Origin of the sequence: Aureimonas psammosilenae, assembly GCF_009176975.1 — a bacterium.
GTDB classification, from domain to species: Bacteria; Pseudomonadota; Alphaproteobacteria; order Rhizobiales; family Rhizobiaceae; genus Plantimonas; species Plantimonas psammosilenae.
The window spans coordinates 1-57,671 of record NZ_WEZG01000009.1; the positions used below are offsets into that span (position 1 = coordinate 1).

The following is a 57,671-nucleotide window of genomic DNA, read 5'->3' on the forward strand; positions in this document are numbered from 1 at the left end:
CCAAAACCGCCAAACCCGAAAAAACAAACCGGAACGCCATACCAGAAACTAGCCAAAACCAGTTCCCAGAGACGAGCATACAACCCGCCGGCGACGCCCCGTCCGTCGATGACCGGCTTATACGGGCAACGAATCAGCGATGTCAACGATGATCGTCAAAAAAATGTCGCAGCCGCTATCCCCGCTTCGGGATGCCGCTTGCGGCTGCCGATCCTTGATCTCCGCCGATTCGCGTGAGGAGCCATCGGCTTCGATGCGAAAAGTCAGTTCAGAACGACGAAAGGCTGGGGGCTCCACAGGACATGGCGCATCCATGTGGTTTCGTTGCCGGAGACGGCACGGTCGAACCATGGGGATGCCACGTCGGACATGGATTGCTCGCGCTGGGCGGTGAGCCAATGGTCGAGGGCGCGACCGTCGGGTTGTCCCTCGTCCAGCCAAAGCTCGTGTGCCCGGCTGCGGATCATTTCGTCATTCCGGAGAAGCATTCTGACGCTCGGCCCCTGCTATGGCGACATGGCATTCGAAGAAGAAGCGCACAGCATCGTCAATTCAAGCGCAAAGAATTGTAGGTCGCTGACATTCGGGAAATTCGTATCGTTTCGTGGAAGGGGCGCGGCGGAAGGGCAACGCTGGTTCGGTTCCGCCCTGTGACCGGATGCCCGAGGCGGGATCGAATCCGCCGACCGCACATTCGTTTTCCACCTTGTTCGAGTGGAAGATCATGCTGCAGTCCGTCACCATCGCGCAGTCCGAAGTCGAGGCCGAGCGCCTTCATCCCCTTCGCCCGATCGGTGCGGTCGCAGCGCTTCTCGAACGCCGGATCGCGGCGGCGAAGGGCCAAGTGATCATCTATGTCGCTCGCAATGCCCGGCGACGCGAAGACATCGCCGAATTGCTGCGTTCCCTAGCGGGAGCGCATCGTGTCGCCGAGTTCCATGCCCTCGATGGCCTGCCGGGCGACGGCATCGCGCCGGGGGCGGGCAGCATGGGCCGGCGCATGTCGACCCTGCGCTGGCTTTGCGACGAGAAGAAGCGTCCCGCCGTGGTGCTGACCACGGCAGCCGCGCTGATCCGGCGCGTGCCGCCCCGCACGGTCTGGCGAAATGCCCATCTCGAATTCCGGGTCGGCGAAATGTTCGACCAGAAGGCGGCCGAGGCGGTGCTGAAGCGTATCGGCTATCGGCAGGACGAGCGGGTGGACGAAGCCGGCGAATGGGCCGTCCGGGGGCGGGTGGTGGAGATCTTCCCGGCCGCCGCGCCCCGTCCCTGCCGGATCGAACTGGTGAAAGGACGCATCTCCGCCATCCGCTCCTTCGACCCGTCCACTCAGCGCTCGGTGGCATCGAGCGAGCACCTGATCGTCGATCCGGCCAGCGAGTTCCTGACGGGGAATGCCGATGGCGAAGCCACCGCCGTCCCGCTTTCCGAGGCTTCGCTTCACCAGCATTACGGCGCCCTCGACACCTTGTTCGATTATCTGCCGGCTGCCGAACTGATCGTGGAGGAAAAGAACCACGACGCGACGGACGAAATCTTCGGCGTTCTAGAGGAAGCCAGGCGGAACCGGAATGCCGCCGCCAAGCACGATTATCTCGACCGATCCGAATGGTCTTCGCTGGCGGGCGGCTATCTTTCGGCGGTCGTTGAAGAGGGCGATGAGCCCGCCGGCGTTCCGGTCTTCGCGCGGGAGGACGATCCCTTTGCCGCCTTTGCCGACTTCGTCGCGCCGCTTCTGAAGAAGAAATATCGGGTCGTCATCGCCGGGGGCCAAACGAGCGAGTTGAGCCGGGTCGCCCGCCGCGCGGGCCGTGCTCTTGGAGTGGAACTGCGGGAGGCTTCGAAATGGGGAGAGGTGCGCGACGCGCCGGCCCGCAGCCTTCTCGCATTCAAGGCGCCGATCGCGGAGGGCTTTCTGGCGCCCGAGGACCGGATCGTCGTTGTTTCGGTGCGCGATCTCGCCGGGCAGCGGGCGGGGCTCGGTGCTTCGCGCGAAACGGCGCTTGCGTCGGCGACGGACGAGGTGTTCCGCCTGGGCGACGCCGTGGTTCACCTCGATCATGGCGTCGCGATCCTGGAAGGGCTGGAGGCGCTTCCCGAAGCGTCGTCCGGCGCCGGTTATCACACGGAAGCGCTACGTCTTCGCTATGCCGGAGACGACACGCTTCTGGTGCCGCTCAGCGATATCGGCGCGCTGTGGCGCTATGGCGGGGCGGCGTCCGAGTTGAAGCTCGATCGCCTGAAGGGCACGGCCTGGGAAAAGCGGCGCGCTGGTGTCGTGAAGGCGGTATCGGCCACCGCCGAAAGCATGGTGGACCTTCTTCGCGCCAAGGAAGCGGCCCGTGCGCCGGCCTTGACGCCGGACCGCGTCAAGTTCGAGCGCTTCTGCGCGCGCTTTCCCTTCGAACTGACGCCGGACCAGGCTTCGGCCACAAGCGCCGTTCTCGCCGATCTCGAATCCGGGCGGCCGATGGATCGCCTCGTTTGCGGCGATGTCGGTTTCGGCAAGACGGAAGTGGCGTTGCGCGCGGCGGCGGCAGCCGTTTTCGCCGGGCGGCAGGTCGCCGTTGTGGCCCCGACGACGGTTCTCGCCCAACAGCATTTCCTGAGCTTCGCCAAGCGTTTCGAGCGCCAGGGCATCGAGGTCGTGCGCTTGTCCCGGCTGGCAAGCGCGGCGGAAGCGGAAGAAGCGCGGCAAGCGTTGGCCGATGGTTCGGCGCGCATCGTCGTCGGCTCCCACGCGCTTCTTTCCGATAAGCTGCGCTTCAAGGAACTCGGCCTCGTCGTGATCGACGAGGAGCAGCGCTTCGGTTCGGCGCAGAAGAAGACGTTGCGGGAACTCGCCAAGGATATCCACGTCCTCGCCATGACGGCGACGCCGATCCCGCGCACGCTTCAGGCGGCCTTCGTCGGGCTCCACAAAATCAGCGTCGTCGCTACCCCTCCCGGGCGGCGTTTGCCGGTGCGGACCGTGGTGGGGGCGTTCGACGAGGAGATGGTGCGCGACGCTTTGGCGGCGGAAAAGGCGCGGGGTGGCCAGAGCTTCGTGGTTTGCCCGCGCATCGAGGATCTGGAGCCGATGGCCGAACGCCTCTGCGCGCTCGTCCCGGATCTGTCCGTGACCGTGCTGCACGGGAAGATGAAGGGCGAGGAGATGGACGAGGCCATGCTCGCCTTCGCGGAAGGGCAGGGCGACGTGCTTCTGGCCACCAGCATCGTGGAAAGCGGGCTCGACGTGCCGAACGCCAATACGATGGTGGTCTGGCGGGCCGATCTTTTCGGCCTGTCGCAGCTTCACCAGCTTCGTGGCCGGGTGGGGCGGGGAATGCGCCGGGCGACGGCCTTTCTCGTGACCGACCCCGATGGCGAGCCGACGCCGGGCGCATTGGAGCGGCTGGAAACCCTGAAGGCCAATGGCGGGCTCGGGGCGGGCTTCGCCATCGCCGCGCGCGATCTCGACATTCGCGGCACCGGCGAGCTTCTCGGCGAGGAACAGGCAGGACATCTTCAGGTGGCGGGCCTTGCCCTCTACCGCCGGATGCTGGAGCGCGCGCTTCTCGTGGCGCAGGGGCAAACGCCGCCGGAGGAATGGCGGCCGGACCTCCATCTCGGCGCGCCCGGCTTCGTGCCGGAAGACTACGTGCCGGAAGCGGATCTTCGCATCGAGATCGCCATTCGCGTGGAACGCATCGAGGACATGAACGGGCTGGAAGCGCTGCGGGGCGAGGTGCGGGACCGCTTCGGCCCGCTGCCGGCTTCCGTGAAGACGATCTTCGCCACGGCGTTCCTGCGCCTTCGCTGCCGGGAGCTCGGCATCCGCCGCCTCGATGCCGGCTCGAAGGGCATCGCGGCCACCTTCTCGCCCGAAAAGGCCAAGGCGCTCTCAGAGAAACTGGAGAAAGACAAGGAGATGCGCTGGGCCAAGCATCGCCTCGTGCTGGACTTCCCGTCGGAGACCGGGGCGGAGCGCCGCGTTGCGATCGAGACGCTTCTGGACCGGGTGGAAATCGGGTCCTAATCCGCCGGCTTCAGGTCGGCCAGAAGGCTGAGGAGATGCCGGCGCAGGATCGCGGCGGCGTCTTCGGGTGCATCGGAATTGTCGATCCGAAAAAGCGCGGTTGTTTCCGGCGGGGGCACGAGCGGGGCTTGCCGCGACAGGCGCGCGCCGATCTGGCTTTCCGTTTCGCGGCCGCGCGCGGCGATGCGGCGCACCAGAAGATCAGGCCGCGCGCTGATCTCCACCACGGCGATGCGGCCGAAGCGGCTTGCGGCTTCGCTGAGCGAACGGCGCGACAGGTTGGCGAGGACGAGGTCTCCCCGGCCGACCCGCAGGGCGACGCTGGCGGGCAGGCCGTAGGCGAGACCGTGCGCGCGCCAGGACAGGCAGAAGGCGCCCGCCGCTTCGGCTTCAACGAAGCTCGCCTCGTCCAGGCTGTCGTGGTCCTCCGAGCCGCCGTCGGCCGCGCGGGTCACGACGCGCCGGGCGAGCGCGATGCGGCTTTCCCGCCCGAGCCCCTCCATGGCGAGGCGGATCAGCGTGTCCTTGCCCGCGCCGCTCGGGCCGACCACGGCGACGAGAAGGCCGGCGCCCGCTTCCTCAGGCGACACGCTCGCCCCCGCGCCAAACGCCGCGCACCACCGGCGGCGTGCCCGCGCCCGTCGGCGCCCGGACGCGCAGGAGATCGGCGCGAAGGCCGGGCTGGATCGCGCCACGGTCGGCAAGGCCTGCGACGCGGGCCGGATTGGACGAGACGAGCCGCATCGACGCCGGCAGGCCGATCCTCTCCGACAGATCGAAGGCGGCCTGGATCAAACTGAGCGGCACGTAGTCGGAAGACAGGATGTCGAGAACGCCGTTGTCGAGAAGTTCGGCGGCCGAAACGTTGCCCGAATGCGAGCCGCCGCGAACGACGTTCGGCGCGCCCATCAGAACCGCCATGCCGGCGCCGTGCGCGGCCCTGGCGGCTTCCAGGCTGGTCGGAAATTCCGAGACCACGACGCCGTCGGTTCGCGACTCTTCCACATGGGCGAGGGTCGCGTCGTCATGGGCGGCGAGCGCGACGCCCGCCGCACGGCAATGTTCGGCGATGGCGCGGCGGTGGGGCTCCGAAAAGCGCGCGGATTGTTCGATCCGCCGCGCCACCAGCGCGTCGAAGGCGGCATCCGACAGGCCGCGCTTCGTCTTGTGGTAAAGGATGTACTGGTCCATCGACTGGAACTGCCGCTGGCCGGGTGCGTGATCCATCAAGGACACGAGCCGCACCGCAGGGTCGGTTTGAAACCACGCGAAGGCGTCCAACACGTCCGGCGACGACACCTCGCAGCGCAGGTGCAGCCGGTGCTCGGCCCGCAAGCGACCCTCCCGCCCGGCCTGCTCGATCGTGTCGGCAAGCGCACGCATTTCGCCCGCCTCGTAGCCACCGCCATCGTCCGACCCCATGCGAAGGCAGTCGAAGACGGTGGTGATGCCCGATGTGGCGATCTGCGCGTCATGGGCCTGGATGGCGCCGAGCATGTTCCAGCGCACGCCGGGGCGCGGTGCGTAATGGCCTTCCAGATGGTCGGTGTGAAGTTCCACGAGGCCGGCGGTCAAGAACTCGCCGTCGCAGTCGATGCCGGCGCTCACCGAGCCGGTGGAAATGTCGGCGATCGCTCCGTCGCGCACGAGAAGACTGCCATGGACGATCTCGTCCGGCAGCACGATCGCGGCGTTGCGGAAAACCTCTTCGCTCGTTCGAGGTGTCATGCGGATGCGGCTTTCTCGGTGCGGCGGAAGGAATGGCGGGAATGAACGCGGAACGGCGCGCCGGGTTCGGGCTCGACGAAAAGCGCCAGACCATCGATGGGGAGGGGACGGTCGAGAACGGGCGCGAAACGCTGCCTCAACTCATCCTCCACCGCCTCGGCCTCGTTCGGGGCCAGACGACCCGTCAGGGTCATGTGGAAGCGAAAATCCTCGAAGACGTAAGGATAGCCCCATTCGGTGAGATGCCGGCGCTGGCGCTCGCTCAAAGCTTCCGGATCGCGGCGGGCGATCTCGGCCTCGGTCAGGGGCGCGCGAAAAGGCTCGAAACCGCGCACGGCGGCCGCGCAAAGCCGGTCGAGGTCCGGTTCCTCGTCGGCCGGCACGAGCGCGAGGAACGAGCCGAGCCGGCGCAGGACGAGCTTCCCGATTTCGGTGCCCGCTTCCGTCGCGCAGAACTCGGTGAGCCGGCGGTCGATCTCCCCCGGCGTCGCGCCATCCGCCAGCCGGAAGGGCGCCTTCATCGTGGCGTGGAAACCGTAGCGGGCGGGCGAGGCGGTGATGGAGGCCCGGCCCTTCTCGAGGGGGGGCGTGCTTTCGCCGGTGAAAGCGTCGCGGCCGAGCCAGGAGGCCGCGAGGCGTGTCGCCAAGGCTTCGGCCTTCGGCGTGAAATAGATCGCTGCCCGCATCGCGCCTGTTCCGCCCCGCACTATCGACCGGAAGGCGCAAGCTCGGGGATCGTCGCAGCCTGTCCGGTTCTGTCGGGATGCTTCATAGAAGCCGGACGGGCTTTCGAACAAGCATGGGTCGGCGGCGAATCCCTCGCCTTTTACTGCTTGGCGGCGCGCTTGGCCGTCTTGCGCTTGGCCGGTGCGGCCACGGGGGCCGGTTGCGCTTCGGCTTCCATGGCAAGGCGCAACGCCTTCAGCCGCAACGACTTTTCGTCGCTCGCACGCTTTTCGGCGCGGATCAGCTCCATCGCCGATCCCTTCTCGTGACGCTCGATCTCGCGGCCGAAGACCCTCGCGACATCGCCCTTCACCACTGCTTCGACTTCCATCGGATCTGCCTTCGATCGGCCGGGAAAGGTGACTCGATCGCGCGAAAGCGCGGGAAACCCGGCAAGCATGGGCACTGCCCACAGCCAAGTATCTAGGGCGTGTGCCGTGGAAGGCTCGCATATTGCCGCGTATCCGGTTCCAGCACCCCACCGATACACCGCGCCGCATTGACGAGAAGCCTTGCGAGCCGATGTCGCAAACCAGGCGGGACGGCGAAAAGGACGGCGCGTTGCATTCTGAAGTGAAGGTGCTGGAAGTGCGCCGGCTGGCCAAGTCGATCGGGGAGCGGCAACTCTTCGCCGACCTGTCGCTTGGGCTCAGGTCCGGCGAACTCGTGGCGATCCTTGGGGAATCGGGCGTCGGCAAGTCGACCCTCCTGAACATTCTGGCGGGTCTCGACGATGCCGACGAAGGCGATGTGCTGATCGAGGGAACCGGGCTCGGGGCGCTCGGTGAGGTGGCCCGCACCCGGCTGCGCCGCGAGCGGATCGGCTTCGTGTTCCAGGCTTTCCACATTCTGCCTTATCTCACCCTGCGCCAGAATGTCGCTCTGCCGCTCGCTCTCCTGTCGGCCGACGCCCCTTCCATCAACGCCCGCGCCGACGCGATGCTCGGCGCGGTCGGGCTCGGCGACCGGGGCTTGAGATATGCGCGCGATCTGTCGGGCGGCGAACTGCAGCGCGTCGCCATCGCCAGAGCCCTCGTCCATAAGCCCGCGCTGATCCTCGCCGACGAGCCGACCGGCAATCTCGACACCGAAACGGCGGCCGGCGTCCTGAAGCTCTTCGCCGAGGCCGTCAGGGAAGGGGGAGCGGGCGCGGTGATCGTCACCCATTCGGCGGAAACGGCCAAGGTCGCCGACCGCGTTCTTACCCTCACGCGCGCCGGCCTGCGGGGTTCGGATGCGGCTTGAAGCGGATGTTCTCCACGCACGGCTGGCGCTGTCCTGGCTGATCGCGGGGGAGGGCCGGGCGCATTGGCCCCGCTTTCTCGCCACTGTCGTCGCCATCGCCGTCGGCGTCGCGCTCGGCTTTGCGGTTCACCTCGTCAACGGCTCGGCGCTCGCCTCGTTCGATACGGCGGTGCGCAGCGTCAACGGCGCGGCCGACCTGTCGGTGCGCGCCCCGAGCGCGCTCGGGCTGGATGAGGCGCTGTACCCAAACGTTCTCCGAAGCCCCGGCGTTGCCAATGCCAGCCCCGTCGTCAGCCTGGACGCGAGCGCGGGCAATGCCCGGTTCACGCTTCTCGGCCTCGACGTCATCCGTGCCGCCGCCGTGTCGCCGAGCCTCATTGGCCGGCGCGCCATCGGCCCCGATGCCGGCGAGACTTCAGTGTTTCAGGGCGACGCCCTTTATCTGTCGCGCTCGGCGCTGGCGGCGACGGGCGCGGCGGTCGGCGACACGTTGACCCTGTCCGCCAACGGGCGAACGGCGCCCTTCACGGTGGTCGGCGTCCTGTCCGGCGTTCCTGAAGGCCAGTCGATCGGCACGGTGGATATCGCCGACGCGCAATGGCGCTTCGACCGGCTCGGCCGGCTCGACCGGCTGGACCTGAAAGTTTCCGACCGCGCGGTGGCGGAAGCGGCGTTGAGGCAAGTGGTGGGAACGCAAGCGCTCATCGGCGACGCGCAGACCGAACTCGCGCAAGGCAGCGCCCTGTCGCGCGCTTATCGCGTCAATCTCGACATGCTGGCGCTGGTGGCGCTGCTGACGGGCGCGTTTCTCGTGTTCTCGGCCCAGTCCCTGTCCGTCGCGCGCCGGCTTCGCGCCTTCGCGCTGGTGCGCACGCTCGGCCTGCCGCGCGGCGGCATCGTCGCCCTCGTGGCGGCGGAAGGGTTCGCCATCGGCATTCTCGGCTCGGGCCTCGGCCTCCTGTTCGGTTATGGTCTGGCGAGCCTCGTTCTCGATCTTTTCGGCGGCGATCTCGGTGCGGGCTATTTTTCGGGCCGAGTCGCTTCCGTGCATCTCCAGCCGCTCGCCGCCGCAAGCTTCTTCGGGCTCGGCGTCGCGGCGGCGATGCTCGGCTCCATCCTGCCGGCGCGGGCGGCGTCGAAGGCCGCACCTGCCGCGGCCTTGAAGAACAGCGGCGACGTCGTCGATCCGCGCCAACCGGTGCCCTGGAAGCCGGCGCTCCTTCTTCTCCTCGCCGGCATCCTCGCTGCCTTGATGCCGCCGCTCGCCGGACTGCCGGTGCTGGGCTTTGCCGGCATGGCGCTGCTTCTGGCCGGCGGCGTCGCGGGCGTGCCCTGGCTCGCCCGCCGCCTCCTGAAGCCGCTGGCGGCGCGCCCGGCGACCCAAGTGCCGGCGCTTCTCGCCACGCGCCACGTTCACGGCGCGCCGGCGCAGGCCGCGACGGCATTGTGCGGCATCGTCGCTTCCACCGCCCTGATGATCGCCATGGCAACCATGGTGACGAGCTTTCGAAGCGCCGTGGACGAATGGCTGGTGGAGGTCCTGTCCGCCGATCTCTACCTTCGCGCCGAGGGCGGGGGTGCCTTCGATCCGGCGACGCAAGACAGCTTGCGCGCGGTGCCGGGCGTGTCCGCGATCTCCTTCAGCCGGCAGATTTCCTTGACGCTCGCGCCCGATCGCCCGCCGGTGGTTCTCATCGCCCGCGACTTTGCGGGCAAGGCCCCGGAAGATTCGCTGGTGCTGATCCGCCGCGCCGACGGCCCCTTACCGGCTGATGCCCTGCCGGTCTGGGTGTCCGAGCCCGCCGAGCGGCTTTACGGTTGGACGGTCGGCGACCGGATCACGCTGCCGATCGGAGGAAGCCAGCCCTTCACGGTCGCCGGTGTCTGGCGCGATTATGCCCGGCAGGCGGGCGCGACTGTCATCCGCACTGCCGATTACGCGCGCCTTACCGGCGACGCCGCCCGCGACGAGGCGGCCGTGATGCTCGTGCCCGGCACGGATGTGGAAGGGGCGGGGCGCGCGCTCGCCGCCGCTCTTCCGCCGGAACTTCGCAATTCGGTTTCCCTGGAACAGCCGGCGACGCTGCGGCGCTACGCGCTCGACCTTTTCGACCGCTCCTTCGCCGTCACCTATCTTCTGGAAGCGGTGGCGATCCTCGTCGGGCTGGCGGGCGTCGCGGCCACCATGTCCTCGCAGACCATCGCGCGCTCGCGCGAATTCGGCATGCTGCGGCATCTCGGCGTCGAGAAGCGCCAGATCCTCGCCATGCTCGGGCTGGAAGGCGCGCTTCTCGGCGTGGTCGGGGCCGTCGCGGGCGTCCTTCTCGGACTGGTTCTCGCCCAAGTGCTGATTCATGTCATCAACCCGCAAAGCTTCAACTGGACGATGTCGACGCGCATTCCCTTTGGCACCATCCTTGGCGTCACCGCCGCGCTTGTCGCGGCGGCGGCCTTGACGGCGGTTCTGGCGGGCCGGCGGGCGGTGGCCAAGGACGCGGTTCTGGCAGTCAGGGAGGATTGGTGATGCGTCGATTCCTCGCGCTCCTCCTTTTATGCCTCGGCGCGCTGCCGGCGCTCGCGGCCGGGATCACCTATCCGACGGTGAAACCGGGCGTTCCCTTGAGCTTCCCGGCTGACCACGGCGCACATCCCGATTTCCGCACCGAATGGTGGTACGCGACCGGCTGGCTGAAGACTGAGGACGGGCGCGATCTCGGCTTCCAGGTGACCTTCTTTCGCACCCGGCCCGATATTGACCCGGCCAATCCGAGCCGCTTTGCCCCGAGCCAGATTCTGTTTGCCCATGCCGGCCTGTCGGACCCGCAAGTCGGCCGGCTCCTCCACGGCGAAAAGGCGGCGCGCGCCGGCTTCGGCATCGCGGAGGCTGCAACGGAGGATGCGGCCGTCACCATCGAGGACTGGTTCTTCCGGCGCGAAGCGGACAACCGTTTCACGACGCGCGTTTCGGCCCCGGACTTCACCCTCGACCTCGGTTTCGCGCCGACGCAGGAGCCGTTCCTGCAAGGGGTCGGGGGCTATAGCCAGAAAGGGCCGGACGCGGCGGATGCCAGCCATTATTACTCGATGCCGCATCTGCGCGTGTCCGGCACCGTGACGCGAAATGGCAAGGCGACGAGCGTTTCCGGCGAGGCGTGGCTCGATCGCGAATGGTCCTCGAACTACCTCGTGCCGGACGCGCAAGGGTGGGACTGGACGGGCCTCAATCTCGACGACGGCGGCGCGCTGATGGCCTTTCGCATCAGGGGAAAGAACGACGAGACGATCTGGGCCGGCGGCTCGCTTCGGCGGCCGGACGGAACGATCACGCAGCTCTCGCCGCAGGATGTGCGCTTCACCGCGACGCGGCGCTGGCGCTCGCCCGATACGCAGGCCGAATATCCCGTCGCGCAGGTCTTGAGCGTTTCGCTTCCCGAAGGAGTGCGGGAGTTTCCGCTGGAGCCGCTTTTCGACGCGCAGGAACTCGACGGGCGGGGCAGCGGCCTTCCCGTTTACTGGGAAGGCGCGGTCAAAACCACGGGCGGACGCGGTTATCTGGAACTGACGGGCTACGCCTCGCCGCTGAGCCTTTGAGGGCTCAGCTCCTGCCCCGCCAGGGAACGAGCTTCCTTTCCGCGAACCGCATCAGAAGCGTGAAGGAAAAGGCGAGCGCGGCGATGATGCCGATGCCGACGAAGACGACGTCGGTCGCCAGGAAATGCGAGGCCGACATCACCATGTAGCCGATGCCGCGATTGGCGGCGATGAGCTCGGCCGCCACCAGCGTCGACCAGCCGACGCCGAGCGCGATGCGGATGCCGGTGAGGATTTCCGGCAGGGCGGAGGGCAGGACCACATCGAAGAAGAGTTGGCGGCGGCTGGCCCCGAGCGTCAAGGCGCCGTTCACCCGCTCCACCGGCAGCGAGCGCACGCCGGCCTGCGCCGACAAGCAGACCGGCGCGAACATGGCGAGCACCAGAAGCGTGATCTTGGAGGTTTCGCCGATGCCGAGCCAGATGATCATCAGCGGCAGATAGGCGAGCGGCGGCAGCGGCCAGTAGAACTCGATCGGCACGTCGAAGATGCCCTTCGCCCAGCGGTTCAGGCCCATCAGCAGGCCGATCGGAATGCCGAGCGAGGCGGCGATCAGCGCTGCCGACAGGATGCGGGTGAGGCTCGCCGAAACGTGTTCCCACAGCGAAGCGCCGGCATAGCCGTCCTGGGCAATGAGGACGACCTGCGTCGCCACTTCCTCCGGGCTCGGCAGAAAGAGCGGCGACACCCAGCCGAAATGCGAGACCGCCCACCACAAGGCCAGAAGCGCGACGGCCGTCGCGAGGCTGATGAGCTTGGTGGAGCGGTTTTCCGAGCCGAAGCCGTGCATCCTGACGAGGCGCGGGGGCGGGGCGGCTGCGGGTTCGGTCGCGTCGCTCAGTCCGAGCGCGGCGAGGTCCTGTCGGGCGATGTCGGTCATGCCGCAAGACTCCTGAGGTCCGAGCGGTGGATGATGGCGCGGATCTCTTCACCGAGCGCGCTGAAATCGGCCCGCGACTTGATCGCGTGGGTGTCGCCGTCGCGCGCGAAATCGCGAACGTAGTCGAGGTCGAAGCGGGCGACGATCCGGCCCGGCCTCGGCGACATCACCACGACCTCGGTGCCGAGCAGAAGCGCCTCGTCGATGGAATGGGTGATGAAGAAGATGCGCTTGCCCGTCCTGTCCCAGACGCGCACCAGAAGCTCCTGCATGTTCTCGCGCGTCAGGCTGTCCAGCGCGCCGAAGGGCTCGTCCATCAGGAGAACATCGGGATCGGTGGCGAGCGCCCGCGCGATGCCGACGCGCTGGCGCATGCCGCCGGAAAGCTCATACGGGTAAGCGCGGCCGAAATCCTCAAGACCGACGAGGGCGAGAAGCTCTTCGGCCCGCGTCCGGCGCTCGGCGCGCGCGACGCCGGCGAATTTCAGCCCGAGCGCCACGTTGTCGGCGACGCTCTTCCAGGGAAGCAGCGTGTCCTTCTGGAACACGACGCCCCGGTCGCGTCCGGGCCCCGTGATCGGCCGCCCGTTCAGCGTGATCGCGCCGTCGGACACGGGAAGGAAGCCGGCAATGGCGTTGAGAAGGCTGGACTTGCCGCAGCCGGACGTGCCGAGCGCCACGAGGAAGCCCTTGTCGGGTATCTCCAGCGACACGTGGTCCAGCGCATGAACGGCGCGGCCGTCGCGGCCGGCGAAATGAATGCTGACATCGTCGACTTTCAGCATGGAAAGCTTTGCCTCCGCGCGTGATCGCCGTGCCGCCTTCAAGAAAAGGCGGCACGGCGTTCCGCGATCTCGACCGATCAGTTGGTGACGGCGGCGACCGCGTCGGGCGTGACAAAGGCGGCGTAGCTGTCGAGGACGCGCGAAACCTTGCCCTGGTCCTTCAGGAACTGCGCGGTGTCCTTCAGGATCTTGGCCGCGCCCGACTGCTCGCCGCCGCCGAGCCAGGCGGCCGACGCTTGATCGGCCGGCTTCAGGAGGTTCAGGTTCTTCAGGGCCGCCGCTTGCTGCTCAGGGCTCCCGCCGATGAATTTTGCCAGCACCTTGGCATTTTCGCTGTCGGGTCCCCAAGCCGCCGGATCGGCCGCGAAGGACGCGTATTCCTTGTTCACGACGCCCGCGAAGCTCTTCAGGAAGTCGGGATGCTCGGACGCGAAGCTGCCTGCCGCGACCCAGGCCGAGAAGGTGGGAGAGCCGCGTTCGGCCACTTCTTTCGAGGTGATGAGCGTCTTGCCGGTCTTCTTGAGTTCCGTCAGAGCCGGGTCCCACACGAAGCCGCCATCGATGTCGCCCCGGTTGAAGGCAGCGACGATCTCGGGCTGCGGAATGGCGAAGACCTCGACATCCTTTTCGCTGAGGCCGAGGCTCTTGATGAGCGCCAGAAGCTGGTAATGGTCGGTGGAAACGGGGGCGGCCGCGAGCTTCTTGCCCTTCAGATCGTTCAAGGATTCGATGCCGGAGCCGTTGCGGGCCACCAGCGCTTCGTCGGTGCCGGAAATGGACGCGAGCTGGAAAGCCTTCACGTCGAGGCCGCGCGAGGTCGCAGCGGCAAACGGGCTCGACCCGACATAGCCGACCTGCACATCGCCCGACGCGATGGCGGCGAAGATCTCGGCGCCGGAATCGAACTTGCGAAAATCGATCTCGTAGCCGGTCGCTCGGGCGAACTCGCCGTTGGCGATGGCGACGGAGGAGGGCAGGGCGTCGGTCTGGTAGGCGACCGTGACGTGTTTGTCGGCAGCGTGAGCTGCGCCCATCAGCGCCACCGAACCGGCGATCGCCGCCAACAGCATCTTCGCTTTCGTCATTTCCAATTCCCCCTTCTTCAACCGTCATCGCCCGGTACGGCGATCTAAAGAAAGGATGCTGGAATGGCCTCTGAGCAAACAGGTATATATATCTAGTTTGTAGACTTGATGAAAAATAATCTCCTCCTGGAGAGCCGGCCGGGCGTTCGCATCCCCATCTCTACCCCTTGTATGAACACAACCAACAAAGCCCGATCATCAGGCTCGCCGACATCGGATAAGGCAAACAACTCAAGAGGGTGGTCTGTCGTCCCGGTCTGTAGCCATCTCTTGAATAACTGCGCCGAATACTGCGTGGAGCATTTCGTTCACTAATCTTCTTGCGAGGTTGGTGAACTCTGCTGCGCAACAACCGGCGCATGACAAGCATTCTCCCGCAATTTGCTGCCTCGCATTCGCTCGGTTTCGTGCTGACGGCGCTGACGATCTGCGTCGTGGCGGGCTGGTTGCTGGCCGCGCTTCTCAAAGCATCCAGAAACGTCAAGCCGGCTTACCGTCGGTATTGGATGGCGGGAACGGCGCTGGTGGCGGGCCTCGGCGTTTGGACGACGCATTTCATCGCCATGCTCGGCTACCGGCCCGATCTCCTGCTCGGCTATGACGGCGAGGAGACAGCCGCGTCGGCCTTGATCGCGATCCTGATCGTCGGCGTGCCGCTGGCGCTTTCGGCTCCGGTGGTGTCCTGGCGCCGGCGCGCGGCGCTGGGCGCGCTCAGCGGCTTCGGCATCGGCGCGATGCATTACAGCGGGATGCGGGCGGTGGAAGGCTGTCTGCAGACCAATTCTCCCACCGCCGCTCTTCTTGCCTTCGCGATCGGCATCTGCGCCTTGAGCGCGGCGCGCGGCGTGTCGGTCTTCGCGCGCTCGCGCCTTGCGACCTGCGCCTTGTTCACGATCGGCGTCTGCGGCATGCATTTCACCGCCATCGCCGGCACGGTTCTCACCCTTCAGGAGCAGGCGGGCATCAGGACGGGGCAGAACGTCGTTCTCAGCGTCTTCACGGGCGTCGGCGCGGCCGTCCTGTTTCTCGGCGCCTTCGCCACCATTTTGACGGCCAAACGTTTCGAGGCGCAGGAGCGCGCCCATTCGGCCATCCTGAGAACCTCCCTCGACAACATGTCGAACGGCCTGATCTTCTTCGATGCCGAAGGCCGGCTCGGCTTGTTCAACCGCCGTTTCCTGGAAATGTGCAACCTGTCCGAGGAAGCGCTTTCGGTCGGCCAAAGCCGGGAGGATCTCCTCGGCGCCATCGCGCAATCCATGGCTTGGTCGCAGGACCGCCGGGCGCTTGTCGGCGCGCGCTTCGACCATTGGGTGACCATGGATGACGGCGAGACCGACGAATATTCCACCTCCGACGGGCGGATACTCGAGGTCAATTCCTGCCTCGTGGACGACGGCGTGGTTCTGACCTTCGACGACGTGACGAAGGACCGGCAGGCGCAGCGCCGTATCGAGGAACTGGCCTTCATCGATCCCCTGACCAAGCTTCCCAATCGCCGCGCGCTTCAGCAAAGGATGGAAGAGGATTTCCATCCCAAGCAGCGCTTCAAGCTGCTGCTTCTCGATCTCGATCGCTTCAAGGCGGTCAACGACAGCCATGGGCACGGCGTCGGCGACAAGCTTCTGGTACAGGTCGCCGACCGCATCAGGACGATCGTCGGGCCGGACGGCTTCGCGGCGCGTCTCGGCGGCGACGAACTGGCGGTTCTGGTCTACGGCGACATGGACCTGTCGATGGCCATCGCGGACCGCATCGTCGAAGCCGTTTCGCGCGCCTTCAGGATCGACGGGATCAATGTCGGCGTCGGGTGCAGCATCGGCATGTGCTGCACGGACGATGCGCGCGACACCACCGAACTGATGCAGCGTTCCGACGTCGCGCTCTACGAATCCAAGCGCAACGGTCGCGGCCGCGCGTCCTGCTACAAGCCCGGCATGCTGGAAGCCGTGATGCAGCGCCAGACCATTGAGGTCGACATGCGGACCGCCGTGTCGCGCGGCGAGTTCTATCTGGTCTACCAGCCCGTGCTCGCCCTCGGGGAAGACCGGGTCATCGGCTACGAGGCGCTGATCCGCTGGGAGCATCCGGTGCGTGGTCTCGTGTCGCCGGCCGAGTTCATCCCCATCGCGGAGGAAACCGGGCAGATCGTCGAGATCGGGCGCTGGGTGCTCGAAGAAGCCTGCCGCGAGGCCGCGACATGGGACAACGGGCTTTATGTCGCCGTGAACGTTTCGGCGGTGCAGTTCCGCTCGCCCCTCCTCCTGTCCCACCTCACGGGCGCGCTCGTCCAAAGCGGGCTTCCCGCCAAGCGCCTGGAAATCGAGCTGACCGAAACGGCGATCGTCGAGGACGGGCAGCAGATCGCCCATGCGCTCGCCAACATGCGCGCACTCGGCGTGAAGATCGCGATGGACGATTTCGGCACGGGCTATTCCTCGCTCGCCCATCTTCGGGACCTGCCCTTCGACCGCATCAAGGTGGACAGGAGCTTCGTGATGACGGCGGAAACGGACCGCCATTCCGCCGCCGTTCTGCGCGGCATCACGCATATCGCGCGCGAACTCGAGATCGCGATCCTGGCGGAAGGCGTCGAGACCGAAGGGCAGCTCGCCTTTCTGCGCTCCATCGGCTGCGATGCCGTGCAGGGCTACCTCGTCGGCCGGCCGGAGCGCCTGCGCAAGGATACAGAAATCGCCATCGCGGCATCGGCCTGAAAGAAGGCTTTGAGTGAAACGGGGCGGCAGCATTCCGCCCCGTTGTTTATCGGCGCTTGGCTTCGGCCCGATGCGGATGCATGACGTCGCCCGACCGCAAAGGGGGAACTCCATGTCCGCAGCCCGATCCTGGCCTCATCCCGTTCCGCCGATCGGGGAGCCTGAGCGAATGCAGCGCCTGTCGCGTCTTCGCGCCGGGATGGAAACCGCGGGTTTCGCCGGTCTTCTTCTCGGCTCGACGGAAAGCCTGCGCTATTTCACCGGCCTCGTCTGGCATCCGAGCGAGCGTTTCTGCGGCGCGCTCGTCACGCGCGACCGGCTGGTCTTCATCGCGCCCGGCTTCGAGGGCTCGCGGGTGGAAACGCTGCCGCGCCTGCCCGGCGATCTTGCGCTTTGGCAGGAGGAGGAAGATCCCGCCGAACTCGTCGCCAGGCTTCTGGGGGGCAGCGGCCTTCTGGCTCTCGACGAGCAACTGCCCTTGTTCTTCTACCACCGTCTGGTGCGGGCCTTCGGGCGGGAACGCCTCACGGACGGCGGGCCGCTCGTCTCGTCCTTGCGCATCCACAAGTCGGCATCCGAAATCGCGCTGATCCGCCATGCGATGGGCATCACGCTGGAGGTGCAGGCCCGTGCCCGCCAAGCCATGCGCCCCGGCGTGAAGGCGTCGGAGATCGTCGCCCTGATCGATGCCGAGCACCGGCGGCTCGGGGCCGACAACGGCTCGACCTTCGCCATCGTGTCCTTCGGTGCGGCCACGGCCCTGCCGCACGGCGCGGAGGGCGATCAGGTTCTTGGAGACGGCGACCTCGTTCTCGTGGATACCGGCTGCCGGCTCGACGGCTATCATTCCGACCTGACGCGCACCTACGCGATCGACGAGCCGCCGGCCGAGGTGAAGCGCATCTGGGCGATCGAGAGTGAGGCGCAGGAAGCGGTCTTCGCCGCCGCGCGTCCGGGCGCGCCTTGCTCGGGTCTCGACGAGGCGGCGCGAAAGGTGATGGCGGCCCATGGGCTCGGACCCGACTACTGCCTGCCGGGCTTGCCGCATCGCGCCGGCCACGGCATCGGGCTCGAAATCCACGAGCCGCCCTTCGTCGTGCGGGGCAACGACACGCCCTTGCAGCCGGGAATGTGCTTCTCCGTGGAGCCGATGATCGTCGTTCCCGGCCGCTTCGGCATCCGGCTGGAGGACCATGTGCATGTGACGGAAAGCGGTGCGGAATGGTTCACCCCGCCCGCCGGAACCGTTTTCGATCCGGCGGGCGGACTTTAAACTCTATTTGCCAACAGTTCTGCCGGCGATGCCGATCGGGCGAGCCAGTCCTTGGCGATCGTCACGTCGCCTTGCGACAAGCCGTGGCTGGCCGGCAGGACGCGATGTTCCAAACCCGCGCCACGCTCAATGAAGGCATGGGCGAGGCGGCGTGCCTCGTCCGGCCGGGCGATGGGGTCCATGGCGCCAGACAGCATCAGGATCGGCAAGCCCCGAAGGTCCACCGCCGGCATCTCGGCCAGCGGCACCATGGGCCGGATCAGCACGGCGCCGGCGAGCGTTCCGGGCCGAAGCATCAGGAGGGCAGCCGCGATGTTCGCTCCGTTCGAGAAGCCGACGGCGACCGGCGCGGCAAGATCGTAGCGCTTGCGCGCCTCGGTGACGAAATCGGCAAGCTCGTTCGCGCGTTGGCGGACATCCGATTGGTCGAAGACACCTTCCGCCAAACGCCGAAAGAAGCGTGGCATGCCGTTTTCCAGAACGGGGCCGCGCGGCGACAAAAGCGCCGCGCCGGGCAATATGGCCTGCCCAAGCGGCAGAAGGTCGTTCTCGTCGCCGCCCGTGCCGTGCAGGAGAAGAAGCGGCGGCCGCGCCGGCTCGGTGCCGGGCACGAAGCGATGCACATGCGAAAGGGTGTGGAGGCTCATTGCGGCAACTCCTGGCGAAGGGATGGGTGGATGGAAGCGGCCACCTCGGCCGCTTCCTTTTTTCGTTCGCCGTTCAGGCAGCGGCCGCCGGCGTTTCGATCGCCGGCAGAACCGCCTCGATCTCCGCCCGGTGTTCTTCCAACACGGCCGGCAGCTTCAAGGAGGCGCCGAGCTCGGCCGCCGGCTCGTCCACCGCAAAGCCCGGCGCGTCGGTGGCGATCTCGAACAGGACGTGACCCGGCTCGCGGAAATAGACCGAGCGGAAGTAGTTCCGGTCCTTCTGTTCCGTGGCGGCGAGCCCGTGGTTCTCGACAAGCCGCTTCACCATGGCCTCCTGTTCGGCGTCGTCCTTGGCGCGGAAGGCGATGTGATGCACCGAGCCCGCGCCCGGACGAGGCCTGAGGAACCCGCCGACCGCCCGGATGTCGACCACCCCGCCGACCGTCGCGCCGTCCACCGCGAAGCGCGTGGTGGAGCCTTCCGAGCCGATCTCGCGAAAGCCGAAGACGTCGGTCAGGATCGCGCCCGTTGGGCCGGCTTCCTCCAGAAGGAGGCTGACCGAATGGAAGCCCCGGATCGCATGGTCGGCCGGGATTTCGCCGGTGCTCCACGCTTCCTCCGCATCCGCGCCGGGAACGGCGACGAGCGCCAGACGCATGCCGTCCGGGTCCTTGAAGGCCAGCACGGTTTCACCGAACCGCTTGATGATCGGCTCGAAGGCGACGCCCTTTTCGATGAGGCGCTGCGTCCACCAGCCGATCGAGCCTTCCGGCACACGGAACACGGTTTCCTGCGTTTCCCCGACGCCGAGCCGTCCCGGTGCGGCATGCTCGTAGGGGAAGAAGGTCAGGATCGTGCCGGGCATGCCCGCCGAGTCGCCGTAGTAAAGGTGGTAGGTGCCCGGATCGTCGAAATTGACGGTCTTCTTCACCAGCCGCAGCCCCAGCACCTGCGTGTAGAAGCGCGCATTGCGGCCGGCTGGCCCCGAGATGGCGGTGACGTGGTGAATGCCGTGGTGGGTTGCGGCGGTCATGGCGATGCTCCTTCGTTTCGAGAACCAATGCCGTTCGACCACCAAGTTAAGTGCAATATCCTGTTGCCGTAAGAGCTATTGGTATTGCATTAATGCAACGCGACGATTGCGACGGCGCGCAATGATCCGACGCGCAGGAGAGCGACGTGGCGACCCCATTCGACAAGCTGAGCTGGGACGACTTCCGTCTCCTGCGCGCCGTCGCGGACGCCGCCTCGCTGCCGCTGGCGGCGGAACGTCTGGGGATCAACCATTCCACCGTCTTCCGCCGGCTTCGCCAGATCGAGGAAGTGCTCGGCTTCGCTTTATTCGAGCGCGACCGCGCCAAACTCGCCGTGACGGGGGCGGGCGACGCCGTGATCTCGCTGGCCAGGCGGATCGGCGAGGACATCGACCGCGTGGCGCTGGAATGCGCCGGCCGCGAACCCGAGCCCGAAGGCGAGGTGCGCGTGGCGACCAACGACTCGCTTCTGATCCACCTCCTGACGCCGATCTTCGCCGAGTTCCAGAAGGCATGCCCGCGCATCCGGCTGGATGTCGTGATCGGCAATCCGGCCACCAACCTGTCGCGGCGGGACGCCGATATCGCGATCCGCGCCACCGATCAGCCGCCCGACACGCTGGTCGGACGCAAGGTCGCGCGCATCGCCTGGGCGCTCTACGGACGGCGAGGGGAAACGAACATCGAAGGCCAGAACTGGGTGGCGCTTGGCGAGAGCCTCGGCTCCATGCAGGTCGTCAAGCACGCGCTCGGTCATGCCGGGCCGAACGGCCCCGCTTATCGCGTCAACTCTGTGCTGGGTCTTGGCGAGGCGGTTGAAGCGGGCCTCGGTCTCGGCCATCTGCCCTGCTTCATCGGCGACAAGCGGCCGGGCCTCGAACGGCTCGGCGCGCCGGAACCAGCCTTTGCCGCCGATCTCTGGTTCCTGACCCATGCCGACCTTCGCCGCACGCCCCGGATCAGGATGCTGCTCGACTTTCTGGCAAAGGAGATCGCCGGGCAGCGAGGCCTGATCGAAGGCGAACGGCCAGCCGCTCCTTGATCCGACGTTTTCAGCCTTCCGGGAACCGGGCGACCGTTTGGGCCGCCCCTTGCGCCAGAAGCTGTTCCAGCCCCCGCTCCACCGCCGCGCGGAACGGTTGCGACAATGGCAGGTCGCGGCCGAAGACCGTCTCGAAGCGGAGGCATGCGTCGAGGAGTTCGGTCGGTGTGGTGCACCCGTTCGTCGCCTCGGCGAGATCCTTGGCCAAGGGGTCGCGCACGTCGATCGCGTTCCCCTTTTCATCGACGCCTCGCACATAGACCATCCAGGCCGCGACGCCGAGCGCCAAGCGATCGAAGGGCTGGTTCGCGGCCAAGCGGTCGCGGATGGTGCCAAGGAGGCGCTGCGGCAGCTTCTGCGAGCCGTCCATGGCGATCTGCCAAGTGCGGTGCCGGAGCGCCGGGTTGCGGAAGCGCGCGAGAAGCTGGTCGCGATAAGCGGAAAGGTCGAAGCCGGGCAGGGGAGCGAGCGTCGGAGAAGCCTCGTCCCGCATCAGGCCGCGCAGCAGGGCCTCGAAGCCGGGCGCGCCCATCGCGTCGGCCACCGTCTCATGGCCCGCGAGATAGCCGAGATAGGCGAGCGTCGAATGCGAGCCGTTCAGAAGGCGCAGCTTCATCAGCTCGAACGGCTCGACATCCTCCACGAAGGTGGCATTCCAATCGGGCCGCCCGCCGGGAAAACGGTCCTCGATCACCCATTGCGTGAAGGGCTCGGCCATCACCGGCCATGCATCCTCCATTCGGAGAGCCTTTGCCACGAGCGCGCGGTCGGCATCCGTGGTCGCCGGCACGATGCGGTCGACCATGGTGGACGGAAAGGAAACCTCTTCCTCAATGAGGCGCCCGAGCGCTGGATCGCGCAAAGCGGCAAAGCGCGCCACGACGCGTTGGACGGTTCGGCCGTTGGCCGGCAGGTTGTCGCAGGACAGAACGGTGAAGGGGGGAACGCCCTTCTCGCGGCGTCGCGCCAGCGCTTCCACGAGGAAGCCGACCGCGCTTTTCGGACGGTTCGGCTGGCCGAGATCGTGCCGGATGTCGGGATGCGCCTCGTCGAGTTCGCCCGTCGCCGGATGGTGGCAATAGCCCTTCTCGGTGACGGTGAGGGAGATGATGCGCGTGTCCGCCGCGCTCATGCGGGCAAGCACGGCTTCCGGGTCTTGCGGCGCGACGAGGCATTCGAGGATCGAGCCGATCGCCCGGAAGCGGTCGCCCGAGCCGTCGCGAATGCTCAGCGTATAAAGCCCGTCCTGCGGCTCCAGCGCGTCGCGCGTGTCGGGGCTTCGCAAGGATACGCCGGAGATGCCCCAGGACAGGTCGCCCTTCGAAAGGACATCCTCCGTGTAGACGGCCTGATGCGCCCGGTGAAAAGCGCCGAGGCCGAGATGGACGATGCCGATCCGCGCCTCCGCGCGCCGGTAGCCGGGGCGCTCCACCTCTGGGGAAAGCTCGGAAAGCGTGGCGTCGGACAGGCGTGTCATGCGGAAAGCCTCAATGCGCCGGCTGGGATTGCTTGGCCCGCGCCACGATCTGCGTCGGGTTGACGAAGCGAAGCGCCAGAACGAGCCAGAACAGGGTCGTCACCATGTAGACCACGGCCATCGCGTCGATCGACTGCGAAGCGCGCACGCCGGACGCGAAGACGGCGTAGTAGAGCGACACGACAAGCGTCTGGCTGGTGGGGCCGGCGACAAGGAATGTCAGCTCGAACATGGCGATGGTGCGAACCAGCACGAGAAGCAGCGCCGCGAGCATGCCGGGAAGAAGAAGCGGCAGAAGGATGCGCGTGAAGAGGCTGGTGGTGCCCGCCCCGAAGACGCGCGCGGCGGCTTCCACGCGCGGATCGATCTGCTCGATGAAGGGGATCATCACCAGAACCACGAAGGGTATCGAGGGCACGAGGTTGATGATGACGACCCCGGAGAAGGAGCCGCCGAGCCCGACCTGATAAAGCAGGGTCGCCAGCGGAATGCCGTAGGTGAGGGGCGGCACGAGGAGCGGCAGAAGAAACAGGAGGATCGCGAAGCGCTTGCCCGGAAAATCGCGCCGCGCCAGCGCATAGGCCGTGGTGATGCCGATGAGGCCCGACAGGAGCGTGACGAGGAACACGATCTGGAAGGTGGTGATGAGGACTTCGGTCAACTGGAACTCGCGCCAGGCGGCGAAGTACCAGCGCGTCGTCCAGGCGAGCGGCAGCACCGTGCCGAGCCAGCGCGTCGCCAGCGAGTTCGTCACCACCGCGGCGATGACGCCGAGAAGGTTGAGGACGAAGAGGATGGTGACGCCCCAAACGGCGGCGCGCCAGAGTTTCGAGCCGATGCCACGGTCGCGGATCATGTTGGAAGAGTCCTTCCGAAGGTTCGGGCGGGTCGGTCCATTGGAGCTTTTCCGTCGTCGCGTCGTTGCCAATCCTCGCCGATGCCGCCGGCATCGACTGCGTTTGGCGCCTCGCGAGCGCCAAAAAATCTCTCAACGGCCCTCCGCCGCCGAACCTCCGGAAGGACTCTCACCCCTTCGTGCCGCCGGCCGGGCCGCGATAGAACAGGCCGCGAAGGCCGAGCACCGCCAGAACGACGGCGAGCTGGACGACGCCCATGATGATGGCGATCGCCGAGCCGAGCGAGTGGTTGTATTCCTCGAAGGCGGCCGAATAGGCGGCGATCGAGATGACGCGCGTCGGGCCGGCCGGCGCGCCGAGAAGCACGGCCGACGGAAACACCGCAAAGGCCTGCACGAAGGCGAGGCAGAAGGTGACGGCGAGGCCGGGAACCAGAAGCGGCAGGAAGATGCGAGTGAACCGCCGCCTCGCATCGGCGCCGAGCGTCGCGGCCGCATGTTCGATCGCCGGATCGATGCCGCTGACATAGGACAGCGTCAGGAGAAACGCGAAGGGAAAGCCGGTGATAAGAAGCGAAGCGAAGACGCCCCAGTAGTTGTTGGTGAGGCGCAGAGGCGTCTCGATCAGGCCGATGAAGACGAGCGCCTGGTTGAACCAGCCGCGAGGCCCGAGGAAGTTCAGAAGCCCTTCGGCGACGAGCACCGTGCCGAGCGTGATCGGCAGGACGAGGAGGGTCGTCAGAAGGCGCTGGCGCCGCATCAGCCTCACGCGGAAGGCGATCGGAACGGCGAGCGCGAGGTTGACGATCGTCACCGGCAAAGCGAGCCAGAGCGTGGCGAAGATCGTGTTGTAGAGAAACGGGTCTGAAAAGAAGCGGCGATAGTTCTCGTACCACGCGCCCGTCGCCGGCGTGATCGAGTCCACGACGCCATAAAGGAACGGGTAGACGAACAAGGCCAGGACGGCGACGAGCCCCGGCAGGATCAGAAGCGTCGTGCCGTCGAAGCCTCGCGCCGCAAGACGCGTGCGCAGCGAGGGCCGGCGCATCGCGCGCGGCGCGGCGGAGAGGGCGAGGTCGCTCATTGGCCCGCGCCCTCGAAGACGAGGGTGCGCGCCGGGTCGACGCGCAAGGTCGCTTCCTGTCCCGCCGGCAGGGACGTGTCGGCGCGGAAATAGGCCACGGTGCCGTCGGCCAGCGTCGCCGAGCCGAACCAGGCGCGGCCGCGATATTCGATCGAGCGCACGGTGGCCGGGATGCCTTCGCCGCCGGAAGGCGATGCGACGAGATCCTCCGGCCGCACCGAGATGGAGACCGCCGTGCCGGGCTTGTGGCCGACGGCTCCCGGCAGCGCCAAGTGACCGCCGGCGGCCTCGACGGTTCCCCGATCGTCGAGAACGCGCGCCCCGATCCGCGTGCGGAAGCCCATGAAATCGGCGACATCCACATGGTTCGGGCGCTCGTAGAGGTCTTCCGGCGTGCCGACCTGCCGGATCAGGCCGTTCGACATCACGACGATGCGGTCGGCGAGCGACAGGGCCTCGTCCTGGTCGTGCGTGACATAGATGGTGGTGGAGCCGATTGCCTCGTGGATCGCGCGGATTTCGGCGCGCATTTCAAGGCGCAGCTTGGCGTCGAGATTGGACAAGGGCTCGTCCATCAGAACGAGCGGCGGGCGGATCACGATGGCCCGCGCGATGGCGACGCGCTGCTGCTGGCCGCCCGACAACTGGCCGGGCAGCTTGTCGCCTTGCGAGCGCAGGCGCACGAGATCGAGCGCGGCGTCGATGCGCCCTTCGGCCTCGGCGCGCGGTACGCCCTGCATGGCGAGGCCGAAACCGACATTCTTGCGGATCGTCATATGCGGAAACAGCGCATAGGACTGGAATACCATGCCGAAGCCGCGCTCTTCGGGGGCGAGTTCATGGATGGGGCGCCCGTCGAGCCGGATCTCGCCGCCGGTGAGCGGCAGAAGGCCGGCGATGCAGTTCAGCGCCGTGGACTTGCCGCAGCCCGACGGCCCCAGAAGCGCGATGAACTCGCCGCGCTCGACGGTGAGGTCGATGCCGGCCAGCGCGCGATAGGAACCGAAAGCGCGCTGAAGATCGACGAGTTCCAGCCGTCCGCCGCCGGCCTTGGGAAGGCTGGCGCGACCGGCGGTCCGAGCTTGCGGGGAATGAGCGTTCATCTCGGGAAGGCTCCGGATCGAGACGGAAAGGCCGGCGGCGAGCGCGGCGGAGGTGGAGCGGCGGCCGAAACGAACCGGCCGCCGGAAGATGAAGCGGCTCAGCCCTTCTTGGCGCCGATCCGCTCGTCCCAGATGCGGAAGGCCGCGACCAGCTTGTCGGCGGCGAGCGGGGTTTCCAACGGGTTGTTGGCGATCCACTCCTCGTATTGCGGACGGCCGAACTCCTCGATCGCCGCGCGGCTTTCTTCCGGCGCCATCGACAAGGGCACGTCCTTCACGGCGGGGCCCGGATAGAAATAGCCCTGGTCGTAGGCATAGGCCTGGGACTCAGGGGTCAGCATGAAGTTCATGAGGTCGAGAAGCACGGCGAGCTTTTCTTCCGAAACACCCTTCGGCACCACCATGTAATGGGCGTCCGTGACCCAATGGAAACCGGCGAGCGTGCCGACCTCGGCTTCCGCCGGCACGGTGCCGAGAACGCGCGGATTGATGTCCCAGCCCGTGGTGGTGATGACGATGTCGCGCGTGCCTTCGCCGAACTCGCGCATGGTCTGCGTGGTGCCGGACGCATAGTATTCGATGTTCTGGCCCAGTTCCTCCAGATAAGCCCAGGTCTTGTCCCAGCCCTTTTCGGGGTCGCGCGGATCGCTATCCTTCAGGAGATAAGGAAGGCCCATCAGGAAGGTGCGGCCCGGCCCCGAATTGGCGGGGCGGGCGTAAACGAACTTGTTCTTGTTGGCTTTCGTCCAGGCCAGAAGCTCCTCGGCGGTCTTCGGCGGAGTCGGCACCCGGTCGGGCATGTATTCGATCAGCGGGCCGGAAGGATAATAGGACACGACGACGCCGTGCTCCTTGGCCATTGCCTGCATCTTGAAGGCCTGCGGGATGTAGATGCTTTCGAGATTCGGCAGATCGGCCTTGTAGGGCGAAAGGTCGGTCCAGATACCCTGGTCGAGGCCGGCCGAAAGCGCGTCCGTGCCGGTGAGGACGAGGTCGATATCGACGCGGCCCGCCGCCTGCTGGGCGCGCAGCTTGCCGGGAAGCTCGGGCGCAGGGGCCTTGGTGAAGGCGATGCGGCTTGCCATTTCCGGCCGCGCCGCCGTGTAGCGCTCCATCGCCGCCTGCGTCAGCGCGAGGTTGCCAGCGACATCGGCCACCGTGATCGTGACCGGGCTGGCGGGTTTGGCCAACGCCGCGAAAGCCTTGCCGCCGAAGAGCGACATGCCGGCGGCCGCTGCCGTCGTTCCCATGAAACGTCTGCGGGTGAACTGCATGGTGGTGATCCTCCCAGATCGTGCCGGCTTCGACGCGCCGGCGTCCCGTTCAAAGTCGATAGGCTTCTTTCGCCAGACGATAGGCGAGGTCGTGGGCGAGGTCGTGCGCCTCGTCCTCGTCCAGCCTTCCGTCGCAGACGAGGCGGGCAAGAAAGGCGCAGTCGACGCGCCGCGCCATGTCGTGGCGGGCGGGGATCGACAGAAAAGCGCGCGTGTCGTCGTTGAAGCCGACCGTGTTGTAGAAGCCGGCGGTTTCCGTCACCGCTTCGCGGAAGCGGCGCATCCCTTCCGGGCTGTCGAAGAACCACCAGGGCGGGCCGAGCCGGAGCGCCGGATAATGGCCGGCGAGCGGGGCGAGTTCGCGCCCATAGCTCGTTTCGTCCAGCGTGAAGAGGATCACCGTCACCGTCGGATCGTTGCCGACCGCCGCGAGCAGCGGGCGCAACGCTTCCACGTAGTCGGTGGGGCCTGGAATGTCGGCGCCCTTGTCGAAACCGAAGCGCTCGAAGACGTTCCGATTGTGGTTGCGGCGGGAGCCCGGATGGATCTGCATCACGAGCCCGTCGTCGCGGCTCATGCGCGCCATCTCGGTCAGCATCTGGCCGCGGAACAGTTCGTTCTCGGTCGGACTCGACGTGCCTGCCCGCACCTTGTCGAACAGCACCGAGGCGTCCGTTTGGCCGAGATCCGCGGTGAGGGCCGAAGGGTGGCCGTGGTCGGTGGCGGTCGCGCCCTCAGCTTTGAAGAAGGCCCGGCGCGCCCGGTGCGCTTTAAGATAGCCGGCGAAGGTCTCGGGCTCGCCGGTCAGGGCGAAGAGCTTGGCAAGGGCGTCCGCGAAACCCGGACGGTCCGGGTCCACCACGGCGTCCGGCCTGTAGGTCGGCAAAATGCGGCCACGCCAGCCGCTGTCGCGGATCGCCCGGTGGTGGGAAAGATCGTCCAGCGCCGAGTCCGTGGTGGCGATCGCCTCAATGTTGAAGCGCTCGTAAAGGGCGCGCGGGCGCATGTCGTCGCCCGTCAACCGTTCGGCGATCCGGTCGTAGAGCGCATCGGCATTGGCGGGCGACAGGCGCTCCTCCATGCCGAAGACGTTCGAGAGCGAATGCTCGAACCAAAGGCGGGAAGGCGTGCCCCGAAACAGGTGGAAGTTCTCGGCGAGACACCGCCAGATTGCGCGCCCATCCGTTTCCACCGGACCGCCATCGGTGCGCGGAACGCCGAGCGATTCCAGCGGAACCCCGCGCGAATACAACATGCGGAAGATGTAGTGGTCGGGGATCACGAACAGGCTGGCGGGATCGGGAAAGCGCTCGTTCGAAGCGTACCAGGACGGCTCGGTGTGCCCGTGCGGCGACAGGATCGGCAGGCTCTCGACGCTCGCGAACAAGCGCTTGGCGACGCCCCGTGCATTGGGTTCGATCGGCAGCAGCCGGTCTGGATCGAGTGCCATGAAGCCTCCTTCGACCGATATTCGCATCGCGAACCTTCCCACCGGCCTTGGCACGATCTAGTCGCTAGTATACTAGCATGTCAACTGCGCAAAAGGATGCCGGAAAGCGATGTCGTCTGAGGCCTTTCCCGATACGGCGATCGCCACGATGTCGCGGAACCACGCGCCGGCCCGCCGCATCACCTCCGCCACCCAGATCTTCGAGGCGCTGAAGGCCGAGATCGTCGCGGCGCGGTTGGAGCCCGGAACGCCCTTGACGGATCGAACGCTGGTGGAGCGCTTCGGCGTCAGTCGGACGCCGGTGCGCGAAGCCCTGATCCGCCTCGCCGAAATCGGCCTCGTGGACGTGCGGCCGCAATTCGGCACCTTCGTTTCGCGCGTGCCCGTCAACGCCATTCCGGAAGCGGTGCTCGTTCGAAAGGCCTTGGAAGGCATCACGGTGGAGAAGGCTGCCGAGATGGCTGCGCCGGAAAGGCTGGACGCGCTGGAACTCACCGTCAGGCGCCAGAAGGCCGCTGCCGCCGTTCAGGACAAGGACGCCTTTCACGAGGCCGACGAAGCGTTCCATGCGCGCATCGCCGATCTCGCCGGTCATCCCGGCATCTGGACCCTCCTCGCCCAGGTGAAGGTGCAGATCGACCGGGCGCGGCGCCTGACCCTGCCCGTTCTCGGCCGGATGGAGCAGGTGATCGGCGAGCACGAAACCATTCTGGCCTGTATCGCGAAGAACGACGCGATGGGGGCGAAGAATGCGATGATGGTCCATCTCGGCGCGGTGATTCCCGACGTCGCCGAATTGAAGGGCCGTTATCCCAACTATTTCGTTTGAGATTTCGGGGGGAGGAGCCAAGCGATGCGTCAAGGCTGGAGATGGTTCGGGCCGAACGCGCCGGTCACGCTGGACGAGGTGCGCCAGGTCGGGGCGACCGACGTCGTGTCCGCGCTTCACGAGGAGCCGATCGGCGCGGTCTGGACGCGCGAAGCGGTGGAAGCGCGGCGCGAGATGATCGAGACCACGGCGCCCGGCCGCGTGCCGCTTGCCTGGTCGGTGGTGGAAAGCATTCCGATCCCCGACGCGGTGAAGCGCACCGGGGGCGCGGCGCGTCACGAGATCGAGGCCTGGATCGCCAGTCTCGAAAATGTCGGCCGCGCCGGCATCAAGATCGTCTGCTACAATTTCATGCCCGTGGTGGACTGGTGCCGCACCGAGCTCGATCATGTGATCGACACGGGCGCGACGGCGATGCGCTTCGACTTCGACACCTTCGCCGCCTTCGAGCTGTTCATTCTCCAGCGCCCCGCCGCGCAGAAGGATTACACGCTGCCTGAGCAGGCCCGCGCCAAGGCCGCCTTCGAGGCGATGGGCGAGGGGGATATCGCCGATCTGACGCGCAACATCGTGAGCGCCCTGCCGGGCTCCACCACCGAGCCGATGACGATCCCCGGCTTTCGCGACAAGCTCGACCAGTATCGCGACGTCGACGCTGCCCGCCTGCGCCGCCACCTCGTGGAGTTCCTGGAAGCCGTGACGCCGGCGGCGGAAAGCGTCGGCGTCAAGCTGACGCTTCATCCCGACGACCCGCCGCGCCCGCTCTTCGGCCTGCCGCGCGTCGCCTCGACGGGCGAGGATTACGCCGCGCTGTTCGATGCCGTACCTTCGCCGGCCAACGGCATGTGTTTCTGCACGGGCAGTCTCGGCGTTCGCACCGACAACGACCTGCCGGCGATCGCCCGCCGTTTCGCCTCGCGCATCCATTTCGCGCACCTGCGCAACACGCGGCGCGAAGCGGACCCCCGGACCTTCCATGAATCGGCCCATCTCGACGGCGACACGGACATGGTCGCGGTGCTTCGCGAACTCGTCGCCGAGGACCGGCGGCGCGAAAGCGGCGAGACGATCGTGTTCCGCTCCGACCACGGACACCGGATGCTGGACGACCTCAACAAGGTCGTGACGCCCGGCTATCCGGCCGCCGGCCGGATGCGCGGTCTCGCCGAGCTTCGCGGCGTTCTTCACGCGCTCGGCCATCCGCCTGAAGCACCCTGCGCTTCCGCTTAAGGCGCGCTCGAAGGGAAGGGGGTTCCGGCCTCCCTCCACCCTTCGGGGTTTGGTTGCCGGTCATCGCCGACGGGTATATGCCCGGCGGATGAAGTCGCGATAACGTCTTCCCGTCCTCTTCCGTAAGGGGAAGACGTTCCGGCCGATCGAACGAGACTGCGATGACCAAGCTTCGCGCCGCTACCCGCTTCCACCGCGCCCATCCGGCCATCCTCGTTGTCGGAGTGACCTTCTTCGCGCTTCTTTTCTCGGCGGGCCTGCGCTCGGCGCCGGGCGTCATGATGATGCCCTTGGAAGCGAGCTTCGGCTGGGATCGTGCGACGATCTCCTTTTCCGCCGCGCTCGGCATTCTGCTTTACGGCCTCGTCGGCCCCTTCGCCGCAGCCCTGATGCTGAGCTTCGGCATCAAGCGCACCATGCTGGCCGGGCTGGCGCTGATGGCCGTCTCGACCTTCGCCAGCCAATGGATGACCGCGCCCTGGCATTATGTCCTCACCTGGGGCGTCCTGTCGGGGATCGGGTCGGGGGCGGTCGCTTCCGTTCTCGGCGCGGCGGTGGTCAACCGCTGGTTCGCCACGCGCCAGGGCCTCGCCATGGGGCTGCTTAGCGCCAGCACGGCGACCGGCGCCCTGGTGTTCCTGCCCTTTCTGGCATGGCTGACGGCGGGCGGCGCGTGGAAGCCGGTGGCGCTGGCGGTGAGTCTCGGCTGCGCCGCGCTTATCCCGGTGGTCGCCCTTCTGGTTCCCGAGCGCCCCGAAGAGCGCGGCACGCGTCGCTTCGGCGAAGCGGCCGATACGCCGCCGGCTCCGCCGATGAAACAGGCGGCAACCCCCTGGCTCGCGATCGAGGCGCTCGGCCGCGCGTCGCGCCAGCCCGTGTTCTGGCTTCTGGCGGGAACGTTCTTCGTGTGCGGCCTCACCACCAACGGGCTCGTCGGCACGCATATGATCGCCTTTTGCGGCGATCACGGCATCGAGCAGGTCGCCGCCGCCGGCCTTCTTTCGCTGATGGGCTTCTTCGACCTCATCGGCACCACCGCTTCCGGCTGGCTGACCGACCGCTACGATCCGCGCCGGTTGCTCGCCATGTATTACGGGCTGCGCGGCCTGTCCCTGCTGGCGCTGCCCTTCATCGACTTCGGGCCCGTGAGCCTCACGATCTTCGCCATCTTCTACGGCCTCGACTGGATCGCGACGGTGCCGCCGACCGTGAAGCTTTCGAACCAGTCCTTCGGTGAACGGGACGGGCCGATCATCTTCGGCTGGGTGCTGGTCGCCCACCAGATGGGCGCCGCCCTTGCGGCCTTCGGCGCGGGCGTCATCCGCGAACAGGTCGGCACCTATACGCCCGCCTTCGTGGTAGCGGGCATCTTCGCCGTTCTCGCCTCGCTGGTTTTCGTGGTGGGTTTCGATCGCCGCGATCCGACCCATGCCGGGCGATCGAAAGCGCTGGCTCCCGCCGCGTGAGGGATCACCGATGAAATCTGCCGTATCGTCGCCGGCCCTCTTCATCGGCTGCGCAGGAAATATTTCTTAAACTCAATCGCTTATCGTCGCGGCAGTTGCCTCTCACGCCATGCCGCATGCCGACGATGTTGACATTTCCTGACGCTGCCGAACGTCACAGACTGAACGTCCTGGGCTCCTACGAAGTCCTCGACACCGCAGCCGAGCCCGAATTCGATCGGCTGGTCCAACTGGCGGCTGACATCTTCAAGGCTCCCATCGCGCTCGTGTCGCTGGTGGCCGAGCATCGGCAGTTCTTCAAGGCGCGCGTGGGATTGCCGGTCTGCGAAACGGCGCGGGACGTTTCCTTTTGCCAACATGCGATGACGGGCGAGGACGTCTTCGTCATCCCCGACGCGCGAAAGGACCCTCGCTTTCGCGACAACGGCCTCGTGACCGGCGCGCCCTTCATCCGCTTCTATGCGGGCGCGCCGCTGCGCTCGGTGGAAGGCGACGCGCTCGGCAGCTTCTGCATCATCGATCGCGAGCCTCGGGAAGAGTTCTCGGCGCGAGAGGCGCGCATCCTCGGCGATCTCGCCGGGCTCGTCATGGAACTTCTGGAAAGCCGCCGCCAAGCCGTGATCGCCGCCGGCGCCCGCAATCGCTTGCAAAGCATCGCGTCGACGTCGCCGGACGCGATCATCACCGCCGATGCCACCAACACCATCATCTCCTGGAATGCGGCGGCCGAGCGGATGTTCGGTTACGACGTGGAAGAGATCATCGGCCAGTCCTTGAACCTCATCGTGCCGCCCGCCAGCCGCGATTCTCATCGCGCGGGCCTTGCGCGCGTCGCCTCCGGCGAAGCGCCCCGGTTGATCGGGCGAAAGGTCGAAGTGACCGCCGTCCGGCGCGACGGCACCGAGTTTCCGATCGAACTCTCCCTGTCGCGCTGGCTGGAGGACGGGGAACAGCGCTTCGGCGGCATCATCCGCGACATCACCGAACGGCATGAGGCGGAGCAGTTGCTGCGGACCGCGGCGATCATGGACGCGCTGACGGGGCTGGCCAACCGCGCCCACCTCAACGAGCGCCTTGCCCACTGGTGTTGCCCGGACCGGCGGGCCACGGTGCTGTTGATCGATCTGGACGGCTTCAAGGAGGTGAACGACACGCTCGGTCACGCCGCGGGCGATCTGGTTCTGGTGGAAGTCGCCGCGCGGCTTCGGGCCTGCGTCGGGCCCGAGAATTTCATCGGGCGGCTCGGCGGCGACGAATTCGTTGTTCTGATCGAAGGCTCCGCCGACCCTCTGAAAGGGTATCGCCTGGGCGAGGCGATCATCGATGCTCTGGAGATCGCGATCAACGTCGCGGGCTCGCTCGTGTCCATCAGCGCGAGCATCGGCATCGCTTGTTCGGGCGAACAGGAAAAGGATGCCGACACGCTTCTCGGCGAAGCCGATCTCGCCCTCTACAAGGCGAAACGGGACGGCCGGGGACGCACTTGCCTTTTCACCAGCGATCTCCGCCAGGCCGTCATCGCCAAGGGTCTTGCGCGAACCGAACTTGCCCATGCGTGGCAAACGCGCGCCTTCGAGCTTTACTACCAGCCGCAGGTCGAACTGGAGGAAGGCATCCTGATCGGCGCCGAAGCGCTCCTGCGCTGGAACCATCCGACACGGGGCGTCCTCGCCCCCGGCGCTTTTCTGTCCATGCTGGAAAGCGACGCGGTGGCCCTTCCGGTCGGCCGCTGGATCATCGAAACGGCCTGCCGGCAGGCGGCGGAATGGCGCCGGGAGGTCCATCCCTGCTTCCGCGTGGCGGTCAACCTCTTCGCCGTTCAGTTCAAGTCCGGGGACCTTCCCGACATCGTGGCGGGGGCGCTCAGCGAGTGCGGCCTCTGCGGGTCGGCCCTGGAACTCGAGATCACCGAAAACACCATCCTGCAATCGGACGAGCGCATCCTCGATCAGCTTCGCCGCCTGCGCGACATGGGCGTCGCCATCGCCTTCGACGATTTCGGAACCGGCTTCGCTTCGCTCAGCATGCTGCGGGATTATCCCGTGTCGCGCATCAAGATCGACCGCTCCTTCGTCAGCGGGTGCGATGTCAGCGAGCGCGACCGCGCCATCACCCAGGCGCTGATCCAGATGGCCGACGGTCTCGACCTGAAGGTCATCGCCGAAGGGATCGAGACCGGCGACGATCATCACATCATGCGCGAGCAGGGATGCGACGACGGCCAGGGCTATCTCTACGGCCGCCCGATGCCCGCCGCCGAGTTCCTGCGCCGACACCTGGAAACCGCGCCGGGAGCCTGCCACGACCTGCGAATGGCGGTGCGCTAGGCGTTCGTCAGCGCCGACCGATCGCGAGGCCCAGGCCCGCGTGGCGCTCTCCTTGATGAGACCCGCACCATAACCGCAGCCCCAACCGATGTGACGACGTTCATTTCGGGGCGACCGAGCAAGAGAAGTTCACGGCGGCTTGGGTCGCGACACTGACAACGACAGCCGAGTTCGTCGCCAATGTGCCGCTTGCCATCGGGGCGTCTGCGATGGCCCTTATGATGGTCTGGAGAGGCGCAGCCTGACTCCCTCGGGTCATCGGGCGTGGCATGGCCAATGGCAGTGTTGAACTGTCCTGTTGAACAGGATGTTCCCACCAAACCCTTGCTGCGGCTTAACTCTTTGGCTTCCCTAACGAATCAGGTGAATTGGTGCCCAGGAAAGGATTGCGCCTTAAGCAGGTCACGATCAACGAAAACAATGCCTTAGAAGCTGCTATTCTCTGAGCTGTGTATCACTCCCGTGGTTCAATGTCACCCTGCGAGATGGAAGTTGGTACCAGAGAAAACGGGAGAAATCGGATTAAAAAATTCGGGTGCGGGTCGGGTGACTAAGTGGTTGTGAAAAGGGAACTCTTTATGCCGAGTTGGAAAAACCGGAAGCTTGCGTTTCCATAATTCAGGGGACGGTGACAAGAAATCGAGCGGAATCGGCACCGTCGCCACGCCAACAGCAGCCCCGCTTCGTCTTCCGCGCCATACGTTCGATTCCCCCCAATCTGGTGGCTTGGGATGGCATTAGCACCCAATGGCCCGCAGCAGTTCAAGCCGTGCTTCGACCTTGAAGCCTTCTGAGAAGATCGCGATGTCGAGCTCTTGGGCGATGTGTGTGATGCCCTCAAGGCAGCCATCGAGTGTCGGTCGGTTTTGGTGGTCGATACGAGGGAGCGGTCCAGTTGATGCGGTCGCGGGGGCCATCGTGAAGCTGCGACAGCGGCTATCAGCCCGTTCCAAGATCGTCCATTGCGACCGATACTCAGAGGCAGCAGATGGCTGCCAGCATTACACCCATCCTCGGTCCGTGCCCAATGATCGCCGGTTTCGTCAGCTCGATTTTAAGGCACTGGGACAACAGGCCACTTTCGACAATCCGCATTGCGCAATCAAACAATGAAGTTCTGTCGACAGCGGACTGGATACCATTCAACGTTCCTCGCCGCATCTGGTCGTTATCGGTGAGCTTTCCCTTGCCTCCAGAATGTCTATCCGTAGCATTCAATAGGGTAAGTGCCCATTTTAGGTGTCCGACACCGTGTTGAAGGCGATCTGTCTCGATGAAGAAGGTCGATTTCTTCCGACAGAGTATCACCCCGTCTATGGACTTACTTAGAGTCCAATATCGGTTGGCTGGCACATGGACTTTTTAGTTACACGTTGCCAAGTCGGACCGAGGGTAGGAATGCCTGTCTTGGTAGTCGAGGTTTGGAATGTCCGTTGAGTGGTCCATTGGCCTTCTCGATGCCCAGCGGTGCATCGCGGCGTTGAAGCAAGGAGAAACCTACGGTCGCCGCAGAGGGCGCTAATTGACAATAGACATTTCTCGGTGACAAATGTCAAAAATGAAGACTCGGGGGGAGCCGGGTCTTGTGAGGGAACGGCATCGTCCCGATCCAAGATCGTACGGGAGGTGCGATTTGATTCCTGATTTTGATCGGCAGAGCGTCTTTCTCGGTGCTCTTAATGTGGCTCTGCTGACGGCAGGCGCGTTGTTGGCGGGCGCCAACTTCGTTGACAGCTACAACCTGCAGTCGATGGCTGCGCAGGTGCCCGAACTTGGCCTGCTCGCTTTTGGTGTGATGCTGGCGATGACGTCGGGCAATGGCGGAATTGATCTGTCGGGCATTGCTCTGGCAAATCTGTCGGGTATCGGCGCCTTAATGCTCGCTCGGTTCATCGTCGCGCCAGACGCTGCGCCCGAACTCTTCTCCTGGAGCTTTGCGGCCGTCGCGCTTCTGATCGGCTTGATAGGCGGGATCGCAAACGGACTGGTGATAGCTTATGGCCGCTTGACGCCTCTAATCGCTACGCTCGGCACACAGCTTCTGTTCACCGGCCTCGCGGTGTTCCTGACCAACGGTTCCGCCCTAAGCCTCGGTTATATCCCGCCGCTTGATGACTTCGGCAATTCTCCCGTCTTGGGCATGCCGATTTGTTTTGCGCTGTTCCTCGTGGTCGCCGCGCTGATCGCCTTCGTCCTGCGGTTCATGCCCTTTGGCGTGCGGCTGATGCTTCTCGGCAGCAACCCAAAAGCGGCCCGCTACGGCGGTATTGCCGAGCGCCGGATGATCGTCCTGACCTACACGGCCAGCGGTGTTCTGTCAGGTATCGCCGGCATCGTGATCGCTGCCCGCAATGCCTCCGTGAAATGGGACTACGGCGGATCTTACGTGCTGATTGCAATTTTGATCGCGGTGATGGGCGGCGTGAAACCCGAGGGAGGCTACGGCAAGGTCGGCTGCGTGCTTCTCGCCGCTACCGCTCTGCAGATCCTGTCGAGCCTCTTCAACTTTCTGGATATCTCGAACTTCTTTCGAGATCTCGCCTGGGGCGTCCTGCTCCTTGCCCTCCTGGCCTCTGCCAGGTTCGATTTCGGCTACTGGCTGCGGCCCAGCCGCTGACACGGTAGGAAACGCGCGTTGTCCTTGCTGGGGGACAAGGCCAAGGGGACGCGCCCGAGCTTCACATCCAACGGGAGGATTCGAATGACCACTCTGTCCAAGCTCGCCGCCTGCACGGCGCTCGGCCTAACTATCTGCGCCGGCGCGGCCGGCGCGCAGGATAAATCGACCATTGTCACGGTTGTGAAGGTGACCGGCGAGAACTGGTTTACCCGTATGAACCAGGGTGTCGATGCCTATGGCAGCGAGCATTCAAACGTCGCGGCCAGTCAGGTCGGCCCCGCCAAAGCAGATGCCGCACAACAGGGGCGCATCATCGAAGATCTGGTCGCCAAAAACGTCTCGGCCATCGCGGTCGTGCCAATGGACCCTTCTGCGCTGGAAGGCGTTCTGCGCCGCGCACAGCAGCGCGGCATCAAGGTAATCACTCACGAAGGCGACAGTCTCAACAACACCGCGGTCGATATCGAGGCTTTCGACAACAAGGCTTTCGGCATGCGCATCAACGAGAAGCTTTCGGCTTGCATGGGTCAGTCCGGCAAGTGGACGAGCTTCGTCGGCTCTCTTGGCAGTCTGACGCACAACCAATGGGTGGATGCGGGCGCGGAGAACGCCAAGAAGTACCCGGGCATGGAACTCGTTGCAGCTAAGAACGAGTCATTCAACGACGCGAATAAGGCCTATGAGAAGGCGAAGGAAATTCTTCGCCGCTACCCAGACATCAAGGGGTTCCAGGGCTCGTCCGCAATCGACGTCATCGGTATCGGGCGTGCGGTGGAAGAGGCGGGTCTGCAGGACAAGACGTGCGTCTACGGCCTTGGCCTACCCAAGGATACCGGGCCCTATCTGGAAACCGGCGCCGTCGACGAAATTTTCTTCTGGGACCCGAAGGACGCCGGCTACGTCATGAACGTCGTTGCCAATATGGTGCTTGATGGCAAGGAAGTCACCGACGGTATGGACCTCGGCGTCCCAGGTTATAATAAAGTGTCCGTCAAGAAGGGCCCCGGCAAGGGTGTGATCGTCCAGGGCGAAGCTTGGGTCGACGCCGACAAGGCCTCCTACAAGAACTATCCGTTCTAAGTTCGGCCCGATTGCCGCATCTCACAGTTCCGGGGCCAAACCGGTCCCGGAGCAGGGCCATCTGCATCAGGATGTCACGATGTCCGTCGTATCAGCGCCGCAGCCAACCGGCGCCGCTCCGCCGCTGCTGGAAATTCGAGGCGTACGCAAGTCCTTCGGCGGAGTCCACGCGTTGAAGGCAGTGGACTTGGTGATCGAGGCGGGCCGCGTTTATCACCTGATGGGTGAGAATGGCTGCGGTAAGAGCACGCTCATCAAGATCATCTCGGGCGCACAGGCGGCCGACGAAGGGCAAATCCTCGTGGACGGCGTGCCAACGGGCGAGCGGGCGGGCGACATCGGCCCGATCGGCGCACTACGTGCTGGAATTGAGACCGTCTACCAAGACCTGTCGCTGCTGCCCAATCTTTCCGTCGCCGAGAACGTCGCCTTCACAGGACAGCTCGTCGCGGCCAACGGACACCTCGCCCGCCGGCTCGACATGGGCGCGTTGCGCGAGACCGCGCGAGCGGCGCTTGCTAAAGTCCAACTGCCGACGGACCACGATTTCCTTTTCCGGCGCACCGACACGCTTCCGCTGGCAACCCGGCAACTCGTCGCCATCGCCAGAGCGGTCGCCGCGGATGCCCGGCTGGTAATCATGGACGAGCCGACGACCTCTCTGACGCGCCAGGAGGTGGATAACCTCCTGAAGGTCGTTGAACGGCTGCGCTCGGACAAGGTGGCGGTGCTTTTCGTCACTCACAAGCTCGACGAGTGCAAAGCGATCGGTGGGCGCGCCATCATTATGCGTGACGGGTGCAAGGTCGCCGAACTCGAGGTGTCCGACCATTCCAAAGCTGAGTTCACGCATTGGATGACCGGTCGCGAGATCAGTGAGGCGCGCTATCGCACAGATCCAAATCTCGGCGACACGCTTTTGACGGTCGAGGCGCTCGGAGCCGATGCGTTCCAAAACATCTCCTTCTCGCTTCGGCGCGGCGAGATCCTCGGCTTCACCGGCCTGGCGGACTCAGGGCGTAATGAATTGGCACTTGCGCTTGCCGGCGTCAGGCCTGCCCGCACCGGGCATATCCTCCTCGACGGCGCGGCTGTGGAACTGCGCGCACCCACCGAAGCAATCGAGGCTGGCATCGGCTACGTGCCCGAGGACCGGTTGAGCGAAGGGCTCTTCCTTGAGAAATCGATTGAGGAAAACATCACACTGCCGGTGCTCGACCGTCTACGGAACGCGCTTGGCGTCATCAGCGGCCGGCGCGCGCGACGTCTAGCGGAGACGACGGTTGCCGATCTTCAGGTCGCTACGCCCAATGTCGTTCTTCCCGTCCAGGCGCTTTCGGGAGGCAACCAGCAGCGCGTCCTGATCGGCCGCTGGCTCACGATCGAGCCGCGTCTCCTCATCCTCCACGGCCCCACCGTTGGCGTCGATGTCGGGTCCAAGGACACCATTTTCCGCATCATCCAGCGGCTCGCCGATCGTGGCATGGCGGTCATCATCATCAGCGACGACCTGCCCGAACTCCTCCAGAACTGCGATCGGATCGCGGTCATGCGCCAGGGCGAGATCGTTGCCGAGCGGCTCGTCGGTGATTGGACCGAGGACACAATCTATCGCTCGCTGACATCCGCGGGAGAGGGGACCCGCCCATGACCGACATCGCATCGACGCCGCCCATCACGGACGAGGCTTGGCATCACCGCGCTTGGGATCGAATGGTGCGCCGGCCCGAACTCTTTACGCTGGCCCTCGTGATCCTGACCTGTGTCGCCGTGACGGTCGCCAACCCGGACTTCCTTCAGGTCAACAATCTGTTCGACGTGCTGCGCGCCTCCGTGGTGCGTGGGCTCTTTGCGATGGGCGTGCTGGTAGTTCTAGCGGCCGGCGGCATCGACGTGTCGTTCACCGCTATAGCTGCGCTCATCATGTACGCGCTGACGATGCTCGCAACGAACGTTTTCCCCGGCATGCCGATGACGGTCTTCTTTGTCCTGGCAGCGGCCGGCGGCGCGGTTCTCGGCGCAGCCAACGGCGTTCTCGTCCATAAGCTGAAAGCGCCGTCCCTTATCGTCACGATCGGCACACAGTACATCATCCGCAGTTTCCTCCTGACCTTCGTTGGAACCGCGCTCTTCATGAACATCCCAGCGGCGATGGACGCTTTCGGTCGTGCTTCGCTCTACACCCATACCGCGCCGGGCGGGGGCATCTCGCTTTTGCCGGCCAGCGTTCTTGTTCTCTTCGTCGCCGCAATCGTGACGTGGTTCGTCCTTGAGCGCACGCTTATGGGGCGCGCGGTATTCGCCGTTGGCGGCAATGCGGGGATCGCCGAGCGGCTTGGCATTAGCCTGTTCCGGGTACGCGTCTTCGCTTTTGCTTATGCCGGGCTCCTTGCCGGCATTGCAGGTGTCGTTCACGTCGCCTCGAACCGCCTCGCCAATCCGTTCGATCTTGCCGGCATGGAGATCGACGTGATCGCTGCAGTGGTTCTGGGTGGCGCTCGCATCACCGGTGGGTCGGGAAGCGTCGTCGGCACACTTCTCGGCGTCTTCCTCATTACGCTTGTCAGCAATGTCCTGATCTTCGTCGGCATCCCGAGCACGCTGCAACTCGCCATCGTCGGGGGCTTCATTCTCTTGGCCGGCACAATCTTCGCGCTCGGTCAGCGCAGCTGAAAAGCCGCTGTCTGGAACGCTATCTTGTTCTTCCCTTGAGGGGTTTCCATGTCGCACGACGTTTCCGTGATCGGTCTCTACATCCTCGACGTCCTCGGACGCCCCGTGGACGCCATACCGCCCGGCGGACAGGTCGATTTTATTGATGAGATCCGTCTAACGGTGGCGGGAACCGCCGGCGGCACAGTGGTTGATCTCGCCAAGCTCGGGCTCAACTGCCTTGCGGTCGGAGCCGTTGGAGATGACGAAAAGGCCGACTTCGTTCTGACGACGCTCAGGCGCTTCGGGGTGGATACCGCCGGAATGCAGCAGTTGGAAGGCGTGTCGACCTCTGCGACGATCCTCAACATCCGCCGCGACGGAAGTCGCCCAGCCCTGCATGCGCGGGGCGCGTCGGACCACTTCGAGGTGGCAGACGCCGCACTCGACGCCGTGCTCGCCCCCCCGATCGTCCATCTCGGCGGCACCGGCCTTTTGGCCAAGCTCGACGGTGAGCCGAGCCGTAAGCTGCTGGCTGAAGCCAAGCGGCGTGGCCGCACCGTGACCTTCGATCTTCTGGGCGCCGGCCCGCAGACCCTTGGGCTGATCGAGCCGCTGCTACCCCATATCGACTATTTCATGCCCTCGATCGAGGAAGCACGCGAAATCTCGGGCGCCGTCGACGTTGGCGCCGCCGCCGCCTTCTTTTTCGGTCGCGGCGTCAAGCAATGCGTCTTCACTCTCGGCGGTGACGGGGCTTGCTTCATTTCAGCGTCGGGCGAAACTGTCCACCAGCCCGCCTATGCGATCAAAGTGGTAGATACTACGGGCTGCGGCGACGCGTTCGACGCCGGCTTCATCGCCGCCCTGCACCACCGCATGGATATCCCCAAGGCGCTCGCCTTCGCGCAGGCTTCAGCAGCACTGGTAGCGACGGGCCTTGGATCGGACGCGGGCATTCGATCCTTCCAGGACACGCTCACTTTCATGAACGAAGCGCCACGCCGGATAGCAAGCTGAGAACCAAACCGAAACCGGCATGAAGAGAACTGCTCATTGGGCAGTCGGCAGCGTCTCATAGACCAGCGACGTATGTCGGCCCATTGTCGTCTGCGAACCGTCTGTTTCTGCGAACGAAATGCTCGTTACGGGGTTCGATCCATTACTTTCAGTTAGGTGCTGGGACTGGACGCGGCGAACCTTCCGAGAAAAGCGTCGATGGGAAGAATGTGCTGAGAAACCAATCGACAGGCGTACGTCTTTGCCGCAAATTGCCGTTCGCAGCAGTGCTCGCCGCGAAATACGGATCGACTTGGGAGAGTCGATTCTATCGCAACTCATGTTCGATGTTCGTAGCGGCGCATCAAAGTCCGAAAAGGACTGATTGGGGGGAAATGGTCATGATGCGAAAAGTCTTCTTTCTGGCGGCCGGCGTCGCGTGGGCAGCCCTTGGATCGACCGCATGGGCGGCAGGTCCCGAAACCGTTTCGGGCCCGAGCGCCGACGCGGAATGCTTCAAACCGCTGACAGCAGACACAAAGTTTTTCCAATGGCCAAAGAAGGACGGTCCCTACCGCATCGCGCTCGCCAATGGCTTCATTGGCAATACTTGGCGCATCCAGATGGTCCAGACCGCGAAAGCTTACGCTGAGCAGCCGGATGTGAAGGCAAAGCTTAAGGAGTTCAAGGTCGTGTCGACAGGCGACGACGTCGCCGCTCAGATCGCAGCCGTCGATAATTTCATCAACTCCGGCTACGACGCGATCGTCGTGAATGCGCAGAATCCCACGGCTTTCAAGCCGGTTGTTAAGCGCGCCAACAAGGCCGGCGTCGTGCTCGTCGCCTTCGACAACACTCTGGACACCGACGAGGCGATCAACGTCAACGTGAACCAGAAGGGTTTGGGCGAGCTTTGGGCCGACTGGCTGGTCAAGAGCGTCCCCGGCAACAAGGGCAAGCTTTTGGAAGTGCGCGGCGTCACCGGGACCAGCGTCGATCGCGATCGTCACGACGGAATCCAGGAAGTCCTGAAGAAGTCCGGCGGCCAATGGGAAACGGTCGAGGTGGTTGGCCGCTGGGACGACGGTACGGCGCAGAAAGTGGTCGCCGACGCGATCGCCGTCCATAAGCATTTCGACGGCGTGTCGGTGCAGGGCGGCTCGACGGGCACCGTGCGCGCGATGATCGACGCCAAGCATCCTTTCGTGCCGGTCGGCGGGGAAACCGAGAACGGCTTCCGCAAGCTTTGCTCGGAGCATTCCAAAGACGGGTTGAAATGCGTATCCGCCGGCAGCGGGCCAGCCCAGGTCGCCGTCGCCATGAAGACCGCGATCGCGGCTCTCGAAGGTCAGGTGGTGCCCCAGTCGATCTCGCTTCCATTGTCCGTGACGGAGGACCCGAACTTCAAGGACGGCGAGAACTTCTACGGCAAGGAGTCCGACAACTTCTTCGTCGGCAACGCCTTCCCGACCTGCGGCATCAACTTTACGGCGCAGGAAATCATGGGTCAGTCGAAGACCGATCAGTGATCCCTGGCCCGAACCGCGTGAGCCGGTTCGGGCCTTCCATCTTCCGTGAGAGCCGACATGTCCGAGCGGACCCCGATCCTGGAAATGCGAGGCGTTTCGAAGCGCTACGGTGGCATCGCCGCGTTGTCCGACGTCGATTTCGCCGCCTATCCGGGTGAGATCCACGCGGTTCTGGGCGAGAACGGCGCCGGCAAGTCGACGCTGATCAAGATCGCTTCCGGCGTCACCGATCCGAGCGACGGGGAACTCGTCGTCGGCGGAGTTGCCATGCGCCTGCGCACGCCGGCAGAGGCGACGGCGGCCGGCATCGTCTGCGTCTTCCAAGAACTCTCGCTCCTGCCTGACATGACCGTCGCCGACAACCTGTCGATCGCCGCGCCTCCGAAGCGCGGCGGCCTGATCGACACGCGGGCGCAGATGGCTCGGGCGCGCAAGCTCCTTGCGCGTGTCGGCTGCGAGGATGTTCATCCCCTCGAACTCGTGCGTAACCTGCCCTTGTCGCGCAGGCAGATGGTAGAGATCGCCAAGGCGCTCGGTCGCGAGCCGAAGCTTCTGATCCTCGACGAAGCGACGTCCGCGCTGACTGCCGAGGACGTGGAACGCATCTACGCCATCATCCGGCGCCTGAAATCGGAAGGCGTTGGCATCCTATACGTGTCCCATCGCATGCCTGAGATCGAAGCGCTCGCCGATTGCGCCAGCGTGTTCCGTAACGGTCGGCGCATCGAGACATTCAGAAAGGGCGAGCGTACCGTTGGGCAGATCGTGCACATGATGATCGGTCGCGAGCTGACGCACCAGTATCCCGACACGCCGGTGCCGCGTCCCGATGCGCCGGTCGCTCTCAAGGCGCGCAACCTCGTCTGGGGGCGCGAACTGCGCGACGTGTCGCTAGAGGTCCGTCAGGGCGAGATCGTCGGCCTTGGCGGGCTCGACGGGCAGGGCCAGCGCGAGCTTCTCCTCAGCCTTTTCGGCGTTCTCAGGGGTGTCGGCGGCACCGTCGAGGTCGGTGGTAGGCCGATGCGGCTTAACGGACCGCGTTCGGCGATCCGCGCCGAGCTGCCATTGGCGTTGATCCCCGAAGATCGAAAGACCGAGGGGTTGATGCTGCCGATGAGCGTCGGCGACAATATGAGCCTTGCGGCCCTGTTCAGATTCAAGCGCGGCCTTGGCCTCGACCGACGTCGGGAAAGCGCTGCGATCGACGCCATGGTCGAACGCCTGCGCATCAAGCTGCCGGATCTCGGCGCACCCGTTTCCACCCTGTCCGGCGGCAACCAGCAGAAGGTCGTCATCGCCAAGTGGCTGATGACGGGGCCGGGCATCGTGCTCCTGAACGATCCCACACGCGGCATCGACGTCGGCACGAAGCAGGAAATCTACCGCCTTTTGCGGGAACTGGCGGCCGAAGGGCTCGCGGTTTTGTTCTATTCCACCGACTATGCCGAGCTTATCGGCTGCTGCGACCGCGTTCTTGTGATGTACGGGGGTGCCGTCACGCGCGAGCTCGCCGGTGCCGACCTAACCGAACATGCGATGGTATCGGCGGCGCTCGACGTCGTTCCAGGCGAGGAGCGTGCCGCATGAGCGACCTGCGCTACCGTTTGTTCCACAATGCGGGCCTTCTGGCCGCCGTGGGTCTCAGCGTTCTGATGTTCGCGATCTATGTCGGCAACCATCCCGCCGGCCTCAGCGCTGCGGTAGTGCTGACCGCAGCCAACAAAGCCGTGCTTCTCGCGCTCGTGGCGATGGCGCAGACACTCCCGGTTCTCACGCGCGGGCTCGATCTTTCTGTCGGGATGGTCTTCGTGCTCGCCAACTGCCTGGCCTCCACGATCGTCGTGGGCACGGTCGGCGAGGGACTCGCCGGATGCCTCGCCGTGCTTCTCGTCGGGGCCGCCTGCGGTTTCCTGAACGGGGCTATCATCGTCTGGGGCCGCTTGCAGCCGATCATCACGACGCTGGCGACGGGGGCCGTTTACTACGGGATCGCGCTTCTGGTGCGGCCGGGGCCGGGCGGCGACGTACAGTCCGACATCGCCGACTGGGCGACAGGGCAGGTCTTCGGGGTCGTTCCGACCGCGCTGGTGCTGCTCTTCCTCGTCGTGCTCCTCGTATGGCTGCCTTACCGGCGTTCGGTCATCGGACGAGCGGCCTATGCCGTCGGCTCCAACGAGCAGGCGGCCTACATGTCGGGCGTTCCCGTCGAGCGCGCCAAGCTCACCGCCTATGCGCTGGCCGGGCTACTGGCGGCCGCGAGCGGTCTGATGCTGACGTTCAATACCTATTCCGGAGAGGCTTCCGCCCCGATCGCGGGCACCTACACACTGAACTCCATCGCTTCCGTCGTGATCGGCGGCACGTCGCTCTTCGGTGGTTGGGGCTCGGCGATCGGCTCGATCTTCGGCGCTTTCGTGTTGCGAACGATCGAGGATCTCCTGTTCGTCTTCGATCTCGATCCCTTGTGGCAGCCTTTGTTCCAAGGCGTGGTGCTGCTCGCCGCCGTCAGTCTCGGCGCGGTTCGCATCCTGCGCATCCGCAACCGGTTGGAGTTCTTCGCGTGAGCGATGCCAAGCCCGCCGTGCGCGTCCCGCTCGCCTTCCGCTTCGGCTTCGACCGCTCGGTCGCGACCGCCTTCGGCTGCATCATCCTCATGCTGATCGGCGGCGCCTTCTATTCGCGCCAGTTCCTGTCGCCGGAATACCTGCTCCAGCAGTTGCAGATCAGCGCCTTTCTCGGCGTCATCGCGTCCGGCGCGATGATGGTCATTCTGATCGGCCATATCGACTTGTCGGTGCCGTGGACTGTGACACTCGGCGCGATGATGGCGACGGCGGTCGCCGGCTGGTACGGGACCGCGGGCGAAGTGGCTGCGATCCCCGTGGCACTCCTGTGCGGGGCGCTCGTTGGGCTCGTGAACGGTTTCGGCGTCGCTTTCCTTCGTCTTCCATCGATGATCTTCACGCTTGGCATGAACGCCGTCTTGCAAGGACTCATGGTGATCCACACCGGCGGCTCCGCACCGCAGGACCACGCGACCGACCTCATGCATTTCCTCGCAGTCGGGCGGCTGGTCGCAGGGGTTCCGAACGCGCTCCTCGTTTGGGCGCTCGTCGGGGCGTTCGTGATCTTCGTCCTAACCCGCACCGCTTTCGGCCGGCGCGTCTACGCCGTCGGCAATCGCGAGCAGGCGGCCTATCTTGCAGGCATCAACACCAATCTCGTCATCGTCGGCTGCTTCGTCCTGTCGGGTATGGCGGCCGCCTTCGCCGGCGTACTTCTCGCGGGCTATTCCACGAAGGCCTATCAGGCGATGGGCGACCCCTATCTCCTTCCCGCCATCGCCGCCGTGGTGCTCGGCGGCACCAATATCCTCGGCGGGCGCGGCAATTATCTCGGTACGGTCGCCGGCGTGATCCTCATTACGCTGCTTCAGTCGATCCTCGCCGTGATGCAGATGCCGGAAGCCGGCCGACAGATCATTTACGGTACCGTCATCATCGCGATGCTCCTGTCCTACGGTCGAAGCGAGGCGGGTCGGCGATAGAGGTCGTGGAGTGCTTTGCCCAATTTCCCGATTTGCATCGCATGAAGATGGGAAGGCGCTGCAGAATGGCTGGACCATTCAACCCTGGTCGCCAAGCACCCGCGAGTTGCTTTACTAATCACGTTGACAAGACTTGCTTTGCGACCGTTGTGAGTTCGCCCTTCCACAAAACGGTAGGACCAAACGTGCTCTGCAGGTTCAACGTATGGGCAGGCGAAAGATTGCTCGCCGTGTACACCGCAGCCGATAAATACATTAGCTTGTGGGTTGATTTCCTTGTGATTGTTCCTGCTCCGAGATTTGATGGTACCTGCGGGATGTACGTCGGTACCCGTGGTGACGGGAAAGATTAGACCACAAAAATTCAGGTGCAGGCCGGGTGGCGAAATAGTTGTGTTGACGAACTGTTTCGTGCCGAGTTGGACAAATTAGACGCGTGCGTTTCCATAATTCGGGAGACGGCAGCAAAGGGCTGCCGTCTCGCCTCGAGTTTGCGATCAGCTGCTCAAATTCTTCAGGAGCCGACGCCGGACGGTGTTGTGGCGTTCGACGTATTCCTGCAGTTCCGAACCATCGAAGAGGGTGTCGAACACTCCCGACGCCGCCTTGGAAACGAAACGATATTCTTCGTTATCGCATGCGATCGGGGTATGCTGCGCCTTCTCCGAAAGTGCATGGCAGATGCCGGACATTTGAGGGACGTAAACGTTCGGGGTCGTAGGATACGGACGCAGCTTGAAAATCTCTTCATACGTGCGCGGGTTGTCATCGTGGTCATAAAGACCTGAGGCTCGGTCGGCCGACTTCATAATGTACCGAACCCATTCGGTATGGCGAGTCAGTGCGTCCTGCCCCGACTGATGCCGGAACGTGATGAAAATTGCAGAGGGATCATAGTCCAAGCACGCCTGCCGACCCCACCAATCGCGCACGTGCGTTTCGAAGGCCTGCTTCTGAACCTTCGGTACAGTGCAAAGCTGATGGACATGAAGTCCGCGACGAACACCGTTTTCGAACACGTACATCCAAAGGTGCGGCTGCGGCTGTCCCGTCACGACCCGCTTCTTCCAACGACGTGTACGCTCTTCTCCCGACACACGAAGCCACCGCCCCATTTCCTTATTGAAGGGAGCCATGGCCGCTGCAAACTCGCGATGGTCGTCATAGCCCAACGGCCGTGCGAGAATGGTCAGATGCGTGTTGAAGCACTGGCCATACCGCCACATCATGAAAGACTGAGCGTTGTACAGCTTGGTGACTTCCTTCCGAAGAGAAGAAGGGCGCCAACGAACCTTTCCCTGAGGTTCATAGGGATACCAACTCTGCGAGCTGCAGAGCCGCATTCCGGGATCGCTGTAAAAGCTGTGATCGTTGTAAGGGCTGTGATGCATGTCCAATCTCCATCATTGTGGGCTCCTCGAAGATCGAAAGGCCCTATAATGGTGGATGATCACGTGTTTAACACTTCGCGGGACAACCCTGAGCGTTTGTACTGCGACGGCGCCGCACCCATCGAGCCGAAGTTTTCGACACTCGCGTGATCACCCCTTCACGCTGGAGGCGTTGCCATTTGCCAGCAGACCCGAAACGGTATGGGTTCTGGCAATGCGCCAATGTTGAGAGGCTGCACAACGGACTACATAGCAGACCCCCCCTCGTTCTTCCGACGGCCCCCTCTGCCCCTGCCTCCCCTGGACCCCTGCCTTTCCCCCTCCGATGCCTGGCAACCGAGGCAGCCCCCTAACGCCTTTCTCTCCCTCCCTGCCGTTCTGAGGCATGCTGCTTCCTATTCCCACTCCCTTTCTTCCCGAGTCCGCTTCTCCGCCTGTTGTCGATTGCTTCCCTCGACGCGACAGGGCGGATCACTTCACAAAGCCTAAGCACTCGTAATTCGCGTTTTCGGATCCTTCTCGCAACTTCTCGCTCGCTTCCATGAATCCGTTGAGATCCCACGAAATCCGGGGTTTTCGAAACGGAGTTTCCTTCATGGCCATCGCCAATGCTTCCAATCTCCAATCCATGAACGAGCCAGAAATCGCAGTAGCGCCGATGAAGGGCACGGGCGAGTTCGGGCGCACCGACCGCAGCCATCGCCTCGATCAGCCTTTCCAACGTGATGGTGCGGAACGGCAGAGGCCCGGTGAGGACCTCGTCCGCTCAATTCTCGATCCTGCAAACCTCGCCTCTTTGCCTGCCATTCCGCTCGTGCCCGAAACCATTCTGAAGAAGCATCACTGCTTCGTCGCTACCGACGATCGATTCAAAGCCACTGCCCGAATGCTACAAAGCCTATGGAGGACTGATAGAGGCATGGCTGCGTGTTCGTACCGAGACGGCAACGGCCGTCATCGTAAGCTCGGATCCCGCATCAATGCCGCGGACGGCCGGGCCGGCGGCAACTTTCTCAATAGCAGGATCGCCCGTCTGGTTGCACGAGAATTGGTGTATTCTGAAGTCGGGGCGGTAATTGAACGCGGCCGTCTCTTCACTAACCTACTTTCTTCTCAGCCGCTTTGCTTCAATCTGTTTGGATCTCTCAAACTCGACCTATCGCTTGCCACAGCCGTCTTCGCTGAACTGCTCCCCGGGTTCATCGACGAGGTTTTGGATGTAAGGTTCGAAAGCAGCCCCGCGCGCGGTCATGCCGCCTTTTCTGGCGATGGAACCGCTTTCGACATTCTAGTTCTGGGTCGTACATCTGCCGGTAGAAGGGCATTCATTGCTGTAGAAGTCAAGTATACAGAGACCGCAAGAGAATCGCTTCCGCGTTTTACCGGCAGGAAGCGGTTCGATGAAATAGCGCGTACATCGAATCTATTTCTGGATCCCTCCGATCCGCAACTGTATGCCAATCCCGTTCAGCAGTTATTTCGTCAAAGCTGTTTGGCGGCGTCGATGTTGCAGAACGAAATATTCGATACGGGCTTCCATCTTCTCGTTGCACCCGGCGGGAATCAACTCGCTCTGAACGCAGGCGCTGCCTTCAAAGATCATTTGAGGGATCCCGACGCCGGCCCGCTGCCGTTCCGCACCATCACGTTGGAAAGGCTGATCGAGGCGATGGCTGCGGTCGGTGCGCCCGAACTCGCCCGTGCCCTTCATCGGCGCTACTGCGATTTCTGGCTCGTTCATGGTCAGCTCGAATTACACGAGCTAAGCGTGTTCGATAGCGATGACGCTTGCGCGCTGAACGCTACTGCAGATGTGGCTCCGGCCGGTAAAGATCCTCAGTTCGCCTGACAAAACACTTGGCGCTAGGCCGGCGTTCATCATGCCGGCCGGTCCATTTTTTAGCCAAAGATCGGTAGTTCAAGTTCGGCGGAACGGCCCCTTTCCTGGAGCGCTATCAATTAGATCTGCGGGTAAGCAAAAGGTTCGTATCTCATTGTATCGCAACGGATTTTTCTGCCGAATTCGCTCAATTGCCTTCAGCGCTTCCACAATTGTCGTGGGACAGCTGAGATAACAGTCGATCTCACATCCGCAGGGGATGCTGCGATGTACTGAGGGGGACCATCAGCGATCCAAAAGATTCAGCAGATTTGTCCCTGCCATTTCAAAGGCCTAGTGGCACGGATAGCACGATCATCTTCGCAACTCGTCACGGGCGGGGGTTCCACAGATAAGAGCTCCTTTTCGGGCTTCATGCGGCCTTCAAACAGTGGGTTCGTGCCCATTTAGATCTCTTGACTGTCTGAATGGCGGTAGCGGCAATCGGATACTCAGTTGGCCCGTTGCGATGCCTAGCGAATCCGTTCAACGCGCAGAGCCACGGCTCAAGCCTGTCATCTGTAACCTTTGCTTTAGGCTGATTGATTCGAGCAATCTCGCCGGACGCTCTGCATTCAAACTGTTGTAAAACAGAATTTACAAATGTAGCGTCAGCGCCACCTCGAAGCCGTGGGATGCGGAATCGGGAGCGGAGGGCGCGTTAACGCGCTGAGGAACGGGAGGCAATCGATGAAGAAACTCGCGCTCGCATTGGCCGGCGCTGCTGCGCTCATGCTGCCGCTGGCAGCCGGAGCTCAGGACGCGCCGGGCACCGCCAAAAAGGACAGCTACCGCTTCCTGATCGTGCCGAAGGTGGTCCACCCATGGTTCGATAAGGTGAACGAGGGCGCGCAGATGGCGGCGGCCGCGTTGAAGGCCCAGACCGGCGCTGATGTCGAGATCGTTTATTCCGCGCCCCAGACTGCCGACGTCGTTCAGCAGGTCCAGATCGTGGAAAGCGCGATTTCCACCCGTCCGGACGGCATCGCGATCGACCTTCTTGACCCAGCTGGCAACCGCGCTTCGCTTGAGGCGGCGCAGGGACAGGACATTCCGCTGGCGATCTTCGACTCCGTCGCGCCCGAGGGCATGAAGATTCCGACGATCGGCATGGACTTCTGCGAGCAGGCCAAGATCGCTTCGCGCCGCCTTGTCGAGATTCTCGGTGGCAAGGGCGAGGTCGCCATCATGATGGGCGTGCCCACTGCCCCCAACCATTCGATCCGCGCCCAGTGCCACCGCGACGTCTTCGCCGAACATCCAGGGATCAAGGTCGTGGCCGAGGGCATCGACAACGACAGCATCGAGACCGCCCAGCAGCAGGCCGCCGCGATCATGCAGGCCAATCCGAACCTCAAGGGCTGGGTCGCTTCCGACGCGGCGGGACCGATCGGCATTGGCCAAGCCATCGTGGAAGCCAACAAGCAGGACCAGGTCAAGCTAGTCGGCCTCGACAACCTGACCGAGATGCTGGATCTGATCCGCTCGGGCGTTGCCGACAGTTCCTCCGCTTCGCTGCCGGAAATGCAGGGCTACTGGTCCGTCATGCTGCTCTGGGCCCAGGTCACCGGTGCGCCTGTACCGGACTACATTGATACCGGCAGCGCCTTCCTGACCAAGGACAACGTAGGCGGCTGATCGATCAAGGGCGCGGGGAGGCGATACCGTCCGTCCCGCGTCCCGCTTCGCCGGTCGGGAGCCGGCGTCGAAGGGGAGAAACCATGGCCTATCTTGAGACGCGCGGACTCACGCGCGAGTTTCCGGGCGTCAAGGCGCTGTCGGGCGTCGACCTGTCGATCGAGCTCGGACGCTGCCATATCCTGGCCGGTGAGAATGGAGCCGGCAAGTCGACGTTGGTCAAGATCCTGACGGGGTCGGACCGGGCAACGGCGGGTTCGGTTGCGATCGACGGCAAGGATCCGCTCGAACACGGCGAACTGTTCCGTAAAATCGCGTACGTCCCGCAGGAGCTGTCGCTGTTTCCCGACATCAGCGTCGCGGAAAACCTCTTCATGCCTTTCGATCGCACGGGGCACGGCGGGTTGGTCAACAAGCGCCGCATGCGGGCCGAGGCACAGACCTATCTCGATCGCTTCGGCATCGAGGCGCGGCCGGGCGACCTCGTGCGGCATATCTCCGTGCCCGATCAGCAGCTTCTCCAGATCGCGCGTGCTTCGACCAACGCGCAGATGAAGGTCTTGATACTGGACGAGCCGACATCCGCACTCACCGCGCGGGAGGTGGAACGCGTCTTTAAGGTGATCCGAGGCTTCCTAGACCGCGACCACGCGATCGTCTTCATCTCGCACAAAATGGAAGAGGTCTTCGCCATCGGCGACGACTACACCGTCCTTCGCAACGGCGAAAAGGTAGAGGCGGGCCGCATTGCCGATATCGATGAACCGCGTCTGATCCGCGCCATGTCGGGGCGTGAGATCGCCATGGACGACCATTTCCGTCCCGACTGCCCCATCGGCGAGCCGATCATGGACGTTTCGCACCTGTCGGGGCAGATGTTCGAGGACGTCTCGTTCACTCTGCGGCGCGGCGAGATCCTTGGTTTTGCCGGCCTCGTAGGCGCCGGCCGCTCCGAACTGATGCAGACCGTCTTCGGCTTCCGGAAGGCACGTTCGGGATCGGTGCGCGTTGAAGGCAGAGCCTGGCGGTTGGGCGACACAGCCGCCTCCGTCGCCGGTGGGATGCTATACCTCTCGGAGGAGCGCAAGCACCACGGCATCTTCCCGCTTCTTTCCTTGCGCGATAACATCGGCATCTCCGTCCTGTCGCTGACCTCCGGCCCCGTTGGCATCGATTTTGCCAAGGAGCGCGGTCTCGTCGAGCGCATCATCGACGACTACGGCATTCGCACCGCCGGCATGGGCAAGCGCATCTCGCAGCTGTCCGGCGGCAACCAGCAGAAGGCGATCATTGGACGCGCTATGGCGACGACGCCCCGCATCCTGATCTTCGATGAGCCCACGAAGGGCATCGATATCCGCACCAAGGCGGAGATCTATCGGATCATGAAGACGCTCGCCGAAGAGGGCGTCGGAATTATCCTGATCTCCTCGGAGATGAACGAGTTGCGCCGATGCGCGAGCCGCATCGTCACCATGCATTCCGGCCGCGTCACAGGCGATTTCGATGCGGCAACGACCGATACCGAAACCCTCGTTGGCGCGATCTTCGCGACCGGCTCCGCAACGCACGGACAGACGCCCTTGGAGGCTCGCCATGTCAACTGAAGCTGCAACGGCCAAAGATGCGGGGGCCAAACCGGCTGGCCCGCTTTCGCTGCTGATCCGCAATCCGCTGGCCGGCGTCTTCGTCGCGCTATTCGCGATCTTCGTGATCTCCGCGCTGGTCTCGCCCTACTTCCTATCGGGCTACAACATGTCGGTGATCGCGCGCGGGCTCGCCTTCGTCGGGCTCATCACGATCGCGCAGTCCTCCTTGATGATCTTGGGCGAGCTCGACCTATCGCTAGGCGTAATCGGGGGACTGTGTGGAGTCGTATCCGGTATGCTGATGGTGAAGGCAGGGCTGCCGCCTGTGGCCGCCCTGCCGATGGCGCTTCTTCTCGGCATGGCGCTAGGCTTCCTCAACGGCCTTCTCGTGACCCGCCTTGGACTTCACTCCCTTGTGCTGACGATCGGCACGGCCGGCATCTACGGCGGCGCAATCCTGGTGCTCACAAAGGGTGTCGCCATTACCGGCATTCCGGCCAACATTCAGTTCCTCGGACGCGGTGACTGGCTGACGCTCCCCGTTCCCTTCGTGATTATGCTGGTGGTGCTTCTGCTTGCGCTGTTCCTTACGGTGAAGACGCCGATGGGGCGCTACATGTATGCGATCGGCAATAATCCTGCTGCGGCACGCATGCTTGGCATCCGCGTCGGTCGGATCCGCCTCCTGGTGTTTACGCTGGCCGGACTTCTTTCGGCGCTGGCGGGCCTCCTGATGGTAGCGCGTCTCGGCACCGCACAGCCTTCCATAGGCCAGACCTGGGTTCTGGCGCCGATCGCTGCGGCGGTAATCGGCGGGGTGGCAACGACGGGCGGCGTCGGCTCGCCGCTCGGTGCGATCTTCGGTGCCTGCATCATCGCCATCATCGAGAACATCATCGTCCTCTTCGGTGTCTCTCCGTACTGGCAGGGCGTCGTGTCCGGCGCGATCGTCGTTCTCGCGATCTCTTTCGACGCCCTTTCCCGCCGCTATTTCCGCCGCGACGCGGCCTGACCCTCTCGAAGGACCGTTTCGTGACGAAGACCAAGAAACTCATCAACGCTGCCGAAACGATCATCGACGAGATGATTGGGGGAATGGCCGCAGCCCACAGCGATCTCCTGCGCATCGAAGGGGGGACGCGCCGCGCCGTTGTCGCGGTGGACGGCCCACGCGACGGTAAGGTCGGCATCGTGGTTGGCGGCGGGTCGGGTCATGAGCCCGCCTTCGCCGGCTATGTGGGGCGCGGCCTCGCAGATGCGGCGGCGGTCGGTAACATCTTCGCCTCACCGTCGCCCGAGCATATTCTCGACGCCGCCCGGGCGGCCGACGGCGGGGCTGGTGTGGTGCTTCTCTACGGCAACTACACGGGTGACGTCCTGAACTTCACTATGGCTGCGGAGGAACTGGAGGCCTCGGGCGTACCGGTGCGTCAGGTGGCGGTGGCCGACGACGTCGCTTCTGCTCCGTTCGACAAACGCGCCGAGCGGCGCGGCATCGCGGGCGACTTCTTCGTCTTCAAGATCGCGGGCGCGGCCGCCGACCGAGGCGAGCCGATGGCGCGGGTCGAGGCGTTGGCACGCAAGGCCAACGACGCCACTCTCTCGATGGGGGTCGCGCTCGGCGCCTGCTCGCTGCCGCAGACCGGCAAGCTGAACTTCGAGATCGGCGACGACGAGATGGAAATCGGCATGGGTCTGCACGGCGAGCCGGGAGTGCGTCGCCAGACGCTTGCCTCAGCCGACGACGTGACCGACGAACTGATGGATACGATCCTCGCCGAAATGAGTCCGGGCGAGGGCTCGCACGTGGCGGTTCTTGTCAACGGGCTCGGCTCGACCTCCTATGTCGAACTCTACATCATCTTCAATCGCGTCAAACAGATCTTGGATGCGCGTGGCGTCTCGATCCATCGGTCCTGGGTGGGCGAATATGCAACCTCGCTCGAAATGGCGGGGGCCTCGATCACCCTCCTGCTGCTCGACGACGAACTGACCACCCTTCTCGACCACCCCTGCCGGACGGTTGCCCTGACGGTCGGCTCGGCGCCGACCGGTTCGACCGCGTCCGTGCGCAGCGCGCAGTCCGCCCGAAAGCATACCCCTGTCGCATCTGCTGCAAACGGCGCCGGTCCTCGCAGCCTTCGGCGCGAAGGTAAGGTGACGCCGGCGATCTTTCGCGAAATGATGCGTCGAGTGGGCGACGACATCATTGCGCAAAAAGACTGGCTGTCCGAACTCGACGGCGTGATCGGCGATGGCGACCATGGCATCACCATGGAGATCGGCTGGAAGGCGGTGCATGCTGCGCTCGCGGGCGATGGCGAGGACGACACGATCGAGGCGATCTGCAAGCGCATGGCCAAGGCGTTCCTTGATGCCGTCGGCGCCTCCTCGGGTCCTCTCTACGCCACCGCCTTCCTGCGGGCGGGCGCGGCGGTGGGCGACCGGCTGAACCTCGATGGAACGGGCATCGCGACCTGGCTCGCCGCCGCTCTTCAAGGCATTCAGGATCGTGGCCGCGCCGAGCCCGGCGATAAGACGATGATCGACGCATGGGTGCCAGCTGTGGCCGCGGCGCGCGAAAGCGCCGTTTCTGGCGGCTCGGAGCTGGCCGTACTGCGGGCAGCACGCGACGGGGCCGAAGCCGGCATGAAGGCCACTGCCAATCTCGAATCGCGACGAGGGCGCTCCGCCAAGCTCGGTGTTCGCTCGAAAGGCCATATAGATCCGGGCGCAGCCTCGACTTTCGTGATCCTGCGCGCCATGGCAGCCGCCATGCAGGAGACGGAAGAGGGTGTTCAAGCCGCTTGATCACTGGTGACTATGACGACCGCAAACGTTTGTAAAACGCTCAGCGCGGGCCCGCTAGAAGGGCCCGTGCTACGCTCTCGTTGGTGACTAGGCGATTGATGTAACCGCCTCGCAGGATGGCGCGGATGATCTGGATCTTGTCTGTTCCACCCGACACCAACACCGAATACGGCTTAAGCTTAAGCTTTTCCGGGCTCAACGCGATCACCGCCTCGTTGAGGAAGTGGTCGATCGGACGGCCCTCCATGTCGAGGAAGCATCCCATCAGCTCTCCGACGGCCCCGAGCCGCAGGATGTCGTCGAGATGGTCCTTCACGACACGGATGTGGGTCAGCGTCGTGTCTTCAGCGAGAGATCCGCAGGAAGTCATGGCGAAGTCAGCGATCTCGGTGCGGGCCAGTACGTCCGTCAGTTCGTCGTTCAGAAGCAGTGCCTCGCGGCTTTCTGCCGTGGCGCAGTAGATCGGGGCTGTGAGATAGTGGCATTCGACGCTGAGACGGCGTGCGAAACTCGTGGCGACCTCGAACGTGTTGGTTCCGGAGGATCGCGTGACGCCTCCGGTAAGGCCAACCACCCAAGATCTAGGGTGGGGCCTAGTTGGAATCGTCCGGGCCGCGAAGCTCAAAGTGCGCCCGCTCGCGATCCCGATTCCAAAATCCTGCCCCTCGATCAGCGCCGCGGTCATAACGCCGGCCGCCTCGCCGATAACGCGCTTCTGCTCGATGTAGTCGTCGAGGTCCGGCACCACCACGACGTCGATGAGGCCGTAGCGCTCCCCTACGCTGGCGGCGAGTGCGATACAATCGATCATCGGCAGCCGGACATCGACCTGCACCTGACCCTCGGCCTGGACTTGGCCGATGATCTTGTTAACCCGCAGCCGCGTGAGATGGAGGCGCGAGGCTATCTCCTGCTGGGTGAGTCCACCGATAAAATAGAGCCAAGCCACGCGGGCTCGCTCAAGGTCTTCAGTCAGTGCTTCGTATCCTGCGCGCATGGTACGTTGGATAACACAAGCCTCTTTCATCGGTTCTTGGCAAAGCGCTGACACTCAGTTGAAAAGCTTATAAATCAACATCGACACATGTAGAAGTTGACATGATCAGCGTTTCATGGGGTTCCGTGGGTGAACGCTGCGGGAATCAACGTGCCCAGGTTCACGTACCTCGTCCAAAGGATGCATAGTTCTGCAATGCGCTCTTCTCGGCCGTTCTAGAACTGATGAGCTCACCGCAGAACCTGCCGTCGTTGACCTTACTTGTCTGACGCTGATGGTTGTCAGATGAAACCAAAACGGTTGATGCCCAGCTTATGCGGAGGTCACTCATCATGGGAGGTACACATGTTGAGTCGCCGAGGCCGAGATCGTCATCGAAAGCTGGCGTCAGCACAACAACACACGCCGACCGCACTCCTCGTTCGGCTACAAGCCGCCGGCGCCAGCCATCATGCTGTGGCCGGCTGCGCCACCCCAACTCGCTCCGCCGGCCACATCAACCGTGGCTGCCAAGCCTGAAATGCATTAGATTTGAACCGGGTCACCTAATGGAAGCAGGCCACGGGGCGGCGCATGTTAGGCATGGGCAAAGCGTTCAGCGTTGGCTTAGCCGCCGACGCTTACCTATTCGACCGGAACGATCAGTCTGTCTAAGGAGGATGCGGGGATGGACTGGAGCGGCAGGAGCGTCTTCATCACGGGAGCAGGCAAGGGCATCGGACGGGCGACCGCGGAATACCTTGCGGGTCTGGGCGCGAGCGTTGTTGCGCTCAGCCGCTCGGCGGCCGACCTCGACGATCTTGCGACCCGGCACGCCTGCCGGACGCTGTGCGTCGACCTCGGGGACGCTGAGGCGGCACGCGCGGCCGTCCAGCAGGCTCTGCCGGTAGACTTCCTAGTCAACTGCGCCGGCATCACCGAGCTGCAACCGGCGCTAGAGACGAGTGTCGAGGCCTTCGATGCGGTGATGGCCGTGAACGTTCGAGCGCCGCTGATCCTGGCGCAAGAATACGCTCGTGACCGCATCGCGCGTGGCGGAGGCGGTGCGATCGTCAACGTATCCTCGATCGCC

44 protein-coding genes and 1 pseudogene (1 of these 45 running past the window's edge) are annotated in these 57,671 nt (G+C 64.6%); 27 read left to right on the plus strand and 18 right to left on the minus strand.

Features of this window, described 5'->3' with window-relative positions:
* Window positions 1-263: 263 nt before the first annotated feature.
* A complete protein-coding gene (locus F9929_RS15655) occupies window positions 264-467 on the minus strand; it encodes a DUF2934 domain-containing protein (protein WP_210251352.1) in 204 nt (67 codons plus the stop codon).
* A gap of 257 nt (window positions 468-724) precedes the next feature.
* Here F9929_RS15655 and F9929_RS15660 point away from each other — a divergent pair, with 257 nt between their 5' ends.
* Window positions 725-4,018: a DEAD/DEAH box helicase gene (locus F9929_RS15660; RefSeq protein WP_152047532.1), complete on the plus strand. Its 3,294-nt coding sequence runs from the start codon at window positions 725-727 to the stop codon at window positions 4,016-4,018.
* On the opposite strand, the gene phnN is transcribed toward F9929_RS15660, so the two are convergent.
* The 4 genes from phnN to F9929_RS15680 all read right to left on the minus strand — a co-directional run bounded on the left by phnN (window position 4,015) and on the right by F9929_RS15680 (window position 6,803).
* Window positions 4,015-4,608: a phosphonate metabolism protein/1,5-bisphosphokinase (PRPP-forming) PhnN gene (gene phnN, locus F9929_RS15665; protein WP_152047533.1), complete on the minus strand. Its 594-nt coding sequence runs from the start codon at window positions 4,606-4,608 to the stop codon at window positions 4,015-4,017. The genes F9929_RS15660 and phnN overlap by 4 nt on opposite strands.
* Complete coding sequence (locus tag F9929_RS15670; RefSeq protein WP_152047534.1) at window positions 4,598-5,746, minus strand: alpha-D-ribose 1-methylphosphonate 5-triphosphate diphosphatase; 1,149 nt, start codon at window positions 5,744-5,746, stop codon at window positions 4,598-4,600. The genes phnN and F9929_RS15670 overlap by 11 nt, the downstream gene beginning before the upstream one ends.
* Window positions 5,743-6,432 (minus strand): DUF1045 domain-containing protein, encoded by a 690-nt coding sequence (locus F9929_RS15675; RefSeq protein WP_152047535.1) that lies wholly within the window; start codon window positions 6,430-6,432, stop codon window positions 5,743-5,745. Before F9929_RS15675 ends, F9929_RS15670 begins: the two co-directional genes overlap by 4 nt.
* Window positions 6,433-6,572: 140 nt before the next feature.
* Complete coding sequence (locus F9929_RS15680; RefSeq protein ID WP_152047536.1) at window positions 6,573-6,803, minus strand: hypothetical protein; 231 nt, start codon at window positions 6,801-6,803, stop codon at window positions 6,573-6,575.
* Window positions 6,804-6,994: 191 nt separating this feature from the next.
* Between F9929_RS15680 and F9929_RS15685 the strand changes: the two genes are divergently transcribed.
* Genes F9929_RS15685 through F9929_RS15695 form a run of 3 tightly spaced genes read left to right on the plus strand, consistent with a single transcriptional unit; the run spans window position 6,995 to window position 11,308 of the window.
* Entirely contained in the window at window positions 6,995-7,717 is a 723-nt protein-coding gene (locus F9929_RS15685) for an ABC transporter ATP-binding protein (protein WP_152047537.1), read from the plus strand.
* Window positions 7,707-10,241, plus strand: coding sequence for an FtsX-like permease family protein (locus F9929_RS15690; RefSeq protein ID WP_152047538.1), 2,535 nt, complete (start codon window positions 7,707-7,709; stop codon window positions 10,239-10,241). Before F9929_RS15685 ends, F9929_RS15690 begins: the two co-directional genes overlap by 11 nt.
* Window positions 10,241-11,308, plus strand: a complete 1,068-nt coding sequence (locus tag F9929_RS15695) for a lipocalin-like domain-containing protein (RefSeq protein ID WP_152047539.1) — start codon at window positions 10,241-10,243, stop codon at window positions 11,306-11,308. The genes F9929_RS15690 and F9929_RS15695 overlap by 1 nt, the downstream gene beginning before the upstream one ends.
* 4 nt (window positions 11,309-11,312) lie before the next feature.
* On the opposite strand, the gene F9929_RS15700 is transcribed toward F9929_RS15695, so the two are convergent.
* The 3 genes from F9929_RS15700 to tauA form a co-directional block, all read right to left on the minus strand.
* Window positions 11,313-12,098 carry an ABC transporter permease subunit gene (locus tag F9929_RS15700; RefSeq protein ID WP_152047677.1) on the minus strand — a complete coding sequence of 262 codons (786 nt, stop codon included), beginning with the start codon at window positions 12,096-12,098 and terminating at the stop codon, window positions 11,313-11,315.
* Between the two features lie 86 nt (window positions 12,099-12,184).
* Window positions 12,185-12,973 (minus strand): taurine ABC transporter ATP-binding protein, encoded by a 789-nt coding sequence (locus F9929_RS15705; RefSeq protein ID WP_152047540.1) that lies wholly within the window; start codon window positions 12,971-12,973, stop codon window positions 12,185-12,187.
* 77 nt (window positions 12,974-13,050) lie between these two features.
* The gene (tauA, locus tag F9929_RS15710; RefSeq protein ID WP_152047541.1) at window positions 13,051-14,058 is read right to left on the minus strand and encodes a taurine ABC transporter substrate-binding protein; all 1,008 of its coding nucleotides are present in this window, start codon (window positions 14,056-14,058) and stop codon (window positions 13,051-13,053) included.
* Between the two features lie 359 nt (window positions 14,059-14,417).
* On the opposite strand from tauA, the gene F9929_RS15715 reads away from it, so the two are divergent.
* Window positions 14,418-16,775 (plus strand): EAL domain-containing protein, encoded by a 2,358-nt coding sequence (locus F9929_RS15715; protein ID WP_152047542.1) that lies wholly within the window; start codon window positions 14,418-14,420, stop codon window positions 16,773-16,775.
* Between the two features lie 112 nt (window positions 16,776-16,887).
* On the plus strand, window positions 16,888-18,048 hold the full coding sequence (locus F9929_RS15720; protein ID WP_152047543.1) for a M24 family metallopeptidase: 1,161 nt from the start codon (window positions 16,888-16,890) through the stop codon (window positions 18,046-18,048).
* Here F9929_RS15720 and F9929_RS15725 read toward each other — a convergent pair.
* The gene (locus F9929_RS15725; protein ID WP_152047544.1) at window positions 18,045-18,695 is read right to left on the minus strand and encodes an alpha/beta hydrolase; all 651 of its coding nucleotides are present in this window, start codon (window positions 18,693-18,695) and stop codon (window positions 18,045-18,047) included. The two genes, F9929_RS15720 and F9929_RS15725, sit on opposite strands and share 4 nt — an antisense overlap.
* Window positions 18,696-18,768: 73 nt before the next feature.
* Window positions 18,769-19,728 (minus strand): ring-cleaving dioxygenase, encoded by a 960-nt coding sequence (locus tag F9929_RS15730; protein WP_152047545.1) that lies wholly within the window; start codon window positions 19,726-19,728, stop codon window positions 18,769-18,771.
* Between the two features lie 146 nt (window positions 19,729-19,874).
* Here F9929_RS15730 and F9929_RS15735 point away from each other — a divergent pair, with 146 nt between their 5' ends.
* Entirely contained in the window at window positions 19,875-20,771 is an 897-nt protein-coding gene (locus tag F9929_RS15735; protein WP_152047546.1) for a LysR family transcriptional regulator, read from the plus strand.
* Between the two features lie 10 nt (window positions 20,772-20,781).
* On the opposite strand, the gene F9929_RS15740 is transcribed toward F9929_RS15735, so the two are convergent.
* The 6 genes from F9929_RS15740 to uxaC form a co-directional block, all read right to left on the minus strand.
* The gene (locus F9929_RS15740) at window positions 20,782-22,248 is read right to left on the minus strand and encodes a mannitol dehydrogenase family protein (RefSeq protein ID WP_152047547.1); all 1,467 of its coding nucleotides are present in this window, start codon (window positions 22,246-22,248) and stop codon (window positions 20,782-20,784) included.
* A gap of 10 nt (window positions 22,249-22,258) precedes the next feature.
* Window positions 22,259-23,104 (minus strand): ABC transporter permease, encoded by an 846-nt coding sequence (locus tag F9929_RS15745; RefSeq protein ID WP_152047548.1) that lies wholly within the window; start codon window positions 23,102-23,104, stop codon window positions 22,259-22,261.
* 169 nt (window positions 23,105-23,273) lie between these two features.
* On the minus strand, window positions 23,274-24,152 hold the full coding sequence (locus tag F9929_RS15750) for an ABC transporter permease (protein ID WP_152047678.1): 879 nt from the start codon (window positions 24,150-24,152) through the stop codon (window positions 23,274-23,276).
* Between the two features lie 32 nt (window positions 24,153-24,184).
* On the minus strand, window positions 24,185-25,291 hold the full coding sequence (locus tag F9929_RS15755) for an ABC transporter ATP-binding protein (RefSeq protein WP_152047549.1): 1,107 nt from the start codon (window positions 25,289-25,291) through the stop codon (window positions 24,185-24,187).
* Window positions 25,292-25,389: 98 nt separating this feature from the next.
* Window positions 25,390-26,565: an ABC transporter substrate-binding protein gene (locus F9929_RS15760; protein WP_152047550.1), complete on the minus strand. Its 1,176-nt coding sequence runs from the start codon at window positions 26,563-26,565 to the stop codon at window positions 25,390-25,392.
* A gap of 49 nt (window positions 26,566-26,614) precedes the next feature.
* Window positions 26,615-28,015: a glucuronate isomerase gene (gene uxaC, locus F9929_RS15765; protein ID WP_152047551.1), complete on the minus strand. Its 1,401-nt coding sequence runs from the start codon at window positions 28,013-28,015 to the stop codon at window positions 26,615-26,617.
* A 109-nt stretch (window positions 28,016-28,124) separates the two neighbouring features.
* Between uxaC and F9929_RS15770 the strand changes: the two genes are divergently transcribed.
* The 13 genes from F9929_RS15770 (at window position 28,125) to F9929_RS15830 (ending at window position 46,294) form a co-directional block, all read left to right on the plus strand.
* Window positions 28,125-28,844 (plus strand): GntR family transcriptional regulator, encoded by a 720-nt coding sequence (locus tag F9929_RS15770; protein WP_152047552.1) that lies wholly within the window; start codon window positions 28,125-28,127, stop codon window positions 28,842-28,844.
* Between the two features lie 24 nt (window positions 28,845-28,868).
* Complete coding sequence (gene uxuA / locus F9929_RS15775; RefSeq protein WP_152047553.1) at window positions 28,869-30,074, plus strand: mannonate dehydratase; 1,206 nt, start codon at window positions 28,869-28,871, stop codon at window positions 30,072-30,074.
* Window positions 30,075-30,235: 161 nt separating this feature from the next.
* Complete coding sequence (locus tag F9929_RS15780) at window positions 30,236-31,540, plus strand: MFS transporter (RefSeq protein ID WP_152047554.1); 1,305 nt, start codon at window positions 30,236-30,238, stop codon at window positions 31,538-31,540.
* 125 nt (window positions 31,541-31,665) lie between these two features.
* Window positions 31,666-33,867, plus strand: coding sequence for a putative bifunctional diguanylate cyclase/phosphodiesterase (locus tag F9929_RS15785; protein WP_152047555.1), 2,202 nt, complete (start codon window positions 31,666-31,668; stop codon window positions 33,865-33,867).
* A gap of 1,633 nt (window positions 33,868-35,500) precedes the next feature.
* The gene (locus tag F9929_RS15790; protein WP_193227795.1) at window positions 35,501-36,484 is read left to right on the plus strand and encodes an ABC transporter permease; all 984 of its coding nucleotides are present in this window, start codon (window positions 35,501-35,503) and stop codon (window positions 36,482-36,484) included.
* 84 nt (window positions 36,485-36,568) lie between these two features.
* Window positions 36,569-37,567: a substrate-binding domain-containing protein gene (locus F9929_RS15795; RefSeq protein ID WP_152047557.1), complete on the plus strand. Its 999-nt coding sequence runs from the start codon at window positions 36,569-36,571 to the stop codon at window positions 37,565-37,567.
* A 79-nt stretch (window positions 37,568-37,646) separates the two neighbouring features.
* Window positions 37,647-39,218, plus strand: coding sequence for a sugar ABC transporter ATP-binding protein (locus F9929_RS15800; RefSeq protein ID WP_152047558.1), 1,572 nt, complete (start codon window positions 37,647-37,649; stop codon window positions 39,216-39,218).
* On the plus strand, window positions 39,215-40,240 hold the full coding sequence (locus F9929_RS15805; protein WP_152047559.1) for an ABC transporter permease: 1,026 nt from the start codon (window positions 39,215-39,217) through the stop codon (window positions 40,238-40,240). The genes F9929_RS15800 and F9929_RS15805 overlap by 4 nt, the downstream gene beginning before the upstream one ends.
* A gap of 48 nt (window positions 40,241-40,288) precedes the next feature.
* Window positions 40,289-41,239, plus strand: a complete 951-nt coding sequence (locus F9929_RS15810; protein ID WP_152047560.1) for a carbohydrate kinase family protein — start codon at window positions 40,289-40,291, stop codon at window positions 41,237-41,239.
* 380 nt (window positions 41,240-41,619) lie between these two features.
* On the plus strand, window positions 41,620-42,747 hold the full coding sequence (locus tag F9929_RS15815; protein WP_407922246.1) for a sugar ABC transporter substrate-binding protein: 1,128 nt from the start codon (window positions 41,620-41,622) through the stop codon (window positions 42,745-42,747).
* Between the two features lie 57 nt (window positions 42,748-42,804).
* On the plus strand, window positions 42,805-44,334 hold the full coding sequence (locus tag F9929_RS15820) for a sugar ABC transporter ATP-binding protein (protein ID WP_152047561.1): 1,530 nt from the start codon (window positions 42,805-42,807) through the stop codon (window positions 44,332-44,334).
* Window positions 44,331-45,311, plus strand: coding sequence for an ABC transporter permease (locus tag F9929_RS15825; RefSeq protein ID WP_152047562.1), 981 nt, complete (start codon window positions 44,331-44,333; stop codon window positions 45,309-45,311). The genes F9929_RS15820 and F9929_RS15825 overlap by 4 nt, the downstream gene beginning before the upstream one ends.
* Window positions 45,308-46,294, plus strand: coding sequence for an ABC transporter permease (locus tag F9929_RS15830; protein ID WP_235919351.1), 987 nt, complete (start codon window positions 45,308-45,310; stop codon window positions 46,292-46,294). The genes F9929_RS15825 and F9929_RS15830 overlap by 4 nt, the downstream gene beginning before the upstream one ends.
* Window positions 46,295-46,791: 497 nt before the next feature.
* Here the strand turns inward: F9929_RS15830 and F9929_RS15835 are convergent, their stop codons facing one another.
* On the minus strand, window positions 46,792-47,685 hold the full coding sequence (locus F9929_RS15835; RefSeq protein WP_152047563.1) for a hypothetical protein: 894 nt from the start codon (window positions 47,683-47,685) through the stop codon (window positions 46,792-46,794).
* A 595-nt stretch (window positions 47,686-48,280) separates the two neighbouring features.
* On the opposite strand from F9929_RS15835, the gene F9929_RS15840 reads away from it, so the two are divergent.
* The 5 genes from F9929_RS15840 (at window position 48,281) to dhaL (ending at window position 55,602) form a co-directional block, all read left to right on the plus strand.
* Entirely contained in the window at window positions 48,281-49,534 is a 1,254-nt protein-coding gene (locus F9929_RS15840) for a PGN_0703 family putative restriction endonuclease (protein ID WP_152047564.1), read from the plus strand.
* A 720-nt stretch (window positions 49,535-50,254) separates the two neighbouring features.
* Entirely contained in the window at window positions 50,255-51,202 is a 948-nt protein-coding gene (locus F9929_RS15845; RefSeq protein ID WP_152047565.1) for a substrate-binding domain-containing protein, read from the plus strand.
* Window positions 51,203-51,285: 83 nt separating this feature from the next.
* Window positions 51,286-52,809 carry a sugar ABC transporter ATP-binding protein gene (locus F9929_RS15850; RefSeq protein ID WP_152047566.1) on the plus strand — a complete coding sequence of 508 codons (1,524 nt, stop codon included), beginning with the start codon at window positions 51,286-51,288 and terminating at the stop codon, window positions 52,807-52,809.
* Entirely contained in the window at window positions 52,799-53,803 is a 1,005-nt protein-coding gene (locus F9929_RS15855; RefSeq protein WP_152047567.1) for an ABC transporter permease, read from the plus strand. The genes F9929_RS15850 and F9929_RS15855 overlap by 11 nt, the downstream gene beginning before the upstream one ends.
* Window positions 53,804-53,823: 20 nt before the next feature.
* The gene (gene dhaL / locus F9929_RS15860; protein WP_152047568.1) at window positions 53,824-55,602 is read left to right on the plus strand and encodes a dihydroxyacetone kinase subunit DhaL; all 1,779 of its coding nucleotides are present in this window, start codon (window positions 53,824-53,826) and stop codon (window positions 55,600-55,602) included.
* Between the two features lie 40 nt (window positions 55,603-55,642).
* Here the strand turns inward: dhaL and F9929_RS15865 are convergent, their stop codons facing one another.
* The gene (locus F9929_RS15865; RefSeq protein WP_152047569.1) at window positions 55,643-56,599 is read right to left on the minus strand and encodes a sugar-binding transcriptional regulator; all 957 of its coding nucleotides are present in this window, start codon (window positions 56,597-56,599) and stop codon (window positions 55,643-55,645) included.
* Window positions 56,600-56,951: 352 nt separating this feature from the next.
* Between F9929_RS15865 and F9929_RS24490 the strand changes: the two are divergent.
* Together F9929_RS24490 and F9929_RS15875 are read left to right on the plus strand one after the other, a co-directional pair.
* Window positions 56,952-57,128 (plus strand): annotated as a pseudogene (locus F9929_RS24490) (integrase core domain-containing protein); the annotation flags it as partial.
* Window positions 57,129-57,266: 138 nt separating this feature from the next.
* Window positions 57,267-57,671 carry the 5' portion of an SDR family oxidoreductase gene (locus F9929_RS15875; protein WP_152047570.1) on the plus strand. 321 nt of this gene lie beyond the right edge of the window, so 405 of the gene's 726 nt are visible here — the first part of the coding sequence; its start codon is at window positions 57,267-57,269; its stop codon lies off the right edge, out of view.

Bases quoted from the DNA above. Each gene is read 5' to 3' on its own strand.
- F9929_RS15795 (WP_152047557.1), top strand. From the start codon at position 36,569: ATGACCACTCTGTCCAAGCTCGCCGCCTGCACGGCGCTCGGCCTAACT.
- F9929_RS15760 (WP_152047550.1), bottom strand. From the start codon at position 26,565: ATGCAGTTCACCCGCAGACGTTTCATGGGAACGACGGCAGCGGCCGCC.
- F9929_RS15785 (WP_152047555.1), top strand. From the start codon at position 31,666: ATGTTGACATTTCCTGACGCTGCCGAACGTCACAGACTGAACGTCCTG.
- F9929_RS15800 (WP_152047558.1), top strand. From the start codon at position 37,647: ATGTCCGTCGTATCAGCGCCGCAGCCAACCGGCGCCGCTCCGCCGCTG.
- F9929_RS15855 (WP_152047567.1), top strand. From the start codon at position 52,799: ATGTCAACTGAAGCTGCAACGGCCAAAGATGCGGGGGCCAAACCGGCT.
- F9929_RS15670 (WP_152047534.1), bottom strand. From the start codon at position 5,746: ATGACACCTCGAACGAGCGAAGAGGTTTTCCGCAACGCCGCGATCGTG.
- F9929_RS15725 (WP_152047544.1), bottom strand. From the start codon at position 18,695: ATGAGCCTCCACACCCTTTCGCATGTGCATCGCTTCGTGCCCGGCACC.
- F9929_RS15685 (WP_152047537.1), top strand. From the start codon at position 6,995: ATGTCGCAAACCAGGCGGGACGGCGAAAAGGACGGCGCGTTGCATTCT.
- F9929_RS15755 (WP_152047549.1), bottom strand. From the start codon at position 25,291: ATGAACGCTCATTCCCCGCAAGCTCGGACCGCCGGTCGCGCCAGCCTT.
- uxaC (WP_152047551.1), bottom strand. From the start codon at position 28,015: ATGGCACTCGATCCAGACCGGCTGCTGCCGATCGAACCCAATGCACGG.
- F9929_RS15805 (WP_152047559.1), top strand. From the start codon at position 39,215: ATGACCGACATCGCATCGACGCCGCCCATCACGGACGAGGCTTGGCAT.
- F9929_RS15740 (WP_152047547.1), bottom strand. From the start codon at position 22,248: ATGACACGCCTGTCCGACGCCACGCTTTCCGAGCTTTCCCCAGAGGTG.
- F9929_RS15690 (WP_152047538.1), top strand. From the start codon at position 7,707: ATGCGGCTTGAAGCGGATGTTCTCCACGCACGGCTGGCGCTGTCCTGG.
- F9929_RS15750 (WP_152047678.1), bottom strand. From the start codon at position 24,152: ATGCGCCGGCCCTCGCTGCGCACGCGTCTTGCGGCGCGAGGCTTCGAC.
- F9929_RS15820 (WP_152047561.1), top strand. From the start codon at position 42,805: ATGTCCGAGCGGACCCCGATCCTGGAAATGCGAGGCGTTTCGAAGCGC.
- tauA (WP_152047541.1), bottom strand. From the start codon at position 14,058: ATGACGAAAGCGAAGATGCTGTTGGCGGCGATCGCCGGTTCGGTGGCG.
- F9929_RS15705 (WP_152047540.1), bottom strand. From the start codon at position 12,973: ATGCTGAAAGTCGACGATGTCAGCATTCATTTCGCCGGCCGCGACGGC.
- uxuA (WP_152047553.1), top strand. From the start codon at position 28,869: ATGCGTCAAGGCTGGAGATGGTTCGGGCCGAACGCGCCGGTCACGCTG.
- F9929_RS15655 (WP_210251352.1), bottom strand. From the start codon at position 467: ATGATCCGCAGCCGGGCACACGAGCTTTGGCTGGACGAGGGACAACCC.
- F9929_RS15700 (WP_152047677.1), bottom strand. From the start codon at position 12,098: ATGCACGGCTTCGGCTCGGAAAACCGCTCCACCAAGCTCATCAGCCTC.
- F9929_RS15720 (WP_152047543.1), top strand. From the start codon at position 16,888: ATGTCCGCAGCCCGATCCTGGCCTCATCCCGTTCCGCCGATCGGGGAG.
- F9929_RS15835 (WP_152047563.1), bottom strand. From the start codon at position 47,685: ATGCATCACAGCCCTTACAACGATCACAGCTTTTACAGCGATCCCGGA.
- F9929_RS15660 (WP_152047532.1), top strand. From the start codon at position 725: ATGCTGCAGTCCGTCACCATCGCGCAGTCCGAAGTCGAGGCCGAGCGC.
- F9929_RS15825 (WP_152047562.1), top strand. From the start codon at position 44,331: ATGAGCGACCTGCGCTACCGTTTGTTCCACAATGCGGGCCTTCTGGCC.
- F9929_RS15695 (WP_152047539.1), top strand. From the start codon at position 10,241: ATGCGTCGATTCCTCGCGCTCCTCCTTTTATGCCTCGGCGCGCTGCCG.
- F9929_RS15770 (WP_152047552.1), top strand. From the start codon at position 28,125: ATGTCGTCTGAGGCCTTTCCCGATACGGCGATCGCCACGATGTCGCGG.
- F9929_RS15680 (WP_152047536.1), bottom strand. From the start codon at position 6,803: ATGGAAGTCGAAGCAGTGGTGAAGGGCGATGTCGCGAGGGTCTTCGGC.
- F9929_RS15850 (WP_152047566.1), top strand. From the start codon at position 51,286: ATGGCCTATCTTGAGACGCGCGGACTCACGCGCGAGTTTCCGGGCGTC.
- F9929_RS15815 (WP_407922246.1), top strand. From the start codon at position 41,620: ATGATGCGAAAAGTCTTCTTTCTGGCGGCCGGCGTCGCGTGGGCAGCC.
- F9929_RS15715 (WP_152047542.1), top strand. From the start codon at position 14,418: ATGACAAGCATTCTCCCGCAATTTGCTGCCTCGCATTCGCTCGGTTTC.
- F9929_RS15745 (WP_152047548.1), bottom strand. From the start codon at position 23,104: ATGATCCGCGACCGTGGCATCGGCTCGAAACTCTGGCGCGCCGCCGTT.
- F9929_RS15810 (WP_152047560.1), top strand. From the start codon at position 40,289: ATGTCGCACGACGTTTCCGTGATCGGTCTCTACATCCTCGACGTCCTC.
- F9929_RS15730 (WP_152047545.1), bottom strand. From the start codon at position 19,728: ATGACCGCCGCAACCCACCACGGCATTCACCACGTCACCGCCATCTCG.
- F9929_RS15675 (WP_152047535.1), bottom strand. From the start codon at position 6,432: ATGCGGGCAGCGATCTATTTCACGCCGAAGGCCGAAGCCTTGGCGACA.
- F9929_RS15845 (WP_152047565.1), top strand. From the start codon at position 50,255: ATGAAGAAACTCGCGCTCGCATTGGCCGGCGCTGCTGCGCTCATGCTG.
- F9929_RS15780 (WP_152047554.1), top strand. From the start codon at position 30,236: ATGACCAAGCTTCGCGCCGCTACCCGCTTCCACCGCGCCCATCCGGCC.
- F9929_RS15840 (WP_152047564.1), top strand. From the start codon at position 48,281: ATGGCCATCGCCAATGCTTCCAATCTCCAATCCATGAACGAGCCAGAA.
- F9929_RS15865 (WP_152047569.1), bottom strand. From the start codon at position 56,599: ATGCGCGCAGGATACGAAGCACTGACTGAAGACCTTGAGCGAGCCCGC.